This is a genomic window from Streptomyces longispororuber (assembly GCF_024448165.1).
GTDB classification, from domain to species: Bacteria; Actinomycetota; Actinomycetes; order Streptomycetales; family Streptomycetaceae; genus Streptomyces; species Streptomyces longispororuber_A.
Genome location: NZ_JAMOLN010000037.1, coordinates 1 through 56,697 on the forward strand (window position 1 = coordinate 1; position 56,697 = coordinate 56,697).

The window sequence follows — 56,697 nt, forward strand, 5'->3', positions numbered from 1 at the left end:
GCCCCGCTCCGGATCAGCTCTGGTTGAAGAAGCCGTCCGGGTGCGTCTTCGCCTCGCGGCCCGACACGATCTGGGTGTCCGCGGGCGTCAGCAGGAACACCCGGTTGGCGACCCGGTCGATCGAACCGCGCAGACCGAAGATGAGCCCCGCCGCGAAGTCGACGACGCGCTTGGCGTCGGCCGGCTCCATCGACGTGAGGTTCATGATCACCGGGACGCCGTCCCGGAACATCTCCCCGATCCGGCGCGCGTCCCGGAAGCTGTCCGGGGTGACGGTGCCGATCCGGCGGCCCTCCTCCTCGGCCTTGTCCTCGGCCACCTTGACCCGCGGGTCCGTCACCCAGGCGTCACCGGGCTCGGGCCCCTCGGCGTAGTCGTCGTCGTAGTAACGCTCGTCATCGTTGTCGTCGACGAGGCCAAGCCAGGCACTCGCCTTGCGCACCGATCCCATGGACGCCTCCTCTCACAGCGGTTCCTCTGCGTTCCGCATGTCCTGCTCCCCAATGTTCATCCATGATGCGGATCCGGCGCCAAGTGGATAGTCGCCGCGCGGGGTTTTCGTGACGGTACTGGTGCACAGTCAACACCGTGTTGCCCCGGCGTTCCCAAGGGCTGTACGGGGTACGGCTGCTGACAGTGAGTGAAATATGATTCTTCACGGCGTTCGGGTGACCCGCGGTGCGTACGGGTGAACCCGTCCGTCCGTAACAGTTGACGCATCGTCATCCGGCGCACGGGGGAGTCGCCTTGTTCGGAATTGTCCGGCCCTGCAGTCATCGGCTCGGCGAGGGTCTGAAGACCCAGTGGATGGCCCACCTCTGCGGGCTCTGTCTGGCGCTGCGCGGCGACCACGGGCAGTTCGCCCGGGTCGTCACGAACTATGACGGTCTGCTCATCTCGGTTCTGACGGAGGCTCAGGTCGAGCGGGCCGATGCCGCGTCCGGAGCGGGCGCCTGGCGGCGGCAGGCCGGCCCGTGCCCGCTGCGCGGGATGCGGACCGCGTCCGTCGCACAGGGCGAGGGGGCCCGGCTCGCCGCCGCCGTCTCGCTGGTGCTCGCCGCCGCGAAGGTGCGCGACCACGTCGACGACCGGGACGGGCTGTACGCGCGCCGGCCGGTCGCCCTGGCCGCGCGCAAGGTGGCCGCCGGCTGGGGAAGGGCCGGTGCGCGGACGGGATCTGACGTCGGGTTCGACACGGCGGTCCTGCTCGACGCGGTGGAGCGGCAGGGCGGGATCGAGGCGCTCGCCGGGCCCGGCACCTCCGTGCTCACCGTGACCGAGCCGACCGAGACCGCGACCGCCGCCGCGTTCGCGCACACCGCCGTGCTCGCCGGGCGGCCGCACAACGCCGAACCGCTGGCGGAGGCGGGGCGGCTGTTCGGCCGGCTCGCACATCTGCTGGACGCCGTGGAGGACCGGGACGCCGACGCCGCGGCCGGGGCGTGGAATCCACTGACCGCGACCGGGACCGGCCTCGTCGAGGCGCGCCGGCTCGCCGACGACGCGGTGCACGGGATCCGGCTCGCGCTGCGCGAGGTCGACTTCGTGGACGGGAAGCTGGCGCATCTGCTGCTCGCGCACGAGGTGGGGCGGTCGGTGGACCGGGCGTTCGGGGGTGCGGTGTGTGCGCACGCGGGCGGGCCGGGGTCCGGGTCCGGGCACGGACAGGACGGCTGGGTGCCGACGGGGGCGCCGGGCAGTCCCTATGCGCCGACCGGGTCGGGCGCGTACGGGTCCAACAATCCTTACGGCGGGGGCGCTCCGGGCGGGCCCGGCGGTCCCGGTGGGCCCGGCGGTCCCGGTGGGCCCGGCGGTCCCGGTGGGTTCGGGGGCGGACCGTCCTTCCAGCCGCCCAAGCCGGGCAAGCGGGGGTTCTTCGCCGGGTGTGCCGTGGCGATCGGGCTCTGTTGTACGTGCAAGGTGTGCTGCGCCGACGAGTTCGAGGGGCCCTGGTCGCGGAAGAAGCGCGAGGGGTGCTGCAACGTGGGGGACTGCAACTGCGACTGCTCGTGCTGCGAGGCGTGCTCGTGCTGCGAGTGCTGTTCGTGCTGCGACTGCGGTCTGTGAGGCGCTGGCCCTGTATACGAGGAGCGGCGGGCCCGAGCGGGCGGTGCGGGGTCACCTGCGCGGCTTCGGCGGGGCCGTTTCCGGGGTGTAAAACAAACACATGATCCGGTGACCCGGGTCGGAGAGGGCTCGTTGGCCGGGCGCAGACGCACCGTTTCTGCTCCGCCAACTCGCCCTCTGCATAAGGCTTTTCAGTGGACCTCGTATCCTCAGTCACTTCGTCCGTGACGGCCGCCGTCACCGGCGGACCAGCGAAGACCAGAACCATCCGGACCCGGTTGCTGCGCATCCTCGGACTCGCCCTCGCCGTGCTGCTCGCCCTGCTCGGTGTGTTCGCCGCCGGACAGATCTCCGACTACCGCAACGCCTCCGCCACCGCCGCCGACGCCCGCCTGGAGATCACGCTCCAGGGACTCGTCCACGAGTTGCAGAAGGAGCGCGGGCTCACCACCGGATACGTCGGCGGCGTCGGCCAGTTCGGCGCCCTGCTGCCCGCCCAGCGCAAGGCGACCGACGCCGCTCGCGGCGCCCTCGACGACGCGCTCGCCGGGCGCGGCGACGACGCCGCCGCAACCGTGCGCGACGCGCTCGGACGGCTCCGCGGACTCGCCGGGATCCGCACGGGCGCGGACGACGGCACCGGCCAGGTGCAGGCCACCTTCGACTACTTCACCAGCACCATCACCGTGCTCGACCGGCTCGGGCTCGGCCTCGACGACGTCCGCGACGGGCGGCTGCGCGACGCGTACCAGAGCCTCCAGGTCCTCGGCAACGCCAAGGAGTTCCTGGGCGAGGAGCGGGCCATCGTGCTCGGCTCCGTGCGCGCCGGAGGGCGCTTCCGCGGCGACGGCTACAGCCGCTTCATGGAGATCAGGGCGGGACGGCTCGCCGCGCTCGACGCGTTCCCGCGCACCGCGACCGACGCCCAGCGGCGGCGGCTCGGCGACGCGCTCGACACCCCGGACGCCGAGCGCGCCCTGACGTACGAGTCGACCGCCGCGCGCGGCGCGGGCCGGCTCAGCGCCCGTGACGTGCCGCCCATGGCCTGGTGGGAGACGATGACGTCGACCATCAACGGCCTGCGCGACGTACAGATCTCGATCGGCGCCGACGTCGAGAACCGCGCCGCGGAGCTGGAGGGCGCCGCGCAGCGCGACCTCCTCCTGTTCGCCCTGCTCGCGCTCGCCGTGGTCGGTGCGCTCGGGGCCCTCGCCCACGACTGCGTACGGTCCGTGTCCGCGCCGCTCAGCGGGCTCGCGGAGGAGGCCCGCGAGGTGGCCGGGGCACGGCTGCCGCAGGCCGTCGCCGCGGTGCAGGCCGCCGCGGGCGAGACGCCCGAGCCGCCCGCCCCGCTCGCCCTCGACCCGCGGGCCGGGGCCGAGGTGCGGGACGTGGCCGACGCCTTCGACCGGGTGCAGCGCGCCGCGTTCGACCTCGCCACCGAGCAGGCCGTCCTGCGCAGGAACGCCACCGAGTCCCTGGTCAGCCTCGGCCGCCGCAACCAGAACCTGGTGCGCCGGCAGATCAGCTTCATCAACAAGCTGGAGCACGAGGACGCGGACCCGGACACCCTCGCCAACCTCTTCGAGCTCGACCATCTGGCCACCCGCATGCGCCGCAACGCCGAGTCGCTCCTGGTGCTGGCGGGCGAGTCCAGCCCGCGCACCTGGTCGACGCCCCTGTCCGTGACCGATGTGCTGCGCGCCTCGCTCTCCGAGGTCGAGGAGTACCGGCGAGTCACGCTGCGGCGGGTCGAGCCCGCGCACGTCAGCGGCTCCGTCGTCGCCGAACTCGCCCACCTGCTGGCCGAGTTGGTGGAGAACGCGCTCAGCTTCTCGTCCCCGGACTCCGACGTGGAGGTGGAGGGGCGGCGGACCAGCGCGGGCTACCTCGTCGCCATCGTCGACCACGGGTTCGGCATGGGCACCCAGGCCCTCGCCGAGGCCAACCTGCGGCTCTCCGGCAGCGCCAGCTTCATGGCCGAACCCACGAAGTTCCTCGGCCACTTCGTGGTCGGCGCGCTCGCCCGCAAGTGCGGGATCGAGGTACGGCTCGGTGAGGCGCCGGCCGCCGGAGTCGTGGCCCGGGTGCTGATCCCGTCCGGACTGCTCACCGAACCGGCCGCGCAGTCGTCACAACCGACGGCGCCTTCACCGTCGACGCAGCCTTCACCGTCGACGTCGCCGTCACAGCCGACCGGGCCGGTGAAGCCGGAGCCGGGGGAGAAGGCCGAGGCCGAGCTGCCCGCGCCACGCAAGGAGCAGGCGCCGGCGCCGGTGCGCACCGAACCGGCCAGGGCCGCCGCCCCGTCCGCCGCCCGCACCCGCAACGGGCTCGTCAAGCGACCCCAGCGCAGCGCCATCTCGAAGGCCGTCAACGAGACCGCCCCGCCCGCACCCGCCGGTCCCGTCGTCGAGCGCAGCCCCGAGGACGTCTCCGGGATGCTGTCCGGCCTGCGCAGCGCCCATATGCGCGGCGCCATCAGCGTGGAGAAGGAACGGGCCGCCGCGACGGCCGCCCGGCAGGAGACCGGTGAAGGGCAGGACGACCAGTGACCACCGTCGACACCCGGGGCGACTCGCAGACCTTCAACTGGCTGCTCGCCAACTTCGTGCGCACCACGGACGGCGTGCGCGACGCCGTCGCCGTCTCCTCGGACGGCCTGCTCATCGCCGTGTCGGACGGGCTCGGGCGGACCGAGGCGGACCATCTGGCCGCCATCGTGTCGGGACTCTCCAGCCTCGCCCGCAGCGCCTCCAAGCGGTACGGCTTCGACGGCGTGAAGCTCATCATGATCGAGATGGGCCGCGGCTTCCTGCTCGTCTCCGCCATGCGCGACGGCTCCTGCCTCGGCGTGCTCGCCGACAGCAGCGGTGAACTCGGGCTCGTGGGCTACGAGATGGCCGTGCTCGCCGAGCGCGCGGGCGACCTGCTCACGCCCACGCTCATCGCCGATCTCCGCGAGACGCTGCCGCGATGAAGGGGCCTTCGTCGGAACCGGAGGACACCGCGGACACCCAGTTCGTGCGTCCGTTCATCATCACCGGCGGGCGCGCGCTGCCCGCGCAGGCCGATCTGCGCCTGGAGACGCTCGTCGTCGCCGTGGAGGGCGCACCGGACGCGGGGACCCTCGCGTTCGAGCACCAGCGGATCGTGGCGCTGTGCCAGGAACCCACCACCGTCGCGCACATCGCCGAGGGGATCGGGGTGCCGCTCGGTGTCGCCAAGGTGCTCGTCGCCGATCTCGTCGTGGGCGGCCGGCTGTCGTGTTCGCAACCCGCGGAGCTGCCGCTCCACACGCTCGAAAGGATCAGGGACCATGTCAGGGCGCTCTGAACGGGTCGCCCCGCTCGCGGTGAAGATCGTGATCAGCGGCGGGCTCGGGGTCGGCAAGACCACCTTCATCGGGGCGGTCTCGGAGATCGAACCGCTGGACACGGAGGCCGCGATCACGCAGGTCTCGGTGGGGGTCGACTCGCTCGACGGGGTGGAGGGCAAGACGACCACGACCGTCGCGCTGGACTTCGGGCGGATCACGCTCGATCCGACGCTCGCGCTGTATCTGTTCGGTACGCCCGGGCAGGACCGGTTCTCGTTCCTCTGGGACGACCTGGTGGAGGGGGCGCTCGGCACGGTGGTGCTCGTCGACACGCGGCGCATCGAGGAGTGCTTTCCCGCGCTCGACTACTTCGAGGCGCAGGGGGCGCCGTTCGTGCTCGCCGTGAACCGGTTCGACGGGGCGGAGCGGTTCGAACTCGACGAGATCCGGGAGGCGTTGGGGATCGGGGACGGGGTGCCGGTCGTCGAGTGCGATGCGCGTGCGCGCGGCTCGGTGCGGGATGTCCTGGGCGCGCTCATGGACCAGGTGATCGGGGTGCGGTCCCGGCGCCGGCGGGTCGCCGTGTCGCCGTAGGGGTCCTTGAGCACGGGCGGCCGCGGGCCGGTGGGGCTTCTCGCGCCGTTCCCCGCGCCCCTGGAGGCCTGCGGCTTCGCCGCTGCCTTCAGGGGCGCCGCTCCCTCAGTCCTTGATCTCGGGCGGCGAGATCCGGGACTTCGCGATCGCCGACGGAGTCGTTCCCCACTTCTTCAGGATCCTGGCGTACGTACCGTCCGCGATCAGCTTGTTCACCGCTGCCCGGAACGCGGGAGCCAAGGGCGTGCCCTTCTTGAAGGCGAAACCGACGTCCAGGCGGTGGAACTCGTTGAGGAAGCGCAGGCCCTCCTGCTGCGCGACGGCGTAGCGCAGGCCGTTGATCGTGCTCATCACCACGTCGGAGCGGCCCTGCTGCAACGACGACCAGACCGCGCTCGACTCGGCGTACGTCTTTACGTCGTACGCCTTCTCGCCCGCCTTCTCGCAGATCCCCTTGTTCTGTTCGAGGGTCGCCTCGAAGGTCGTGCCCGCGCCGGTCGCCACGTTCAGGCCGCACAGCTGCTTCAGGTCGGTGACCTTCTTCAGGTCGCTGTCCTTGCGGACGGCGAAGCCCTGGCCGTCGTTGATGTACGTGACGAAGTCGATGGTCCTGCGGCGTTCGTCGGTCACGCCGAAGTTGCCGGTGCCCAGGTCGTACTTGCCGCTGTCCAGGGCGGGCAGGATCGCCTCGAAGCTCGCGACCTCCTGGTCGAGCTCGATGCCGAGGACCTTGCCGACGGCGTTCGCGAAGTCGATGTCCTGGCCGACGATGGTCTTTCCGTCGGGCAGGTACGTGGAGTTGGGCGGGTTGCCGCCGACGCTCACCGCGATCTTGAGACGGCCGCGCTCGCGCACGCCGGCGGGCAGCAGCTTCGCCGCCGCGGGGTCCTTCGTCAGGCCCGACACCACGTCCTGGGTCGGGATCTTGTCGTTCTTCGCGGCGGCGGGCGCCGCGTCGCTCGCGCCGTCGCCGGAGCCGCAGGCGGTCAGTCCCAGGGCGGCGACGGTGATCAGCGCGAACGCGGAAGTCAGGGAAGTGGTGCGCATGGCGGGGAGTTCTGCCCTTCGGAGACGGCGAGCACACGGCAGGCCGGAGCATGGAGAGGGGGCACGGCGAGGGGAGGGTGCAGCAGGGTGAAGGCGCGGGAGGGTACGCGGACGGGTGCGTACCGGGACGCGTGAAGGAGAGCGGCGAGGGCTCAGGCAGAGTCAGACAGGAATCAGGCAGAAAGGGGACGCGCTCAGAGGCGTCGGAAGGGCATCAACAAGACGCGGACCACACTCGACCGAAGTCGATGTGGGAGCGCGTGACCAGCCACTGCTGCGGATGCATGGGAGCAAGTGGAACAGGCATCCGGTTCGGCGTCAACTCACTTGAGACGCAATGCCCATAGTGTGGACAGCCTTGACAGTGGACGTGAACAGCCCCTTACTCTCGGTGCGGTACCGCTGCTGAGGGGCTCCGGTACCAGGTGTGAAGGCAAGACCGTGCCGCCCGTCCGGCACCCGGAGCCTTCCCATGTCCTCAGACACCCTGTCCAAGGCCGCAGCCCCGGCGCCGCCCGCGGCCGCCGACGTGCCGCGCATCGTCCCGCAGCGCCGCACCGGCCAGTGGATCGCCGCCGCCGTCGTCCTCGCCCTGCTCGGCCTCGCCGTGAACTCGGTGCTGCGCAACGACGCGTTCCAGTGGGACGTCGTCGCCGAATACTTCACCACGTCGTCCGTGCTGCGCGGGCTCGGCCTCACGCTGTGGCTGACCGCCCTCGTCATGGCGCTCGGCTTCGCCCTCGGCACGCTGCTCGCCGTCATGCGGCTGTCCGCCAACCCCGTGCTCCAGGCGGTGAGTTGGGGCTATGTGTGGCTGTTCCGGTCGATGCCGATCCTGGTGCAGCTGCTGTTCTGGTTCAACATCGGCGCCCTGTACCCGCAGATCCTCGGCGTGAAGACCGTCGACCTGTTCGGGCCCGTCACCGTCGCCATCATCGGGCTCACCCTGCACGAGGCCGCGTACGCCGCCGAGGTCGTGCGCGGCGGCATCCTCTCCGTCGACCGCGGCCAGATCGAGGCCGCCCAGGCGCTCGGGCTCGGCCGCCACCGGCGCTGGCGGAAGATCGTCCTGCCGCAGGCCATGCGCGCGATCGTGCCGCCCGCCGGGAACATGCTGATCGGCACCCTCAAGGGCACCTCCATCGTCAGCGTCATCGCCGTCCAGGACCTGCTGTACTCGGTGCAGCTCGTGTACCACCGCACGTACCAGGTCATCCCGCTCCTCCTCGTCGCCACCATCTGGTACGTCGTCGTCACCTCGCTGCTCAGCGTCGGCCAGCACTACGTCGAGCGCCACTACGCGCGAGGGACCGGCCGATGAGCGGCGTGCGGCAGTCCCTCGTCATCGTCGGCGCCGGGCCGCGGGGGACCGGTGTCCTGGAGCGGATCGCCGCCAACAGCCCTGACCTGGGCGGCGAGTTGGCGCTCGACGTGCATCTCGTCGATCCGTTCCCGCCCGGCGGCGGGCGGATCTGGCGACAGGAGCAGTCGCCCCTGCTGTGGATGAACTCGCAGGCTCAGGACGTCACCATGTTCACCGACGACACCGTGCAGCTCGGCGGTCCCGTGCTGCCCGGGCCCGCCCTGCACGAATGGGCCGGCATCGACGGGCGGGTCTTCGCCGACCGGCGCAGCCAGGGCGACTATCTGCGCTGGGTGTACGAGAAGGCCGTCGCGGGCCTGCCCGCCGGGGTCGTCGTCCACCACCACGCACGGCGCGCGCTGCGCCTGTCCGGGCCGCGCGGCGGACGCCAGCAGGTGTGGCTGGAGGGCCGCCCGCGCCCCCTGCTCGCCGATGCCGTCGTGCTCACCCAGGGCCACCTCGACGCCGAACTCGACGAGGAGCAGCAGGAGTTGTCCGCGTACGCCGAGCGGCACGGGCTCGTGCACCTGCCGCCGGACTTCACCGCCGACAGCGACCTGAGCGCGCTCGCCCCCGGCCAGGACGTGCTCGTCCGCGGTTTCGGACTCGCCTTCGTCGACCTGATGGTGCTGCTCACGGAAGGGCGCGGCGGGCGCTACGAAGGCGACCGGTACCTCCCCTCGGGACGCGAGCCCGTCCTGCACGTGGGATCGCGCAGGGGCGTGCCGTACCGGTCCAAGATCGGCTACGACTGGGACGCCGGAGCGGGGGAGCGGCCGCCGCTGCCGCGCTTCCTCGGCCCCGCCCAGATCGACGAACTCCTCGCCCGGGACGACGGGTTCGACTTCCGCCGCGACGTGTGGCCGCTCATCGACAAGGAGCTCGGATTCGCCCACTACCACCGGCTGTTCACCGCGCACCCGGAGCGGACCCGCGTCGCCTGGGACGTCTTCGAGGCGAAGTACGCCGCCGCGGCCCCGCTCGGCGCCGAACTGCGGGCGCTCGTCGCCGCCGCCGTCCCCGACCCCGCCGACCGGCTCGACCTGACCGCCCTCGACCACCCCCTCGACGGCGTGCGGCACGCCTCGTACGAGGAGCTCCAGGAAGGACTGCGCGGCCACATCACCGCCGACCTGGAGCGCCGGCACGACCCGGAGCGCAGCCCCGACCTCGCCGTCTTTCTCGGCCTGCTCTCCGTGTACGGGCAGGTCGTGCGGCTCGGCGACATCGGCGCCTGGTGGCACGGCTTCTTCAGCTACCTCGCCTCCGGGCCGCCCGGACCCCGGCTGCGCCAACTGCTCGCCCTGTCCCGGGCGGGCGTGGTCAGGTTCGTCGGCGCCGACCTGCGGATCACCGCCGAGGACGGCGTCTTCCGGGCCACCTCCGCCACGGTCCCCGGCCTGCGCACCGACGCCCGCGCACTCGTCGAGGCCCGGCTCCCGCAGCCCACCCTCGCCCGCACCCGGGACCAGCTGCTGCGCGAACTCCACGACGAGGGCGCCGCCTCGACCCCGGCCGGACTCCTCGCCGTCGACCCCGCCGACGGCCGGATCCTGCACCGCGACGGCAGCGCCCACCCGCGCCGCTTCGCCCTCGGCCCGCACACCGACGCGCGCGGCGCCGGTGCCTTCACCCGGCCCCGTACGAACAGCCCGTCGTTCCGGCAGAACGACGCCACCGCGCGAGCGGTCCTCGCCCTCCTGCGCGACCTGTCCTGTCGCGCCACCGCCGCCTGAGCGTTCCCCGCCCGCACCTTCCCGAGGACCCCTATGTCTCTGACCACCGATCCACCCCGCGGCAAGACCGCCGAGGCGCCGCCCGCCGACGACTACGCGCAGCTCAAGGTCGTCCCCGTACGCCACCCCTGGCGCTGGGCCGCGATCGTCGCGACCGCCGTCCTCGTTGCCCAGTTCGCCCACGGCCTGGCCACCAACTCCGGCTGGGAATGGGAGGTGTTCGCGGAGTTCTTCACCGCGGACGTCGTCCTCAAGGCCGTCTGGACGACGCTCCAGCTCACCTTCTACGGCACCGCCCTCGGCTTCGCGCTCGGCATCGTCCTCGCCTTCATGAGGCTGTCGCAGAGCCGGTTCCTGCGGACCGTGGCGTTCGGCTACATCTGGGCGTTCCGCTCGATCCCGCTGATCGTGCAACTGCTGTTCTGGTTCAACCTCGCCTACCTGTACAAGGAGCTGCAGTTCGGGATCCCCTTCGGGCCCGGCTTCTTCTCCTTCGACACGATGGGCCTGGTCGGCGCGATGAGCGCCGCCGTCCTCGGGCTCGCCCTGCACCAGGCCGCGTACGCCGCCGAGATCGTCCGCGCCGGCGTACTCGCCGTCGACAGCGGCCAGTTGGAGGCGGCGGCCGCCCTCGGGATCCCGCGCCTGCGGCAGATCCGCCGCATCGTCCTGCCGCAGGCGATGCGGTCGATCCTGCCGAACGCCGCCAACGAGGTCATCTCCCTCTTCAAGGGCACCTCGATCGTCTCCGTCATGGCGATCGGCGAGCTCTTCTACCAGGTGCAGGTCATCTACGGCCGCAACGGCCGCGTGGTGCCCCTGCTGATGGTCGCCACCGCCTGGTACATCCTCCTGACCAGCGCGCTCTCCGTACTGCAGCACTACGTCGAGCGCCACTTCGCGAAAGGTGCCACCCGATGAGCGCGTCCGCCATGGTGGAAGTGAAGTCCGTCCGCAAGAGCTTCGGACCGCTGGAGGTGCTGCGCGGCATCGACCTCGACGTGCAGGCCGGCGAGGTGACCGTCGTCCTCGGCCCGTCCGGCTCCGGCAAGTCGACGCTGCTGCGCACCATCAACCACCTGGAGAAGGTCGACAGCGGCTGGATCAGCGTCGACGGATCCCTGGTCGGCTACCGCCGCTCCGGGGACAAGCTGTACGAGCTGCGCGAACGCGAGGTGCTCAGGCAGCGCACCCAGATCGGCTTCGTCTTCCAGAACTTCAACCTCTTCCCGCACCTGACGGTCCTGGAGAACGTCACCGAGGCGCCGCTCTCCGCACTCAAGCGGCCCCGTGACCAGGTGGCGGCGACCGCCCGCCGCCTCCTGGACCGGGTCGGGCTCGCCGACAAGGCCGACGCCTACCCCAAGCAGCTCTCCGGCGGCCAGCAGCAGCGCGTCGCCATCGCCCGGGCCCTCGCCCTGGAACCCAAGCTGCTGCTGTTCGACGAGCCGACCTCCGCGCTCGACCCCGAACTGGTCGGCGAGGTGCTCGACGTCATCAAGGACCTGGCGCACCAGGGCACCACGATGATCGTCGTCACGCACGAGATCGGCTTCGCCCGCGAGGTCGCCGACACCGTCGTGTTCATGGACGAGGGCCGCATCGTCGAACGCGGCACCCCCGCCGAGGTCCTGGACGCCCCGCGCGAGGAACGCACCAGGGCGTTCCTGTCCAAGGTCCTCTGACGCTCTCACCACTCACCACTCACCACTCACCACTCACCACTCACCGCTCACCACCTGCCACCCACGCACTCCAGGAGTACGCCCATGCTGTCCCGCCGCACCCTCGCCGCCTCCGTCGCCGCGCTCGCCGTGGCCCCGCTGCTCGCCGCCTGCGGAGGTGACAGCGACGCCGCCACGACCACCGGCAGGGCCGGCGGCACGAAGAAGGTCGGCAACATCAACATCGGTCCCGACCAGAACCGCGTCCGCGGCCAGAAGGTCGACGAGATCGCGGCGCTGCTGCCGGCCTCCGTCCGCAAGCGCGGCACGCTGCGCCTCGGCGGCAGCGCGGACGCCTCGCCACCGCTCGGCTTCTTCGCGACCGACGACAAGACCCGGATCGGCTCCGAACTCGACATCGCCACCCTGGTCGCCGACACCCTCGGCCTCAAGATTCAGCAGGAACTGGTGAGTTGGGAGAACCTCTTCGTCGGCCTCGACAGCGGCAAGTTCGACGCGGTGTTCTCCAACGTGACGGTGACCGAGGAGCGCAAGGAGAAGTACGACTTCGCCACCTACCGTCTCGACGACATCGCGTTCGAGGCGAAGAAGGGCACCAGCTGGCGGGTCAAGGAGCCCAAGGACGTCGCGGGCAAGACCATCGCCGTCTCCTCCGGCACCAACCAGGAGAAGATCCTCGTCGACTGGAGCAAGCAGGACGAGAAGGCCGGTCTGAAGCCCGTCACCATCAAGTACTTCCAGAAGGACACGGACTACTACCTCGCCCTCCAGTCCGGGCGCATCGACGCCTACCTCGGCCCGAACCCGTCCGCCGCCTACCACGTCGCGGCCGCGGGACAGTCGCAGATCATCGGCACCATCTCCGGGGGCGGGGACGACGTGCAGGGCAAGATCGCGGCGACCACGAAGAAGGACAGCGGGCTCGTCGACGCGTACGCCGCCGCCCTCAACCACGTCATCGAGGACGGGTCGTACGGGCGGGTCCTGAAGCGCTGGGGCCTGTCGAGCGAGGCCGTGCCGAAGTCCGAGATCAACCCCGAGGGCCTGCCGAAGCCCTGACCGTCCGCCCTCGGCGCGGGATGTCCGTCCCGCGCCCGATCCGCCGAAAGGTTCCCCACCCATGACCAGCCAACCCGGCCGGGGCCTGCTGCACCTCGCCGCGGCCGTCGACCTCGCCGGCACCCTCGACGCCGAGCCGTACCTCCGGCTCGTCCGCCTCGCGGAGCACGGGGCGCTCGACTTCGTCACGCTGCACGACACCTTCGCCGCGGCGGGCCCCGACAGCCTCTCCGTGCTGTCCAGGATCGCCCCGGCCACCTCCCGCATCGGCCTGGTGCCGACCGTCACCACCACCCACACCGAGCCCTTCCACGTGCAGGCCGCCGTCGCCACCCTCGACTGGGTGAGCCGGGGGCGGGCCGGCTGGCGGCCCGACGTCTCGCCCGGCGACGACGAAGCCGCCCTGGTCGGCCGCCGGCAGCCGCCCGCACCCGCCGACCTGTGGCACGAGGCCGGTGAAGTGGCTGACGTGGCACGGAAGTTGTGGGACAGCTGGGAGGACGGCGCCGAGATCAGGGACGTCGCCACCGGCCGGTTCGTCGACCGCGACAAACTGCACCACGTCGACTTCGAGGGACGGACGTTCTCGGTGCGCGGCCCCTCCATCGTGCCGCGGCCGCCGCAGGGCAACCCCGTCGTCGTGGTGGACGCCACCCGCCCGTACGCCTACGACGTCGCGGCCCGGCACGCCGACGTCGCCCTCGTCGGCATCGCGGACCCCGGCCAACTGGCCACCGCCCGCGCCGGGTTGCGGCGCCGCGCCGCCGAGCACGGCCGCGACCCCGACGAGCTGCGGGTGCTCGCCGCGCTCCGGATCGACCTCGGCGGCGGCGAACGGACCGCCCGCCCCGGCCACGGCGGCGGCCCGCTGCCCACGGAGGAGGGGCCGCTGTACCGCGGCGGGCCCGTCGACCTCGCCGACCTGATCACCGACTGGCACCGCCGGGGCGCCGCCGACGGTTTCCACCTGACCCCGCTCGATCCGCGCCGCGACCTGGAGCGCCTGGTCAACGGGACCGTGCCGCTGCTCCAGCACCGCGCCCTGTTCCGCACGTTCTACCCGGGCAGCACCCTCAGGGAGCACCTGGACCTTGCCCGGCCCGCCAACCAGTTCGCGGCCCTCGCGCAGGAGTCGTCATGACCTCAACTCTGCCCAGCCGTAAGGCCATTCACCTGGCCGCCCACTTCCCGGGCGTCAACAACACCACCGTCTGGACCGACCCCGGGTCCGGCTCGCAGATCGACTTCACGTCCTTCGAGCACCTCGCCCGCACCGCCGAACGCGGCCTCTTCGACTTCTTCTTCCTCGCCGAAGGGCTCCGCCTGCGCGAGCACAAGGGACGCGTCCACGACCTGGACGTCGTCGGCCGCCCGGAGTCCCTCACCGTCCTGAACGCCCTGGCCGCCGTCACCGAGAAGCTGGGGCTCGCCGCCACCGTCAACGCCACCTTCAACGAGCCCTACGAGACCGCCCGCCGCTTCGCCTCCCTCGACCACCTCAGCGGCGGCCGGGCCGCCTGGAACGTGGTGACCTCCTCCGACGCCTTCACCGGCGAGAACTTCCGGCGCGGCGGCTATCTCGACCGCGCCGACCGGTACACCCGGGCCGCCGAGTTCGTCGACGTGGCACGTCAGTTGTGGGACGCCGGGACCGGGCGTCCGGTCCGCCATCACGGGCGGCACTTCACCATCGAGGGCGACGCCGGAGTGCCGACCCCGCCCCAGGGCCACCCCGTCGTCATCCAGGCCGGGGACTCCGCCGAGGGCCGCGAGTTCGCCGCGGCCGCCGCCGACGTCATCTTCACCCGGCACGGCACCCTGGAGGCCGGACGCGCCTTCTACGCCGACGTGAAGGGACGGCTCGCCGCGCACGGGCGGGAGCCGGAGGACCTGCTGATCATGCCGGGCGTGACGTTCGTGCTCGGCGACACCGACGCCGAGGCGCAGGAGAAGGCCGCCGGGATCCGCCGGCAGCAGGTCTCCCCGCAGAACGCGATCCTCACCCTGGAGCAGGTGTGGGGCGTGGACCTGTCCTCCTACGACCCCGACGGGCCGCTCCCCGACATCGACCCGGTGCCCGACACCGGCCTCTCCCAGGGACGCACCCACCGCGGCGATGTGTTCGCGCTGGCCGAGAAGTGGCGGGAGCTGTCCCGGGCCAAGGGCCTGTCCATCCGGCAGACCGTCATCGAGACGACCAGCCGCCAGTCGTTCATCGGCACGGCCCGCACGGTCGCCGCCGAGATGGACGCGTTCGTGCAGGGCGACGCCGCCGACGGCTTCATCCTCGTACCGCACCTGACCCCCGGGGGCCTCGACGACTTCGTCGACCAGGTCGTGCCGCTGCTCCAGGAGCGGGGCGCGTTCCGCACGGAATACGAAGGCGACACCCTGCGCTCCCACCTGGGACTCCGTACGCCGGAAAGGACGCTCACCGCATGACCGACGCCGCAGACCTCTGGAAACAGTGGCACGAGGACCGGACCGCCGCCGTCTCCGCCCCACACGGGGTGCTCTCGCTCACCGGCACCCACTGGCTCGACGACCATCCGGAGGGCCGACTTCCGGCCATCCCCGGGCAGTGGCGTGCCGACGGCGACGCGGTGGTGCACACCCTGGACGGCCAGGAATCCCGGCTCGCGGCCGACGCGGGCGTCACGATCGGCGAGCGCCGGCTCGTCGTCATCCGGCGCGAAGGACTCTGGGCCGTGCGCGACTTCGACCCCGCCGCGCCCGCCCGCACCGCGTTCCTGGCGTCCGCCGGCATCGACGCCACCCCGTACGACCCGCGCTGGACGGTCGAGGGCCGCTTCACGCCCTACGCCGACGCGCGCGAGGTCCGGGTCGAGAACGCCGACGGGAAGGAGCGCGGCCTCGGGCTCGCCGGAGAGCTGACCTTCACCCTCGACGGGCAGAAGCACACTCTCCAGGTCGCGCGGCTGGGCGACGGCCGGCTGTGGGCCGTCTTCGCCGACGCGACCAGCGGCAACACCAGTTACCGGTTCCGCTTCCTCTACCCGGACGCACCGGACGAGGACGGCCGCACCACCGTCGACCTGAATCGCGCGGTCCTGCCCAACTGCGCCTTCGCCGACCACTTCATCTGCCCCTTCCCGCCCCCGGGCAACACGCTCCCCGTGGGCGTCGAGGCGGGGGAGCGGAACCTCGCGGCGCCCTCATCCGTCTGACGGACGGAGCACGGACAGCGACGGCCCCGGCGGCGTGGCACTGCGTACGGAACGTACGAGTGAAGCCGTCGGGGCATGCCGTCGTGTATGCGGAGAACCGGCGGAAGTCTGAAAGGCACTCTTGTGCCGAGTAGTTGAGACCCCGAATACTCCCGAGCAGCGCTTGTCAGGGCCACGGCGTGTCCGTAATCCGGACCACGGCCGGTGTCCTGGCTGCGCCTCACGGGCCCCGACCCCACGCGGGCCCCCGACTTCCCTCGGGAGGAACGACCAGTGAGGATCAAGCGCACCACCCCCCGCAGTGGCATAGCGAGACGGACCCGGCTGATCGCCGCGGGCTCCGGCTTCCTTGCCGCGGCCGCGTTCGCCGTCCCCTCCGCCCACGCGGCCGAGGCACCCCAGGCCTTCAGCGCCGCCGAACTCACGCAGACCAGTGACGCGGTGCGCGGCGCCGACGTCGCCGGTACCGCATGGGCCGTCGACGCCAAGACCAAGCAGGTCGTCGTCACCGTCGACAGCACGGTCTCGCAGGCCGAGATCAACCAGATCAAGAAGGAGGCCGGCGACACCGCGGGCGCCCTCAAGATCAAGCGCACGGCCGGCACGTTCAAGAAGCTGATCTCCGGCGGCGACGCCATCTATGCGAGTAGCTGGCGCTGCTCGCTCGGCTTCAACGTTCAGGACAGCAGCGGGAACTACTACTTCCTGACCGCCGGTCACTGCACCGACGGCGCGGGCACCTGGTGGTCCAACTCCGGGCACACGACGACGCTCGGTTCCACCGCGGGATCCAGCTTCCCCGGCAACGACTACGGCATCGTGCGCTACACCAACAGCTCGGTGACCAAGTCCGGCACCGTCGGCAGCGTGGACATCACGGGCGCGGCCACGCCGTCCGTCGGCACCACCGTCACCCGGCGCGGTTCCACCACCGGCATCCACAGCGGCCGGGTCACCGCCCTCAACGCCACCGTGAACTACGGCGGCGGCGACATCGTCTCCGGCCTCATCCAGACCACGGTCTGCGCCGAGCCCGGCGACTCCGGCGGGCCGCTGTACGGCGGCAGCACCGCCTACGGCCTCACCTCCGGCGGCAGCGGCAACTGCACCTCCGGCGGCACGACCTTCTTCCAGCCGGTCACCGAGGCGCTCAGCGCGTACGGGGTGCACGTCTACTGACCCCGGATTCCCTGAACCACCGAGCACGTTCCGTACGTCTTTGAACCGCAGCCAGCAGTAGGAGCCCCGTCCGGTCGTTCGTACCGGGCGGGGCTCTCCCTTTGTGCCCCTTACAGAGTTACCGTCGAAGTACGCGCCTGTTGCGCCCACTTCGGACCCTGGGGGGCCGTGAGATGGTCGAGGAACTGGTGGCGGCGGGAGTGGCCGTCGTCTGTGCCGGAGCGGTCTACGGAATGGCAGCCGCCCGTGTCGTCAAACAGTACGAGCGCGGGGTGGTGTTCCGGCTCGGCCGGCTCAACTCGTCCGTGCGCGGACCGGGGTTCACCATGATCGTGCCGGGGATCGACCGGATCCGTAAGGTGAACATGCAGATCGTGACGATGCCGGTGCCCGCGCAGGAGGGCATCACGCGGGACAACGTCACGGTGCGGGTGGACGCGGTCGTCTACTTCAAGGTGATCGATCCGGCGAACGCGGTGATCCAGGTCGAGGACTACCGGTTCGCGGTCTCGCAGATGGCGCAGACGTCGCTGCGTTCCATCATCGGCAAGAGCGATCTCGACGACCTGCTGTCCAACCGGGAGAAGCTCAACCAGGGTCTTGAGCTGATGATCGACAGTCCGGCCGTGGGCTGGGGCGTGCAGATCGACCGGGTCGAGATCAAGGACGTCTCCCTGCCGGAGACGATGAAGCGGTCGATGGCGCGGCAGGCGGAGGCGGACCGGGAGCGGCGGGCGCGGGTGATCAACGCGGACGCGGAGCTGCAGGCCTCGAAGAAGCTGGCCGAGGCGGCCGGGGTGATGTCGGAGCAGCCGGCCGCGCTGCAACTGCGGCTGCTGCAGACCGTGGTGGCGGTCGCCGCGGAGAAGAACTCGACCCTGGTGCTGCCCTTCCCCGTGGAGCTGCTGCGGTTCCTGGAGCGGGCCACGCCGGGGGAGGCGGGGCGCGCCGCGCAGGCGGTGGTGCACCAGCTCTCCGAGCTGGACACGGAGGCGTCGGTCGCGTCACCGGAGCCGGGGTCGACCAACGGGTCCGCGCCGTAGGACGTTCCCTCGTATGCCGGGGGGCGGGGCGTCCGTGGTTGTTCGCGCAGTTCTCCATGCCCCCGACGGGGCGCTTCCTCCTGGCGGCGATATTGAGACAGGACTAGTCCTCACCCCCTGCTGTGTCGCCTGTGCTCTGGGTGTTTGCAATGGGGATCGACGTGCGGCGGCGCCGGTGTGTTCAAGGGGGCAGGGGCGTACGGGAGTTGGCGTACGCGCGTCCTGAAGTCGACCTTGTGTGCCCCCTGTGACGGTCGGGATAGTGGGCGCGTCAGCCTCACGGAACGGGTTCACCCCCACATCGGGCCCGTTCCCCACCCCCCACAGGAGGACGTGAGTTGAAGCACCGACGCATACCCAAGCGGCGTGTCGCCGTGGCCGGAGCGGGAATCGCCGCACTGGTCGCAGCGGGCATCACCTTCCAGACTGCGAACGCCAGCACCGACGCCCCCGACGTGGCCGTGAAGACGCTGTCCGTCACGAAGGCCGGAAACCTCGCCTCGACCCTGCATGCGGACCTGGGCGCCGACGCGGCGGGCAGCTACTACGACGCCAAGGCCAGGAACCTCGTCGTCAACGTGCTGAACGAGGACGCCGCGAAGGCGGTCGAGGCCGCCGGCGCCAGGGCCAGAGTCGTCCAGAACTCGCTCGCCGCGCTGAAGAGCGCCCGTACGACGCTGAAGAGCGACGCCACCATCCCCGGTACCTCCTGGGCCACCGACCCCGCCACCAACAAGGTGGTCGTCACCGCCGACCGCACGGTCGACGGGGCCTCCTGGGACAAACTGAGCAAGGTCGTCGACGGGCTCGGTGCCAAGGCCGAACTCAAGCGCACCCAGGGCGAGTTCAAGACCTTCGTCGCGGGTGGCGACGCCATCACCGGCGACGGCGGCCGGTGTTCCCTCGGCTTCAACGTGGTCAAGGACGGCCAGCCGTACTTCATCACGGCGGGCCACTGCACCGAGGCGATCAGCACCTGGTCGGACTCCAGCGGCCAGGAGATCGGCACGAACGAGCAGTCCAGCTTCCCGGACAACGACTTCGGTCTCGTGAAGTACACCGCGGACGTCGACCACCCCAGTGAGGTGAACCTCTACAACGGGTCCGCGCAGGCGATCACCCAGGCCGGTGACGCGACCGTCGGCATGCAGGTCACCCGCTCCGGCTCCACCACCCAGGTGCACGACGGGACGGTGACGGGGCTCGACGCCACCGTGAACTACGGCAACGGCGACATCGTCAACGGCCTCATCCAGACCGACGTCTGCGCCGAGCCCGGTGACAGCGGCGGCTCCCTGTTCTCCGGCGACACGGCGATCGGCCTCACCTCCGGCGGCAGCGGCGACTGCACCTCCGGCGGGGAGACGTTCTTCCAGCCGGTGACCGAGGCGCTCTCCGCCACGGGGGCGCAAATCGGCTGACCCGTACTTCTGCCCCGCCTCGGATTACTCGGGGCGGGGCTTTTGCGCACCATGCTTGTGAAAACGTTCACAAGCGCGCAAGGGTCTTAAGTCCTCACCCGTTCCCGCAGGTGAGAGGTGCTGCTGCGAGGACTTGGCGAGTCGGCGAAGTGCTTTCGACCTATGGGTCGGGGTCTTTTTCCGCCCCGTGAGCTGAGCGGAAAGGTGTGGAATTGGAACATCAGCGAAAAGGGTGCAAAAAAGAGGAGCCTGCCGTGGAGACCCAGGGAATGGTCGACGAACTGGTCGAGGGGGCGCTCGCCGCGCTCGGGCAGTTCGAGACGTACGACCAGGAGCAGGTGGACCACATCGTCAAGAAGGCGTCGCTCGCGGCGCTCGCCCACCACGGGGACCTGGCGAAGGCCGCCGTCGAGGAGACCGGGCGCGGCCTGTTCGAGGACAAGGCGGTCAAGAACCTCTTCGCGTGCGAGCACGTCGTCAACTCGATGCGCGGCCTGAAGACCGCGGGCGTCGTCTCCCGCGACGAGATCAACGGCATCACCGAGATCGCCGAGCCGGTCGGCGTCATCTGTGCGATGACCCCCGTCACCAACCCCACCTCGACGACGGTCTTCAAGGCGCTGATCGCCCTGAAGACCCGCAACCCGATCGTCTTCGCCTTCCACCCCAGCGCGCAGCACTGCTCCGCCGAGGCCGCCCGCATCGTGCGCGACGCCGCGATCGAGGCCGGGGCTCCGGAGCACTGCGTGCAGTGGATCGAGCAGCCTTCGATGGAGGCGACCGGTCTCCTCATGAACCACGAGGGCGTCTCCACGATCCTCGCCACGGGCGGGAACGCCATGGTCAAGGCCGCCTACTCGTGCGGCAAGCCCGCGCTCGGCGTGGGCGCGGGCAACGTCCCCGCGTACGTCGCCAAGGACGCCAAGCTGGGCCGCGCCATCCACGACATCGTCCTGTCCAAGGCTTTCGACAACGGCATGATCTGCGCCTCCGAACAGGCCGTCATCCTCGACCGGGAGATCTACGAGGAGGGCATCGCCGAGTTCCAGCGGCTCGGCGCGCACGTCCTGACCGCCGCCGAGAAGACCAAGGTCGAGGAGTTCGTCTTCGGCACCACCGCCTACGGCACCGACTGCGCGGGCGCCAAGCTGAACGCCGCCGTCGTCGGCAGGCCGGCCGCGTGGATCGCCGAGCGGGCCGGCTTCGAGGTCCCCGCCGACACCTCGATCCTCGTCGCCGAGTGTGCAGAGGTCGGCCCCGCCGAGCCGCTCACCCGCGAGAAGCTGTCCCCGGTGCTCGCCGCCCTGAAGGCGAACGACACCGAGCACGGACTGCAACTCGCCGCGCAGATGGTCGAGTTCAACGGACTCGGGCACTCCGCCGCCATCCACACCGAGGACGAGGCGCTCGCCGAGGAGTTCGGCCGCCGGGTCAAGGCGGTCCGCGTCATCGTCAACTCGCCCTCCACCTTCGGCGGCATCGGCGACGTCTACAACGCCTTCCTCCCCTCGCTGACCCTGGGCTGCGGCTCCTACGGACACAACTCGGTGTCCAACAACGTCTCGGCGGTCAACCTCGTCAACATCAAGCGGATCGGGCGGCGCAACACCAACATGCAGTGGTACAAGATCCCGCCGAAGATCTACTTCGAGCGCAACGCCGTCAAGTACCTCGGCGAGATGGACGGCGTCAGCCGCGTCACCCTCGTCACGGACCGGACGATGGGTGACATCGGCTTCGTGCGGCGGATCACCGACATCCTCGATGCGCGCCGGGAGCCGGTCACCGTGCAGGTCATCGACAACGTCGAACCGAACCCGGAGCTGGCCACCGTGCAGGCGGGCGCGGCGGCGATGCGGGAGTTCCGGCCGGACACGATCGTCGCGCTCGGCGGCGGCTCGCCGATGGACGCCGCGAAGATCATGTGGCTGATGTACGAGCACCCGGAGATCGAGTTCGCGGACACGAAGGAGAAGTTCTTCGACATCCGCAAGCGGGCCTACACGTTCCCGCAGCTGGGCGAGAAGGCGAAGCTCGTCGCGATCCCGACCACGTCGGGCACGGGCTCGGAGGTCACCCCCTTCGCGGTCATCTCGGACCCGGCCGCCGCCCAGAAGTACCCCCTCGCCGACTACGCGCTCACCCCGAACGTCGCGATCGTCGACCCGATGCTCCCGATGAACCTGCCGCCGACCGTGACGGCGGACTCCGGCTTCGACGCGCTGACCCACGCCACCGAGGCGTACGTCTCCGTCTACGCGAACGACTTCACCGACGGCCAGTGCCTCCAGGCCATCAAGCTCGTCTTCGAGAACCTGGAAGCCTGTGTGACCCAGGGCGCGAAGAACCCCGAGGCACGCGAGAAGATGCACAACGCGTCGACGATCGCGGGCATGGCCTTCGCCAACGCCTTCCTCGGCCTCGTCCACGCGATGGCGCACACGCTCGGCAACACCTTCCACGTCGCGCACGGCCGCACGAACGCGCTGCTGCTGCCGCACGTCATCCGGCACAACGGCACCGTCTCGTACAAGGCCACCCCGTGGCCGAAGGCCGAGACATACCGGGCGCCCGAGCGGCTCCAGGACATCGCGAAGATGCTGGGCCTGCCGGCGGCCACCCCCGAGGAGGGCGTGGAGTCGTACGCGAAGGCGGTCGAGGACCTGCGCGAGCGGTGCGGCATCCCGGCCTCCTTCCAGGCCGAGGGCGTCGACGAGACGGCCTTCATGGAGGCCCTGCCGCAGCAGGCGATGAACGCCTACGCCGACCAGTGCGCGCCCGCCAACCCGCGGATGCCGATGATCGACGACATGAAGCGGCTGATGCGGCAGGCGTACTACGGCGACGCCGCCGGGACTCCCGCCGCGTAGCGGGTCACCGCTTCGGCCAGTGCCAGAGCGGCTCGTCCAGCAGTCCCTCGCGCCCCGCCACCGTCGTCCGGCCGGACTCCTTGATCAGTTCGATGGAGTTCGGGCCGGCGCGGTGGCGGGGCGCGCCGCGTGCCAGGGCGTCCGCGAGCGGGCGGGCGTGGGTGACCACGACGACCTGGGACTCCTCGGCCGCGGCGAGGATCAAGTGGGCCAGCGGGTCGAGGAGTTCGGGGTGCAGGCTGGTCTCGGGCTCGTTGAGGACCATCAGGGACGGCGGCCGCGGGGTGAGCAGGGCGGCCGTCCAGAGCAGGTAGCGCAGGGTGCCGTCGGAGAGTTCGGCCGGGCCGAGCGGACGCTTGAGGCCGCGCTGGGTGAGCCGGATCTCGAACCGGCCGCCGCTGTCGGCGACGTGGACCCGGCTGCCGGGGAAGGCGTCCGCCACGGCCTCGTCCAGCGCCTCGTGGTCGCCGGTCTCCCGGATCGTCTGGAGCGCGGCCGCCAGATCGGAGCCGTCGGGGGAGAGGACGGGGGTGCGGGTGCCGATCCGGGTGGCCCGGGCCGGGGCGTCGGCGTCGGTGCGCACGTGGTCGTAGAACCGCCAGGAGCGGATGAGTTCGCGCAGCCGCAGCAGGTCCGGAGCGAGCCCGGGGTCGGCGAACTCGCTGAGCATGCTGTCGTACGGGCGCAGGCCCTGGGCGCGGTGCCAGCCGCCGTCGGCGGTGCGGGTGCGCACGGCGGGGCCCGCCCGGTCGCAGAGCAGGGCGGCCGGGCGCAGCACCGGGCCCGCCCAGGTGGCCTCGCGCTTGATCTCCGGGTCGAGCTGGAAGAGGGAGCCGCCGCCGTCCGGGCCGGCGCCGCTCGCCCTGGGGAGGCCGAAGTCGACCGCGTAGCCGAACTCGTCGCCCGCGAAGCCGAGTCGGAGGCCGACCGGCCCGGTGTCGCGCTCGCCCGCCCACAGCACGGACGGCAGGCCGCCCTCCTGCGCGAGCGCCGCGACGGCGCCGCCGCGGGCCGCGGCGGCGAGCAGCCGCAGCGAGCGGTAGAGGCTGGACTTGCCCGTGCCGTTCGCGCCGGTGATCACGTTCAGGCGGTCCAGCGGGACGATCAGCCGGCGCAGGGAGCGGTAGTTCTCGACGGCGAGGGTGGTGATCACGACTCGGCGGGCTCCGGCGGCGCGAGGAAGCGGCCCATCGGCAGCACCGGGCGGCCCCATGTCGACGCCATCACCTGGCCGGCCAGCAGATAGAGCGCCCCGGCCGTCGCGCCGAGGCCGAACCAGCCGGCGACCCGGTTCCAGCCGACCAGGCCCGTGAAGCCGTTGCAGGTCATCGCCACGAAGACGACGAGGACGCAGCTGAAGGTGAGCAGCAGGACGAGGTGGATGCGCCAGCTCGCCAGCCACAGGACGAAGACGACGAACACCCAGGGCAGCGTGAACAGGCCCATCGCGTCGCCGCGCAGCGACGGGTCGAGGGAGGGGAGCACCCACAGCAGCATGAGCGCCTTCGCCATCCAGAACAGGCCGAAGCCGCCGAACACCGTGGCGTGCCAGGTGTCGCCCCGCTGGGCCTGGAAGAGGCCCGCGAGGAGCTGGGCGAGCCCGCCGATGAAGAAGCCGACCACGGGGACATCCGCTGCCGCCAGCCTCTCCGGGAACACGCCCGCGTCGATGCCCGTGGCGATCATCGTGACGACGATGAAGCCCGTGAGGCCGAGGGGGCCCAGCTGGGCCTGGGCCGTCGGTTCCATGCGCTTGACCGAGACGGCCTGGGCGGCCGGGCCTGAGCGGTGGGGAAGGTTCAACGGGGGCGCCCTCTCGTCTGCCGTGTGCGTCTGCCGTGCGTGGGTGCGTGGGTGTGTGCGGGTGGTCGGCGGTTGCTCGCGCCGTTCCCCGCGCCTCTAGAGGGGCGCTTCGGCCGCGTTGCGCTTCTTCTCGCGCAGGCTCGACACCAGCAGCGTCACCGCCACGCCCACCACGGCCCACGCCGACAGCACCAGCAGGGACTGGGTGACGTCGTTGCCCTTGAAGTAGGCGATGGAGCGGGCCACCCAGGTGCCTGCGCCCGGCGGGAGCCAGGGGCCGATCGCCTGCCAGAACGGAGGCAGCATCGGGAGCGGGAAGGCGCCGCCCGCGCTCGGGTTGCCCGCGACGACGATCAGCAGCACGGCCAGGCCGATGCCGACGACGCCGGTGAGTTCCTCCAGGGCCAGGGTGATCGCGCCGACCGCGAAGGTGACCAGGGCGCCGAGGCCGGTCAGCGCCCAGAAGGAGCCGGGCAGGGCGCCCAGGATCGAGTCGCCGATGATGAGCGCGCCGCCGAGGCCGCCCGCGATCGAGACGAGGGCCATGGTGCCGAGCCGGATCGCCGCGCGCTGCGGGCTCGCGGGCTTGGACCCGGCGCTGATCGACATGATCGAGGCGCACAGGTAGCCGCCGACGCACCAGCCGACCACGAGGTAGAAGGACGAGAGGCCGTCGAAGTCCTGGGACGAGGCCGGGGCCACGTCGACGGTCCGCACCGTGCGCTTCTGGACGCCGTCGGCCTCGGTGGCGATGGTCTCCAGGGCGGTCGCGAGGACGGTGCCGCCGCCGGACGCGACGAGCAGGGTGTCCGTGGTGCCGCGCGGGTCGACGACCAGGGCGCCGTCGATGTCCCGGTTCAGGATCTGCTGCCGTGCCGTGCGCTCGTCGGCGACCGTGCGCGCGTCGACCGGGGAGCTCGGCAGTCCGTTCAGCTGCTGGGTGGTCTGCTGCGCCAGCGCGGGCACCGGCGCGACCACGCCGAACGGCACGTCCTTCGGCTTCGGGTTGTGCAACGCGCCCACGTACGAGGCGATGAACAGCAACTGGAGCGCGAGCACGCCGATGACGAGCAGGGCGGCGCGCGGCGTGACGGCGTTGTTGAACTCGTCGGCGAACTTCATGACCCCACGGTCCGGTGGGGCCCGCCTTCCTGCAGGTGGGGTGGGCCGAACGGGTGCCGCGTAGAAAATCGCCCATGCGTTCGAACATAAGTCGCCACCTCGGGGTTCCTGGGGTTAGAGTTATCGAACGAGCGTGCGATTGATCTCGGACGGATGGAACAAAGGGGGCGGTGCAGTGGAGGTGCGTCATGACGGGTTTTGCGCACCTCCATGTCGCTTCCGGCTACTCGGCCCGCTACGGCGCCGCCCACCCCGAGCACCTGGTGCGGCGGGCCGCCGAGCGCGGTCTGCCGGCGCTCGCGCTCACCGACCGGGACACGGTCACCGGGGCCGTCCGGTTCGCGCGGGCCTGTGCCGAGCGGGGGGTCAGGCCGGTCTTCGGCGTCGACCTCGCCGTGGAGGCGCTGGCCCCGCCGCCGCCCGCGCAGCGTCGCCGCACCCCGGCGCGCGGCGGGGCGCACGTGGTCGAGCCGCCGCTGCGGTTCGTGCTGCTGGCGCAGGACCGGGCCGGATGGGCGCGGCTGTGCCGCATCACGTCGGCCGCCCATGCCAGGGAGGCCGCTTCGGGCGGGGCGCCGGTGGTGCCGTGGGAGGCCCTGCGGGAGTTCGGCGGGCCCGGTCTGACGGTGCTGCTCGGCCCGCTCTCGGAACCGGTGCGGGCGCTGACCGCCGGGCGGGAGGACGTCGCGATGAAGCTGCTGGCTCCCTGGCTGGAGGTCTTCGGCGGGGGAGTGCGGCTGGAAGTCGTCGCGCAGAAACGTTTTAGCATCGGTCCCGGCTCTCTGCGGCTGGCCGCCCGCACCCTGGCCCTGGCCGACCGCACCGGCACCACCGCGGTGCTCTCCAACGCCGTCCGCTACGCCGATCCGGAGCAGCACCGCCTCGCCGACGTACTGGACGCCGCACGGCTGCTGCGGCCCATCGACCGGCGCCGGCTGGACAGCGGTCAGCGCTGGCTCAAGGACACCGCGGGGATGGCGCGCGTCGCGGACATGATCGCCGAGTGCGCGGGGGCGGGACCCCGACGGGCCCGGCAGCTGCTGGCGGACACCGCCGCCACGGCCGCCGCCTGCACCGTCGCCCCCCGGGCCGACCTCGGCCTGGGCGTGCACCACCTGCCGGAGCCGGAACTGTTCGGTGCCGCCCCCGGTCCGCAGGGCGCGGCGCTGCTGCTGCGCCGGCAGTCCGAGGACGGCCTGGCGCGGCGCGGCCTCGACCGGGACCCGGCGGCCGTGGCCCGCCTCGACGAAGAGCTCGCCGTGATCTCCGAGCTCGGGTACGACGCGTACTTCCTCGCCGTCGGCCAGGTCGTGGCCGACATCCGCGCGAAGGGCATCCGGGTCGCCGCCCGCGGCTCGGGCGCCGGCTCGATGGTCTGCCACGCGCTGGACATCGCCACCGCCAACCCGCTCGAACACCGGTTGCTGTTCGAACGCTTCCTGAGCGTGCGCCGCGGCACGCTGCCGGACATCGACATCGACGTGGAGTCGGCCCGGCGCCTGGAGTGCTACGACGTGATCTTCGAACGGTTCGGGAAGGAGCGGGTGGCGGTCACCGCGATGCCGGAGACCTATCGCGCGCGCCGGGCCCTGCGGGACACCGGTCTCGCCCTGGGCATCGCTCCCGCGGACGTCGACCGGATCGCGAAGAGCTTTCCGCACCTGCGGGCCTGCGACATCACCGGCGCCCTCGCCGAACTGCCCGAACTGCGCCGGCTGGCCGCCGAGGCGGGCCGGTTCGGGCCGCTGTGGGAGCTCGCCGAAGGGCTCGACTCGCTGGTCCACGGCATGGCCATGCACCCGTGCGGCGTGGTCATCAGCGATGCCGGACTGCTGGACCGGCTGCCCGTGCAGCCGACCCCGCAGGGCGACTACCCCATGGCCATGGCCGCGAAGGAGGAGATCGAGGCGCTGGGCAACATCAAGCTGGACGTCCTGGGCGTCCGGATGCAGTCCGCGATGGCCCACGCCGTCACGGAGATCGAACGGGCCACCGACCGGCGCATCGACCTGGACGACCAGCGGCAGGTGCCGCTCGACGACGTCTTCGCGTTCAAGCTCATCCAGGAGAGCCGGACGCTCGGACTGTTCCAGCTGGAGTCGCCGGGCCAGCAGGACCTGCTGTCGCGGCTGCAGCCCCGTGATCCGCAGGACGTCATCGCGGACATCAGCCTGTTCCGGCCGGGACCGGTCGCGGGCGGGATGCCCGAGCGGTACATCGCCGCCCGGCACGGCGGCACGCCCGCGTACGCCCACCCGGACCTGGAGCCGGTGCTCGCCGACACCTACGGCGTGACCATCTGGCACGAGCAGATCATCGAGACGCTGTCGACGCTGACCGGATGCGACCGCGCGATGGGCGAGATCGCCCGCCGGGCGCTCGGCGACAAGGAGCGGCTGCCCCGGATCAGGGACTGGTTCCACCGCACGGCGCGGCGGCGCGGGTACGGCGCCGAGGTGCGGGACGAGATCTGGGGGACCGTCGAGGCGTTCGGCGCCTACGGGTTCTGCCGCGCGCACGCGGTCGCCTTCGCCGTGCCCGCCCTGCAGAGCGCCTGGCTGAAGGCGCACTATCCGGCGTTCCTGCTGGCGGGGCTGCTCGAACACGACCCCGGCATGTGGCCCAAGCGGGTCCTGGTCGCGGACGCGCGCCGGGGCGGGGTGCCGATCCTGCCGGTCGACGTCAACCGGTCCCGGGCGCGGTACATCGTGGAACGCGCTGCCGAGTCCGGGCAGTGGGGCGTCCGGCTCGCGCTGTCCGAGGTCCGCGGGATCAGCGAGGCGGAGGCCGCCCGGATCGAGGAGGGGCAGCCGTACGGCTCGCTGTCGGACTTCTGGCAGCGGGCCCACCCCGGCCGACCGGTCGCCGAACGCCTCGCGGAGATCGGCGCGCTGGGCTCCCTGCACGACGGCCGGCTCACCCGGCGCGACCTGCTGCTGCAACTCGCCGAGCTGCACCGGGCCTCCCGCACCCGGTCCGCGGGGGAGGGGCAGCTCCCGCTGTCCGCGGGCCCGGTCGGCGGCCAGGAGCCCAGCGGCCTGCCGGAGATGACCTCGCGCGAGACCATGAGCGCCGAGCTGAACACCATCGGGATCGACGTCTCCCGGCATCTGATGGAGCATCACCACCGGCTGCTGCGCGAGGTCGGCGCGACCGACGCCGCGCACCTCGCGGGGCTGCGCGCGGGGCAGCAGGTCCTCGTCGCCGGGGTCCGGGCCTCCACCCAGACCCCGCCGATCGCCAGCGGCAAGCGGGTCATCTTCGTCACGCTGGAGGACGGGTCCGGCATGGTCGACCTGGCCTTCTTCGAGGACTCCCACCCAGCCTGCGCGCACACCGTCTTCCACAGCGGACTGCTCCTGGTGCGCGGCACGGTGCAGGTGCGCGGCACGCGCCGCACCGTCGTCGGCACCATGGCCTGGGACCTGGACGAGATCGCCGCCACGCGCCGGGACGACGGCCCCGAGGCGGCACTCGCGCTGCTCGGCGCCGACCACCCGCACCCGACCCCGGCCCAGCCGCGCCGCGTGCTGGCCAACGGCACCACGGGCGCCCGGCTGCACCCGTACGCCGATCTCCAGCCGGCGGGCAGCCGCTCGGCCGACCTCAAGAAGTTCGGCCACACCAGCCCGGGGAGCGCCGGATGACCACACGACCGCGGCACATCGCCCACCTGCACCTGCATGCGCGGCTGACCGGGGAGCAGTACGGCCAAGTAATCGAACTGATGTCTGGTATAACTCCGCACATTCAGGCCATACCGCCCGACGCCCTGCAGTTGGATCTGACGTCGGCGCTCCGCTACTTCGACCAGTCGCCCTACGAGGTGGTCCAGATGGCGATGATGCGGCTCTCGGCGCTCTACGGCATCCGCGGCAGCGTCGGTCTCGCCGCCAACCGGATGCTCGCCGCCATGGCCGCCGACGTGTCCGCACCGGGAGCCACCACCTGGGTCCCCGCCGACGAGGCCGCCCAGTGGCTCCGTTCGCGCCCGGTCACCGCGCTGCCCGGCGTCGGCCGCGCCACGGCCACGACGCTCGGCAGGTTCGGCCTGTACACCGTCGGACAGCTCGCGGACCTGCCCCCGGCCACCCTGCAGCGCCTGCTCGGCACCGCCCAGGCCCGGCTGCTGGCCGACCGCGCCCGCGGCCACGACCCCCGCCCGGTCGTCCCCGCGGAACCTGCCGAGCGGCTGAGCGCCGACCTCGTCCTGGACCGCGACTGCCTCGACCCGGACCAGCAGCACCGCGCCGTCCTCGGCCTCGCCGACCGGCTCGGCCAGCGGCTGCGCGGCAGCGGCCAGGTCGCCCGGCGGCTCACCCTCACGATCGGCTACGCCGACCGTTCCTCCACCACGCGTACGCGCCCGCTGCCCGAACACACCAGCCACTCACCGGCGTTGGCCGCCACGGCCCTCGCCCTGCTGGCCGGCCTCGGGCTGCAGCGGGCCCGGGTGCGCACCTTCACCGTCCGGGCCGACGACCTCCGGCCGGCCGACTCGGCGCACCGTCAGCTCTCGCTGGATCCCGGCGACGCCCGGGCCCGAGCCGTCGAAGCGGCTGCCGACCGGGCCCGCCGGCGCTTCGGGACGGACGCGGTGCGCCCGGCCGCGCTCGCGGAGCCGCCGGCGCGGTGAGGACGGCCAGACAGGCGACGACGAGCGCGATGCCGAACCAGCCGACGACGGGCAGCCGCTCCCCGACGACGAGGACGGCGAGCACGGCCGCCACGGCGGGTTCCAGCAGGGACAGCGTGGTCGCGGTGCTGGCCGGGACATGGGCGAGGCCCCAGCCGAACAGCACGTAGCCGAGGAACATCGGGACGAGCGCCATGTACGCGCCGACGGCCGCGTTCGACCAGGAGGCCACGAGCGGGGCGCCGGTGACCAGCAGGACGGGGACGAGCAGCAGCCCGCCGAGACCGAAGACCGCGCCCATCGCCGCCCGGGACGGGACGCCGCGGGTGATCAGCCGGTGGGCCGCCCACGCGTACAGGGCGTAGGTGGTGGCGGCGACGAGTCCGAGCGCCACGCCGAGCAGGGTGGCGCCCATGGACCGGCCGGCCGCACCGCCGGAGGCGTGTGCGGCCTCGGCGACGCACAGCAGGGCGGTGCCCGCCAGGCCCAGGGCGGCGCCGACGCGCCAGCGGCGGGTCAGCCGGCGCCGGTCCGCGATCCGCTCGATCACGGCCGAGGCCAGCGGGGCGGTACCGATCGACACGACGGTGCCGACGGCGACCCCGGCCAGCCGCATCGAGCTGTAGAACGCCAGCGGGTAGAGCGCCACCGAGATCCCGCCGAGCAGCACCGTGCCGCGCTCCGTGCGCAGCCGGGGAGCCAGGCGGGCGATCCGGGTCGCGGAGACCAGGGCCTGGAGCAGCCCGCCCACCCCCATGGCGACGGCCCCGACGGCGAGCGGCCCCACCGCGGGGGCCAGCGTCGCCGCCGTGCCGGTCGTGCCCCACAGCACGGACGCCGCGAGCACGCACAGGGCGCCTCGCCCCGCGGACCGGTTCACAGGCGGTCCAGCAGCGTGACGGCCAGCGAACGGGCGTGCCGCAGCCGGGTGTCGCCGCCCTCCAGGCCGGCCCGGGCCATCGCGCCCTCCAGCAGGAACGCCAGGTGCTCCGCCGTCCCGCGGACGTCGTCGGGGCGGCCGGGCAGCAACTCCTCCAGGTGTCCCGCGATGAGGAGTTCGACCTCCTCCTTGTGGCGGCGCACCACGGCCCGGCCCTCGTCCCCGGCCGGCAGTTCGGCCGCCGCGTTGAGCAGTCCGCACCCGCGGAACCCGCTCTCGTAGGCGAACGCGGCGTGGTCGGCGTAGGCGTCGAAGACCGCCAGGACCCCGTCGCGCGGGCCCCGGGCCCGCTCCAGGCGCGACCGGTAGAGGCCGAGCCACTCCTCGTGCCGGGCGTCCAGGTAGGCCCGGACGAGCTCGGCCTTGGAGGCGAAGTTGTTGTACAGGCTCATCTTCGCCACACCGGCCTCGTCGGTGATCGCGTCGATGCCGGTGGCGGCCACGCCGTCGGCGTAGAAGCGGCGGGCCGCGGCCGCGAGCAGCCGCTCCCGTGCGGGCCGTCGGCGCGCGGGCCCGGCCGGGCTCACACCCGTCTCTGTCATCGGGCATCCCAAGAACTAGGTAGGTCGGTCTACCTAATATAGCGTTCCCGGGGATCGATGCCGCCAGGTCGCACGGCTCAGGCGTTCGCCCACGGCGGGGAGATCCGGGTCCCGTCCGCCAGCTCCGCCTCCAGGCCCACCGACGTCGTCACCCACATCGTCGCCGGGGCGTCCGTCGGGTTCTCGACCCCGAGCTTCGTGCCCGCGTTCACGATCGCCGTGTCGCCGGGGGCGAGGGTGTGGGCGGTGCCGTCGAGGGTGAGGCGCAGGGAGCCGGTGAGGAGGTGGAGGACCTCTTCCCGCGTGACCGTGTGGGCCGGGCCCTTCGTGCCTGCCGGGATCTCGCCCCGCCAGGCCGCCAGCTCCTTGCTGCCGGTGCCGGGCGTGGCGTACGAGACGAAACGGACGCCGTGCATCTCGTGGACGACGGCTTCGGATGCGCGAACTACGGGCATGGGGCTGCTCCTTCGTGTGCGGCGAGAGGCGGTCGGCCGGGCGGCGCCGCGGCCTTCAGGTGGTCAAGCTGCTTGACTATATAGTCAGCCTGCTTGACTAGTTCGTCAAGGGTGTTTCAATGACTGCGTGCAGAACTCCGACGCCATGGCCCTGACCGCCGCCCTGCTCGCCGCCGCGGGCGAGCTCACGCAGCGCATCCACGAGGGCGTGCTGGCCAGGGGGTTCGAGGGGGTGCGGCCCGCGCACGGGTTCGCCTTCGCGCGGTTGTCCATGGGGGACGCGACGGCCACCGACCTCGCCGTCCACCTCGGCGTGACCAAGCAGGCCGCCAGTCAGCTCGTCGACGAGCTGGTGCGCAAGGGGTACGTGGAGCGCCGGCCCCACCCGGTCGACGCACGGGCCCGGCTCGTCGTGCTCACGGAGCGCGGCTGGGCCTGCACCCGGGCCGCCGAGGACGCGGCCGCCGACGCGGTGCGGCCGTGGGTCGAGCGGCTGGGGGAGCGCGGGGCCAGGGCGCTGGTCGAGCAACTGACCGTCGTCGCGCCCGGCGGGCCCATACGTCCCGTCTGGTGACATCCCGTCAGGCGTTCCCCCGACAACCCCGCTCGGAAGTTTTTACCGACGCGTAACTTCACGTCTCATCTACCCGCGCGTAACTTGACGTGAGCACAGCGAATTCGCCGAACGTGCAACTTCCGTGCAACTCCCTTGAGCCGCAAGGAGATTCACGATGCTGCCCAGATACAGGTGGAGGCGCGTGCTGCGCTCGGCGACCGTCGCCGCCGCCCTCTTCGCCGCCGGTACCGTCGCCCCCACCACCGCCGCGCACGCGGCGACCGCGTCGGCCACGTCCAGTGGCTGGAACGACTACTCCTGCAAGCCGTCCGCCGCGCACCCGCGGCCCGTCGTCCTGGTCCACGGCACGTTCGGCAACTCCGTCGACAACTGGCTCGTCCTCGCGCCCTACCTGGTGAAGCGCGGCTACTGCGTCTTCTCCCTGGACTACGGGCAGCTGCCCGGGGTGCCCCTCTTCAACGGCCTCGGCCCCATCGCCAAGTCCGCCGAACAGCTCGACGCCTTCGTCGGCAAGGTGCGCGGGGCCACCGGCGCCGCCAAGGTCGACCTCGTCGGGCACTCGCAGGGCGGCATGATGCCGCGCTACTACCTCAAGTTCCTCGGCGGCGCCGCCGAGGTGAACGCGCTCGTCGGCATCGCGCCCGACAACCACGGCACCACGCTCTCCGGACTCACCGGCCTGCTGCCGTACTTCCCCGGCGCCAAGGACCTGCTCACCCTCGCCACCCCGTCCCTCGCCGACCAGATCGCCGGATCGGACTTCGTCACCCGGCTGAACGCGGGCGGGGACACCGTGCCGGGCGTCCACTACACCGTCATCGCCACGAAGTACGACGAGGTCGTCACCCCGTACCGGACCCAGTTCCTGGACGGACCCGACGTGCGCAACGTCGTCGTGCAGGACCTGTGCCCCGTCGACCTGTCCGAGCACGTGACCATCGGGACCGTCGACCTCGTCGCCTATCACGAGGTCGCGAACGCCCTCGACCCCGCGCACGCCACCCCGACCGACTGCTTCAACTGACCAGTGAACACACAGAGTTGAGGGCCGCCGTCTCCCGAAGGGCAGGGAGACGGCGGCCCGGTCCGTGGTGGCGCGCAGGGTCAGCGACCGTGCCGGCCACCCGTCACCGCGCGCCGGCGCACCGACGCGAACAGGCCCGCCGCGCCGATCGCCAGGGCCGCCGCGCCGCCCACCGCGATGTACGGAGTGGTGGAGTCGCCGCCGGTCTCCGCGAGGTTTTCCGAAGCGCCGTTCACCGCGGGGGAGTTGGGCGCTGCCGACCCGTCCGCCGCCGGGGCCGCCGACTCGTGGGTGTCGTGCGTCGCGGTGCCGTCACCCATGTCCATCCCGCCGTGGTCGATCGTCGACTTGTCCGCGCCGTCGGCGATCTGCTCGTCGGACGGGGCCGAGGCCTCGGGGGCGGCCGCGCCCGACCCGCCCGAAGCGCCGCCGTACGTCACGTCCGAGCAGGAGTAGAACGCCTCGGGGCTGTCCGAGCGCTGCCAGATGCCGTAGATCAGCTGGCGGCCCGTGCGCTGCGGCAGCGTGCCGGAGAACGTGTAGAAGCCGCCCTCGGCCGCCGGGTCCGTCTTCGTCGCGACCGGGTTCGCCAGGTCCAGGTCGGACCACTTCAGCGGCTTCGACGGGTCGTACCCCTGCTTCGTCATGTAGAGGTTGAAGGTGCCCTTGTGCGGGGCCGTCACCTTGTACTTGAAGGTGTACGAGCCCGCGGAGACGCTCGTCGCGGGCCAGTCGTCGCGGGCCAGGTCCATGCCCTTGAACTCGTCCGCGTTCGCCGAGCACAGCTTGCCGTCCGGGATGTTCTCCTGGTGCTTGCCGGCCGCCTCGCCGTCCCGGATGCCGTTCCAGTCGTACAGCGCCTGCGTGCCGCCCGCCGCGACCGCCGCCTTGCACGCCGCCGACGTCGGGTTCTCGGCGCCCTCGGCGTAGCAGGCCGCGACCCGGCTGACCGGATCGCCGAGCGTGCCGTGCGCCGCCGCGGGAGAGGTGGCGAGGGCGGCCAGGGCGAGGGAGCCCCCGGCGGTGGTGGCGAGGGCGGCGAGCCGGCGACGGCGTGCGGGCATGGGGGTACTCCTTGGACGTACGAACGGGGGGTTGTGCCAAGGAAGTTAGCCCGGGAGACGGCGCCCGTGGGGCGCACCGAGGGGTCTGAGTCGATCTTTATGGCGCACTTAAGGCCGGGCTCAGACTCTGATCAGAGAAGGCGCCCGGCACCCCCGCCGGGGGGTGCCGCGCCCGTCAGTCGAGATCCTTCGCCGGGAAGTACCGCTGGTACGACATCCCCGAGTCGGTGCCGCGCAGCACCCAGAACGCCTCGGGGATCCGCAGCTGCCCGTTCTTGTCGCCGTAGGCGGCGAACACCACGTCCAGGTGCCCGTCGCCGTCGGTGTCCAGCAGCGGACCGGTGACGGCGAGCGGATCGCGGGACCGGCCGCCGTCCGGGACGCCGGGGCTGTCCAGGGTGACCGTCTTCATGTCGCCGGCGAGTCCCCCGAGCACGTCGGGCATCAGCCAGATCGCGCCGCCGTCGGTGGCGCCGCCCGACGACCCGACGAAGTCGGGCCTGCCGTCGCCGGTCACGTCGCCCAGCGCCGTACCGTCGACGCCCCCGTACGCCGGCGCGTTCTCGGAGCCCGGCGCCGGGGCGTCCCGCAGCCCGTCCTCCGTGCCGGTCTGCGGGCCCGCGCGGGTACTGAGCCAGTAGCCGACGCCCGTCCCCGCCCGCCGCACGGACAGGCCCGCCGCGTACAGGTCGTCGATGCCGTCGCCGTTCAGGTCCCCGGCCTCCCCGGCCAGACCGTCGATCCCGTCGGTGCGCCCGAGGCGTTCGGTGAGCTTCAGCCCCCGCGGGCCGCCGCGCAGATAGTGCCGTGCGTCGATCCGCCAGTAGCTGCCGCAGCCCGCTCACCCCGCGCGGCCCGCCCCACAGCACGGACGGGTCGCCGGACTCCGGCGCGTGGATCAGGTCGGTGAAGCCGTCGTCGTCCAGATCGGCACGCAGCAGCTGGGTCTGCCCGTACCGCGCCCACTGCTGTGACGTCGTCGGTGGCGACGGCAGCCGGGCCACCGTGCGCCGCCGCGGATCGAGACCGCGCCGCGAGCCGTACACCACCGCCACGCCGCGGTCCGCCAGCACCGCGGCGAAGTCGTCGTAGCCGTCCCCGTTCAAGTCCCCTGGCCGGGGGTCGGCGGAAGCGCTGCCGGCCGCCGGGCGCAGCGGAGCGGACTGCCGCCCGCCCGCCGTGGTGCAGCCCGCCAGCAGTACGGCGACCAGCACGCCCACGGCCCCCTGACGAGCCGGCCCCGCCCGCGCGGGCCCGCCCCGGTCATGCCACCCACCGGTACCGGCGCTCCGGCCGCCCGGTTCCTCCGTACCGCAGTGACACCCGGGCCCGCCCCGTCTCCGCGAAGAACTCCAGGTAGCGGCGGGCGCTCACCCGGGACAGGGTGCCCGCCCGCTCGGCGCACTCCGTCGCCGACAGGCCCTCCGGGTGGCCGCGCAGCGTCCGCTCCACCAGGTCCGCGGTGTGCGCGGCGAGGCCCTTCGGGAGTTCACGGGAGCCGGGCGGGCGAGCGCCGAAGATCTGGTCGACGTCCTCCTGGCGGGCCTCGTCGAGACCGTCGAGCCGCGCCCGCACCGCCGCCACATGCCTCAACTGCTCCTGCAGCGCCGCCTGGTTGAACGGTTTGATGAGGTAGTGCAGGGCCCCGGCCCGCAGCGCGGCCCGGACGATCCCGGCGTCCCGCGCCGCCGTGATGAACAGCGCGTCCACCGGGGTCCGGGACGGATCGCGCTCCTCGGCCGCCCGCAGTTCCCTGAGCACCTCGATGCCATCCATGTCCGGCAAGTACACGTCCAGGAGCACCAGATCGGGGCGGAGCGACTCCGCGGCCCGGAGCGCCTCCGTACCGCTGTGCGCCACGCCGGCCACCGCGAATCCGTCCATCGCGGACACATAGCGTCCGTGCAGCTTGGCGACCATGAAGTCGTCGTCCACGACCAGCACCTTCGTCACGGGCGCAGGGTAGGCGCGCGACCACAAGGACCACAACGTTCCTTGCTTGCGGAAGAGAGACAGGTTGTTCACGCGTGGGCAACATGTGGGCCACCTCACACGAACCCGCACTCGAACCAGTAGGTGGTGGCACTCGTGCGCCTGCGCACACTCCTCGCCCCGGTCGGGGCCGCGCTGCTCGTCCTGGTGGGGCCGCCGCTGCTCACCACGGGCAGCGGCGCCGACACCGGTACGCAGATCCCCGGCCTGCGCCTCATGGTCCCCAACACGCCGGGCGGCGGCTACGACATCACGGCGCGCACCGCCGCCAAGAACGCCGAGGACGCCGGACTCACCCACAACATCGAGGTGTTCAACCTGCCGGGCGCGGGCGGCACCGTCGGACTGACCCGGCTCGTCGGCGAGCACGGCAACGGCAAGCTCGCCATGTCCATGGGCCTCGGCGTCGTCGGCGCCGCCCGCTCCAACCACTCCCCGAAGACCCTCGCCGACACCACCCCCATCGCCCGGCTCACCGAGGAGCCGGACGTCGTCGTGGTCGCCAAGGACTCCCCGTACCAGGACATCGCACAGCTCGTCGCCGCCTGGAAGAAGAACCCCGGCAAGCTGCCCGTCGGCGGCGGCTCCTCGCCCGGCGGGCCCGACCACCTCGCCCCGATGCTGATGGCGCGCGCCGCCGGGATCGCGCCCAAGCAGGTCAACTACGTCCCCTTCGACGGCGGCGGCGAACTCCTCGCCTCCATCCTCGGCAACAAGGTGGCCTTCGGCGTCTCCGGCGTCGGCGAGTACCTCGACCAGATCAGGAGCGGCGAACTCCGCCTCCTCGCCGTCACCGGACCCGAACGGGTGGCGGGCCTCGACGGCCCCACGCTCAAGGAGTCCGGCTACGACGTCGACTTCACCAACTGGCGCGGCATCGTCGCCCCACCCGGCCTCAGCGACACACAGCGCGCCAAACTCACCGGCCTCGTAAGGAAGTTGCACGCCTCCGACGGATGGAAGAAGTCGCTGGAGAAGAACGGCTGGGACGACGCGTTCCTCACCGGCGACGACTTCGGGACCTTCCTCGAAGCGCAGGACAAGCGGGTCGTGTCCGTACTGAAGGAGCTGGGACTGTGACCGCCACCGACCTCCGAGAGGACCGGGAGACCCGCCGCTCCTGGCTCCGCGAACACTCCGAACTCGGCGTCTGCGTCCTGCTGTTGGCGCTCGGCGCGCTCGTCCTCACCGACGCGCTCACCATGGATGTCGACATCGCCCAGCGCGGCCCCGTCGGACCGAGGACCGTACCGGTCGTCGTCGGCGCCGGACTGCTCGTCGTCGCCGTCCTGCTCGCCGTCGACGTGCTGCGCGGCGGCCGCGGCGAGGCCGAGGGCGGCGAGGACGTCGACCTGTCCGAACCCGCCGACTGGCGCACCGTCCTGCTGCTCGCCGGGGTCTTCCTCGCCACCGCCGTCCTCATCGAACCGCTCGGCTTCCCGATCGCCGGGGCCCTGCTGTTCTGGGGCGCGGCCTACGCCCTCGGCAGCAGGAACGTCCACCGCGACCCCCTGATCGCGGCAGCCCTCTCCCTGGCCACCTTCGTCGTCTTCAACAACCTGCTCGGCGTACCCCTGCCGGGCGGCCCCCTGATGGGAGTGCTGTGACGTCATGAATGCCCTCAACTCCCTCCTGGACGGCTTCGGTACGGCCCTCACCCCCATCAACCTCCTGTGGGCGGCGATCGGCGTCCTGCTCGGCACCGCCATCGGCGTGCTGCCCGGCATCGGCCCCGCCATGGCCGTCGCGCTGCTCCTCCCGGTGACGTACGGTCTCGAACCCACCGGCGCGTTCATCATGTTCGCGGGCATCTACTACGGCGCCATGTTCGGCGGCTCCACGACCTCCATCCTGCTCAACACCCCGGGGGAGAGCGCCGCGGTCGTCGCCGCCATGGAGGGCAACCCCATGGCCAAGGCGGGACGCGGCGCACAGGCCCTGGCGGCCGCCGCCATCGGGCACTTCGCGGGCGGCATGATCGGCACGATCCTGCTCGTCGCCCTCGCGCCCAAGGTCGCCTCGCTCGCCGTCGACATCGGCGCGCCCGACTACTTCGCCATCATGGTCCTCGCGTTCATCGCCGTGACCTCCGTCCTCGGCTCCTCCCGCGTCCGCGGACTCGCCTCCCTGCTCATCGGACTCACCATCGGCCTGGTCGGCCTCGACCAGATGACCGGCCAACAGCGGCTCACCTTCGGCTCGTTGCAGCTCGCCGACGGCATCGACGTCGTCATCGTCGCGGTCGGACTCTTCGCGATCGGCGAGGCGCTGTGGGTCGCCGCGCACCTGCGCCGCACCAGCGGCGAGGCGATCCCCGTCGGCCGCCCCTGGCTCGGCCGGTCCGACGTGCGGCGCACCTGGAAGTCCTGGCTGCGCGGCCCTCTCATCGGCTTCCCGTTCGGCGCGATCCCCGCGGGCGGCGCCGAGATCCCCACCTTCCTCTCCTACGTCACCGAGAAGCGCCTGTCGAAGCACAAGGACGAGTGGGGCAAGGGCGCCATCGAAGGCGTGGCGGGACCCGAGTCCGCGTCCTCCGCGTCGGCGGCGGGCACCCTCGTCTCCATGCTCACCCTCGGCCTGCCGACGACCGCCGTGGCCGCCGTCATGCTGGCCGCCTTCCAGCAGTACGGCATCCAGCCGGGCCCCCTCCTCTTCGAACGCGAACCGGAGCTGGTCTGGGGCCTCATCGCGTCCCTGTTCGTCGGCATGGTGCTGCTGCTGGCCCTGAACCTGCCGCTCGCCCCCGTCTGGGCCAAACTCCTGCGCATCCCCCGCCCCTACCTCTACGCGGGCATCCTCTTCTTCGCCGCGGTCGGCGCGTACGCCGTCGGCGGCGAAGCGATCGATCTCGTCATCCTGCTGGTCATCGGCCTCATCGGCTTCGGCATGCGCCGCTACGGACTGCCCGTGCTGCCCGCCGTCATCGGCGTCATCCTCGGCCCGAACGCCGAACAGCAGCTGCGCCGCGCCCTGCAGATCAGCGACGGCAGCGTCAGCGGACTCGTCGACACGCCCTTCTCCGTCACGGTCTACGCGATCGTGCTCGTCATCGTGGCGTGGCCGCTGGTCAAGAAGGCGGTGGTGCGCGGACGGCGACGTGACGTAGACATGACGGCATGAGCACAGAGCATCCCGTCCGTGTCGCCACCGCCGCCGACGTGCCGGCCGTCAAGGCCGTCACCGACGCGGCGTACCACCCCTACATCGCCAGGATCGGCGTCGTCCCCCAGCCGATGGAGGCCGACCACGCCGCGAACGTGGCGGCCGGCCTGGTGCACGTCACGGGCGAGCCGGAGGTCGTCGGCCTCGTCGTGGTCGAGGCACGCCCCGACCACCTCCTCCTCGACAGCATCGCGGTCCACCCCGACGCCCACGGGCAGGGGGTGGGCCGCGCCCTGCTCGCCTTCGTCGACGACCACGCGCGCCGCCTGGGCCTGCCCGAGATCCGGCTCTACACCAACGCGCTGATGTGGGAGAACCAGAAGATCTACCCCCGGTACGGGTACGAGGTCGTGGAGCGCCGCGTCGACGGCCCCTACGACCGCATCCACTACCGCAAGCACGTCCGGCCCTAGGCGCCCGCTGCCTCTACGGCGACGAGTACCGGCCCACGCCGGACTGCGGCCTGGAACACCGCGAGCACCTCTTCGTCGAGGAACTGACCTTCGCCCACGCGGACGACATCCTCGGCATGCTGCGCGCACTCAGCCCGCACCTGGTCGACGGCGACCTGCCCGTATGGATCCGGAACCTGGCCTACCGACTGGTGCTGCTGCAACGCCCCGACGAGCCGGCCCTGCTGCGCGAGGCCGCACAGAGCCTGTGGCTGCACGGGCCGGACCGGGACGGTGTCGCGGCGGAACTGGAGCGGCGGGCCGACGTCCTCGACGCCGGCTGACCGCGGTCCGCACCGCCGCCGGATTCACCCGGGTCTCATCGGACCGGCCCCGCTACTCGTCCGGCCACCACGTCTTGCGCACGTCCTTGCGCACTTCGGGCCGCTCGCGCTTGCGCTCGGCGGCATCGTCCTGCAACCGGCGCGTGATGACGCTCGCTCCGGTCGGCTTGTGCATGGTCACTCGGCGCATGATGCCTCCTGTACCTACACGGGTCCCAACGTGGTGCCGTTGTAGACCTGTTCCCGGAGGGTCGCTCATCGAAGCGCAATTGTCAGTGGCGGTTGTCACGATGTGGGGGTGACGGATTCCCCGAGCGCCGTCGACCGGGACGCGGCGGCCGCTCGACGTCGGCCGCGCCACCGGCGGTTTGTCGCTCCTCGCGGCCGATGGGGAACACCAGGTGACGGCATTGATCACACTCGGTTCGCCACGCGTGACGCCGAGTCGCCGGTCCCCCGTCCCGGTCACGCCAGCAGGGCGGTGAACTTCCCGTCCTTCGCCAGGAGTTCCAGCTCGTCCAGGGCCGTCGTCGCCGCCAGCGCGGCGGCCGGGTCCCGGTCGGCGATCCCGCTCTCGGCGAACTCGTCCTCGTCGAGACGGATCACCGCACTGCCGTCCGCCGACACCCACAGGTCCAGGTCGAGGTCCTCGGCCAGGAGATCCCCTTCGGCGTCGCGGACCACCGGGCGGGTGATGTCGCAGTACCAGCCCTTCAGCGTGCCGTCGCCGGAGCGGACCTCCTTGATCGCGTACCAGCGGTCCCGCCAGTAGTGCTCGGTGAACGTGTCGCCGGGGCGGAACTGGACGAAGCCGAAGTCGCGGACGCCCTCGGCCGCCCAGGCGGCCCGGACGGTGACCCGCGTGCCGTCGTCGTGCAGCAGCTCCGCCGGGTAACTGATCTTCGTGCGGCCCGCCTTGACCAGGCGGACCTGGAGGGCGGTGTCAGGAGTCGAGGGTGCGGACATGGCGGACCTCCGTCGCGTCGAGTGTGTAACCGAACCACTGGTTGATCGCGAGCATCGGCGCGTTGTCCACGTCGTTGCCCGTGTACGCCACGGTGACCCCGGCCGCGCGGGCCCGGTGCAGCGAGTCGTTCTTGGCGAGCTTGGCCAGGCCGCGGCCGCGGAAGGCGCGGGCCGTGCCCGTCATCCCCGAGCTGTAGCGGCCCTCGCGGTCCGTCTCCGCGAAGGAGAACGCGGCGGGCCGGCCCTCCACCACGGCCACCGACGTCAGCTCGTGGTCGAGCAGCGGGTGCCGCCAGGTGTCCGCCAGCCAGTGGTCGTAGTCGTCGAGTGCGAGCGCGATGTCGCCCGGCTCGTCGGCCACCACCTCCGCGTCCAGGGCGAAGACCGGGCGCGGGTCGGCCGCGAAGTCGGCGAGCGTGCGCAACTCGACGCCGGGCGGCGGCAGTCGGCGGGGCGGCAGCGCGGCCCCGGTCAGGTCGAGGCGCAGGAAGCGGGCGGAGCGGCTGCGACGGTAGCCGTGTGCGGCCGCCCACGCCAGGTTCCGCGGGCCCTCCAGGGCCCAGCAGTACACCTGCGTCGCCCCGTGCTGCGCCAGATGCTCCTCGGCCGTGCGCAGCAGCAGCGTGCCCGCTCCGCGGTGCTCGTGGTCCGGGTGCACGTACACGTTTGCGTAGCCCTGGCCCGGCTTCGGGCTGTCGTGCGCGATGCCGACCTGGGCGGTGCCGATCGGCTCGCCGTCCGCCACCGCCACCAACTGCCGGTAGTGGGAGTCCGGGTGGGCGTGCGCCGCGTCGTACTCGACGGAGGCCGGGGTCGCGAGCATCGCGGGCAGACAGGTGCGGCGGATCCGGGCGAAGGCACCCGCGTCCTCCGGGTCGCCGGGGCGCAGCGGGCGGACGATCACGGTCATGTGGTGGCACGCTACGCGCCGATCACGCCCGGGTGCCTCCCATTTTCCGGGGCTGCGGGAGAATCGGGCCGTGACCTTGAAGATCCGCATTGACGACAGTGGCGCGCCGTACGAGCAGGTGCGGGCCCAGATCTCCGAGCTGGCCAGGACCGGGGCGCTGCCCGTCGGCTACAAGCTGCCCACGGTGCGGGGCCTGGCCGAGGAGCTGGGGCTCGCCGCGAACACGGTGGCCAAGGCGTACCGGGCCCTGGAGACGGACGGGGTGATCGAGACGCGGGGGCGCAACGGGACGTTCGTCGCGGCGGCGGGGGATGCGGCGGAGCGGGAGGCGTCGGTGGCGGCGCAGGTTTTCGCCGAGCGGGTGCGGAGGCTCGGGTTGTCGCAGGAGCAGGCGCTGGCCGCGGTGCGGGACGCTCTGCGCGCGGCGTACGCGTAGGCTCCGCGCCGTTGCGGGTGTCTGTCTCGTTGCCGGGTGCGGGTTGCGTCGTGGCTGGTCGCGCAGTTCCCCGCGCCCCTGGAGATGCGCACTTCGTGCGGCATCTCCGGGCCGGGGAAGGCTGCGCGCAGCGCATGCCTTCAGGGGCGCGGGGAACTGCGCGAGACGTCCCGCCGGGTCGCGGTCGCCGACGGGACGGGCCGCTACAGGTAGAGGCCCGCGTCCGCCCCGCCCCGGGGGTCCGGGACCGACGTCGGCGAGATCCCGCGGCGCAATGCGTACAGCTCCGCAAGCGTCGCCCCGTCCCGCCCCACCCCTTCCTCCGAGCCCAGCCACGCCACCGACTCCCGACGGGTCAGCGCACCCACCTCGATCCGGGCGAGGCAGCGGCCGGGGCGGACCACGGCCGGGTGGAGACGCTCCAGGTCCTCGTTCGTGGTGACGCCCACCAGCACGTTCCTGCCCTGACCGAGCAGGCCGTCGGTCAGATTGAGCAGGCGCGAGAGCGCCTGCCCCGCCGTGTGCTTCGCCTCGCCGCGGATCAGCTCGTCGCAGTCCTCCAGGAGCAGCAGCCGCCAGCGGCCCTTCGCCGTGCCGTCGTCCTCGCCGATCGCGATGTCCATCAGATAGCCGACGTCCGAGAACAGCCGCTCGGGGTCGAGGACGCAGTCGACCTGGCACCAGTCGCGCCAGGACCGGGCCAGCGTGCGCAGCGCGGACGTCTTGCCGGTGCCCGGCGGCCCGTGCAGGAGCAGCAGCCGGCCCGCGATGTCCTCGGGGCGGGTCTTCATCAGGCGGTCCATCGCCCCGGCCACCGGCTCCGTGTAGTTGGCCCGCACCTCCTCCCACGTGCCGGCCGAGATCTGCCGCGTCGTGCGGTGCGGGCCGCGCCGCGGCGAGACGTACCAGAAGCCCATCGTCACGTTGTCCGGCTGCGGTTCCGGCTCGTCGGCGGCGCCGTCCGTGGCGAGCTTCAGCACCTTCTCGGCCAGTTCGGCCGTCGTCGCCGTCACCGTGACGTCGGCGCCCCTGTTCCACCGGGAGACCAGCAGCGTCCAGCCGTCGCCCTCGGCGAGCGTAGCGCTGCGGTCGTCGTCGCGCGCGGAGCGCAGCACCCGGGCGTCCGGCGGCAACAGCGTCGCCCCGGACCTGACCCGGTCGATGTTCACCGCGTGGGAGTGCGGCTGCTCGCCCGTGGCGAAGCGGCCGAGGAACAGTGCGTCGACGACATCGGCGGGCGAATCGCTGTCGTCGACACCGAGCCGGACCGGCAGCGCGTCGAACGGGTTGGCAGACATGCCGCCATGATCCGCCACCAAAGGGCCGCCCGCACGGGATTTCCGCAGCGCGTCACACGGGTACCTCGGCGCGACGTACGTATCGAACCTCGTTACGAGCCTGTGGCAACGGAGTATGTCCCTCCGCCAACTGCCCTGGTTACCCTTGTCCTTGATGGGACGTCATGGGTGGAATTCGGGGGCACGGCGGTGGCGGCTCACCGCACTGCTCGGCGTGGGGGTGGCCGCTCTGGCCCTGGTGCTGACGGTGATCAGCACCCTTCCTGACAACAAGGGCAGCACCGCGGGCACCACGCGCGACGGTGACAAGGTCCACGGCACACCGGCCGAGCCTCCCGATCAGCAGGGGCCGTCGGTCGGGTGGGGGTTCACCCACACCCAGCACTCCGCCGACGAGGGGGCCGACGCCGCGGTCGAGCGTGCGGAGAAGCTGCTCGGCGAGCGGCCGCTGCCGCAGAACCAGGCGATCATGGGCTGGGGCGCGGACAACCCCGAGCCGGTGAAGGGGCGTTACGACTTCGACGCGCTGGACCGCCGCGTCGACTTCATCCGCGCGTCCGGCGGCACCCCGGTGATCACCCTGTGCTGCGCGCCGGACTGGATGAAGGGCGGCAAGGCGGGCGTCGACAACACGAACTGGAGCCAGCCCAACCTGGAGAAGGCCCCCGACCCCGAGCACTTCCAGGACTATGCGAACCTCGCCGCGACCGTCGCCAAGCGCTACCCGTACGTCCGCCACTTCATCGTCTGGAACGAGTTCAAGGGCTTCTGGAACGACAGCGAGGGCCGCTGGGACTACGAGGGTTACACGAAGCTGTACAACCTCGTCTACAAGGCGCTGAAGAAGGTCGACAAGGACATCATGGTCGGCGGTCCCTACCTGGTCATGGACAGCCTCGACCCGAAGCAGACCGATGGTGCGTCCGACGCGGTCAAGGGCGCCTGGGGCCGCATGGACCAGCGGATCGTCGACGCCTTCACGTACTGGAACGAGAACAAGGCGGGGGCCGACTTCGTCGTCGTCGACGGCTCCAGCTACACGAACGACGACGAGATGCTGCCCGACGAGTTCGCCGCCACCGACAAGTTCACCGCCGTCAGCCGGTGGATCGAGCGGCAGACCGGCGACCTGCCGCTGTGGTGGGCCGAGTACTACGTGGAGCCCGCCGACAGCAAGGACGAGCGGCAGGGCTGGAGCGAGCCGCACCGGGTCGCCGTACAGGCCGCCGGGATGATCGCGATGGCCAGGGGCGGCGCCACGTCCGGGTTCTACTGGAACCCCGAGGACGAGAAGGGCGCCTCGTGCGCCGGCTGCCTGTGGCGGCCCACCGACCGGGCGTCCGGCGGGACGCGGCTGCCGATGTACGACCTGGTGTCTCGGTTCAACGAGGAGTTCGGGCCGGGGACGACGTACGAGACCGTGCCGGTCGCCAAGGACGACGTGCCGAACGTACGGGTGCTCGCCGACGACAAGGCCGTGGTCGTCGTGAACACCCTGAACCGCGCCATCAGCGCCAAGGTGGACGGCAAGCGGTTCGAGATGCAGGGATACGAGGTCAAGTGGCTCGAGCGGTAGCGCCGCAGGGGTGCGGGCAGCCGCCCGCACCCCGCGGGAGCCTCAGTTCAGGCCCATCGTGATGAACCGCTGGATCAGCGACGCGACGACCACCGCGAGCAGCGGCAGCGAGAACCAGAACGTGGACTGCAGCCACCGGAGCTGACGCACGCTCGGCCGGACCGCGACCCGGACCACCTCGCGCGCCGTGAGCAGCAGGATCAGCGCGACCGCCGCGAGTGCGCCCACGACCGACCACGGCGTCCAGGTGATCTGCGGCCCGATCGGCCCCGGATCGGCCTTCTGCACCGTGCCGGCCGGCTCCTTGCGCAACTGGTACATGGTCACGTCGTCGTTGACGTAGACCTTCTTCAGCTCGGTGCGCCGGTCCAGGTTCTCGAACAGGCGGGTCGCCCACATCTTCGAGTAGCCGACGTCGAGCTGCAGATACACGACCTGACTCTTGTTGATCATCAGGTACGAGTTCGGTCCCGCGTCCTTGAGCGCCTTGACGAGACCGCCGACCAGGACCGGGTCGACCGGTGCGAGCGTCGGCACGTACTGGACCTTCTCCATGTCACGGGTGCCCCACGGCATCGCGGGCGTGACGTTGTTGACGGTGTCGTTGCTCATCCACAGCAGCCGCACGGTCGGCTTGTCGTGGGCGTAGACGTAGTCCATCGCCGCGACCTCGCCGGGCCGGATCCGCTCGAACGGCTCGTTGCCCCAGCGGGCCACCAGGAAGCCGCCCATGAGGAGCAGCCCGGCCATGAGCGCGGCCAGCGGGGCCAGACTGATCCGGTCCTTGTCGCGCTCCTTCGCCGTGGCGCCGGTGCGCGGGAACAGGGCGAGACCGGCCAGCAGCGCGGCGCCCGGCAGGGCGAACATGAAGACGCGCAGCGCCATCTCGCCGCCGTACGACTGCATGCCGAAGCCGAGGAACGGCACGAAGGTCAGGACGATCAGCGAACGCTCGCGGTACTTCCAGTCGCGCCGGCGCCACCAGCCGTAGCAGGCGAACGCCATGACGCCGCCCGCCAGCAGCACGCGCACGTACAGCACCAGCTTGTGGGTCGAACTGCCGCCCTGGATACGGCCGGAGACCGACGACGTGACGTTGCCGCCGACCCCGCCGACGCCGCCGAACAGGTCGTTGAAGTGACCCGACCAGTACGGCTCGGCGAGGAAGCCCAGCCAGACGACGACGATCACTCCGAACAGCAGCGGCAGGCCGCGCAGTTCGGACCGGCCGACGAGGACCAGGACCGCGAGGACGCCCAGCATCACGAACGGGGTGAGCTGGTGCGCCGGGACCGTGGCGGCGAACAGGGCGATCAGGACGACGAGCAGCACCGCACGCTGGCGGCGGTCGGCCGGTTCGACCTCCGTCTCGCCGGGCCGCCGCTTCGCCCACAGCACGCGCGGCGCCCGGAACCACACCAGCAGGATCGCCACGAACACCAGATAGAGGAGGTACGTGAAGCCCTGCGGCGAGAAGTAGTCCTGGCCCACCCAGCCGCTCAGGACGAAGATCCACAGACCGGTCCACTTGGCCCGCCAGCTCGCCCGCACCGAGCGCAGCAGCAGGAACATCGGGGCCAGATAGAGGAGTTGGATGGCCATCGGCCACCAGCGGATGACCTCGGTGAGATCGTCCACCCCGCACGCCTTGGCGAGGAACGCGGCCGCGGCGAAGAAGCCGGGCCAGCTCCAGCGGGCGTCGAGATCGGGCACCGCCGAACCGGTGCGGTCGATGTAGTCCATGAAGCCCAGGTGCTGCCAGGCCGTCGCGAACCGCGGCTCCGCCTCGATGACCGCGGGCAGCGCGTGCAGCGACACGACCGTCGCCAGCAGGGTGAGCAGCAGGAGCCGCTTGTGCGGGCGTTCGAGCCAGAGCAGCGAGGCGAACACCCCGATGAGGAGCGCGCCGCCGAGCAGCGTCACCGGCGAGAGGACCGAGATCAGGCCGAGCCCGCCCATGTCCTCCAGGTCGGCGTCGCTCATCCCGAGGACCGGGCCCCAGTACAGGCCGAGGGCCGCGACGAGGAGCAGTGCCAGGACGACGACCGACGGCGTCAGCCGGGCACGCCGGGGCTCGGCCGGGACGTCGGGCGGCGGAGCGTGCTCCGGCTCCTCGGCGGCCGGATCGGCGGCCGGGGGCTCGGTGCTCCACGGTGCGTCGACACCGCTCTGCGCGGGCTCCTCCTCCGGGGAGGCAGGGGCATGGGGGCGCAGGGGCGGTGGTGCCGTCGCCGAGGCACCGGCGGCGGACCGGTCCGGGGCGGCGGAGCCGCCCTCCGTGTGGCGTCCGCTGGACGCCTGCGACGCCGACGCCTCCGACTCGCCGGACGGTGCCGAACGCTGCCCGGGCAGCGGCGACTTGAGGGCCCACGTCGGGCGGTGGTCGACGGGCGTGCCGCGGGCCGGGGTGACCGGGCCCGGCCGGACGTCCGGGCGCCGCTCCTGGTGGTCCAGGTTGAGCTGCACCGCGAGATGCAGCGTGTCCGAGTCCATCGCGTCGCGCAGCGCCCACTTCGGGTGCGGCTCCTTGGTGCTCACGGCCGGCTTCGGCGTGCCCAGGTCGGCGAGGTCCCCGTCGGGAGCCGCGCCCTCGGCGGCGGCCGGGACCGGGGGAGCGGTGCGCACCACGCGCCACAGCTTCGGCGCCGCGATCAGCACGATCACGGCGAGCGAGGAGATCTCCGCGACGCCCGCCCCCGTCAGCCCCATCCGGGGCAGCAGGAGCAGCGTCAGACCGAGCACGAGCACGCACAGCAGGCCCTGCAGCCAGGCGAGTCCGGCCGTCCGGCTCTGCGCGCGCAGCACCGCGAAGTACGTCTCCATGACCACGCGCAGCGCCGCGCCCACCGCGAACCAGCGCAGCAGCGGTGTCGCCGCCGCCGAGTAGTCCGCGCCGAAGACGTGCAGCACGTACGGGGCGAGGAGGAAGAGCAGCCCGCAGACCGGGATCATGATGCGGGCCATCCGGCGCAGCGCGGCCCGGGTGTTGGCGGCGAGCTGCGCCGGGTCGTGCGAGCCCTCCACGGTCAGCGAGGCACCCATGTTGATGGCCAGCAGGTTGACCGTGCCGCCGATGGTGGTGGTGATGTAGAAGTACGCGTTGTCGGCGGAGCTCACCTGCGAGGCGATGATCACCGGCACCAGGTACACGACGGCCAGCGAGAACAGCGAGCCCGTGTAGTCGCCCGCGAGGAAGCGGCCCATCTCGCGCAGCGTCGGCGGATCCGCCTTGCCGTCGGTCGCCTCGATGTGCCGGGGCACCAGCCGCCGGAACACGAGCCAGCCCAGCGGCACCACCGAGAACGCGATGGCGACGACCCAGGACACGAACACCCCGGTCGTCGCGAGGGCCGTCGCGAACGCGACCAGGAGCCCCAGCTTCACCAGCGAGAACACGGTGTTCCCGACCGGCACCCACAGCGCGCTGCGCAGCCCCGTCAGCACGCCGTCCTGGAGCGTGAGCAGCGACCAGGCGACGACGGCCGCGATGAACCCGAGCCCGTTCACCGGCCCGTGCAGGAATCTGTACGAGGGTCCCCACACGTCGAGCGTGAGCAGGAAGATCAGCGCGGCGAACGCGACGGCCGCCGAACTCCCCGCGTACGTACGGAAGATGAACCGCCCGGTGGCGCGTCCGGCGACCGGGATGAAGCGGGCCAGGGCGCCGGTCAGCGTCACGGCGGTGAGCCCCGCGAGGAACTTCATCGCCGCGATGGCCGCCGAGCCCTGGCCGACCGCGTCCGCGGTGTAGTAGTGCGCGGCGGCGAGCCAGAAGCCGACGCCGAGCACGCCGGAGATGCCGGTGTTCAGCATCAGCGCATAGGCGTTGCGGAACAGCTGGTTCCCGCCCCCCGACCCCATGCCGTCTGTCCTGCCCTTCCGGGCGCGGCCCATGCCGGGCAGCCTGAGTCTGCGGCCGGGCGGCGCCTGCGGGCCGGCCGTGGTCGAAGCGGGTGCGGCCTGGGTGGTGGTCGTCGTCGTGTCAGACACGGGTACGGGTTGCCTTCCGGCGGGCCTGTCGGGCTCTGCGGACCACGGCGTACCCCTTGGTCAGGGCACGGTCCCTGGCGTAGGTGCGGCCGATCGCGCGGCCCTCCACGAGCCGCTCGAACTCGGTCGCGTCGGTGGAGCGGCGCACGGTGACCCGCTGCAGCGCGTACGGGCCCTGCCGTCGCCGGGCGAGACCGTTGCCGACGGCGAGCGACTGGGCGAACCCGGCCGCGCGCACCGCCTGCCGCACCCGCCGGTCGGAGTGACCGTACGGGTACGCGAAGGAGACGGGCGTCGACCCGAGTTCCCCCGCCACGATCTCCTTGCACAGGCGCAGTTCGAACGCGAGGTCGTCGTCGTCGAGCTGGTCGAGCTGGGGGTGCGTGTGGCTGTGCCCGCCGATCTCCATGCCCTGCGCGGCGAGTGCCCGCACCTGGTCCCAGTCGAGCATCGTGTCGAGTCCGCGCCCGGTGTCGTACGGACCGCGCAGCCACCCCGTCGAGACGAACAGGGCGGACGCGAAGCCGTGCTTGGCGAGCACGGGCAGGGCGTGCCGGTGCACGCCCTCGTAGCCGTCGTCGAACGTGATCAGGACGGGCCGGTCGGGCAGCACCCGGCCGCCGCCCCGCCAGATCCCGGCCAGCTCGGCCGTGGACAGGGGAGTGCAGCGGTGGTCCGCGAGGATCTCCATCTGCTCGGCGAACTGCTCGGGCGACACCGACAGGCGGCGCGTCGCCTCGCTCGGCTCGTGCGCCACCGCGTGGTACATCAGGATCGGTACGGGCGCCTCGTCGGACGCCCGGGTCTGCGCGCTCATGCCGCCGCCCCCGCTTCCTCCTCGCCGCTCCGGTCGATCTCCGCGACGCGGAACCCCGAGAACCCGGAACCGCCGCGCCGCGCCCGGAAACTCCCGAGGACGTACCCGCCGGCCGCCGTCGCCACTCCGGCCACGATCGCCCCGGCCCGCCCCGCGCCGCCCGGCCTGCCGAGCACGAAGTCCCGCACGCCCCTGGCCACCCCGGCGGGCAGCACCCGGCTCGTGTAGGCCCGCTCGCTCTCCAGTCCCTTGTCGGCGCCGACGCTTCGGGCGACGAGGGCCTTCGACAGTCCTTCCGCGTACGTCCGGGTGCGGAAGTAGGCGAACTGCTCGCGCCCCGCCGGTACCCGATGGTGGATCACCGAGCGGTCGTCGATCAGGAGCACCGCGTCCGGTCTTGCGCGGGACAGGCGGATGCACAGCTCCGTCTCCTCGCAGCCGAGCGGGCGCTTGTCGCCGTCCCGGCCGATCCCGGTGGCGAAGCCGCCCGCCACGTCGAAGGCGGTGCGCCGGAACGAGGCGTTCCCGCCCAGCACGTTGCGCACCTTCACCCGGCCGGGCGGCAGCCCCTTGTACGTGCAGCCCACCACCCAGTCGAACTCCTCGGGGAACCAGACGGGCCGGCGCCCGGAGGCCCAGACGGGCTCGGTGCGCCCGCCGACCGCCATCACCTTCGGGTCGGCGTAACCGGCCACGAAGTGCCGCAGCCAGTCCCGCTCGGCGACGGCGTCGTCGTCCAGGAACGCGATGATGTCGGCGTCCGACGCGGCGATCCCGGTGTTCCGCCCCGCGGACAGGCCGCGCGGTCCCGCGTTGGCGAGGACCCGGATGCCGGCCGCCTCCTTGTACTCCTTGGCCAGCCGCTCCAGCAGCGCCGGGTTGTGGTCGACGACGAGCAGGGTCTCCACGGCCGGGTACGACTGGGTGCGCACGGAGTCGACGGCGGCGAGGATGTCGCTCCAGCGGTCCTCGGTGTACACGCAGATGACGACGGACGCCGTCATCCGCATGCTCTGACGATCCGTCAAGATCCTTCTCCCCGTGCCGCGTCGAGCCTGGCGGCGGCCGTCCTGGTGCGCAGCGCCCGGCGGTTCGAACGCTCCTTGAGGATGACCTTCAGGACCCGGATACCGTCGCGCACGGCCCGCAGGTTGCTCGCGCCGTGGATCCGCAGGTACTCGTGGCTGGGGATCTCCTGGACCTTCAGGCCCGCCTTGACGACCCGGATGTTCATCAGCGTCTCGACCTCGAAGCCGGTGCAGTCGAGGTCGATCTCGTCGAGGCAGTGCCGCCAGAACGCGTTGTAGCCGTAGCAGAGGTCGGTGTAGCGGGCGCCGAACTTGGCGTTCACGGCCGAGCACAGCGCCCAGTTGCCGAGCTTGCGGATCGGCGTCATGTCGTCCGTGCCGCCGCCGTTGGCGAACCGCGAGCCCTTGGCGAAGTCGGCGCCGGAGACGAGCGCCGACACGTAGCTGACGATCTCCTGGCCGTCGGCGGAGCCGTCCGCGTCGACCATCACGATGATGTCGCCGGAGCACGCCTCGAAGCCGGTGATCAGGGCATCCCCCTTGCCCTTGCCGCGCTGCGGCACGACCACGACTTCCGGCCACAGTTCGCGGGCCACTTCAACGGTGTCGTCCGTCGAATTCCCGTCGACCAGGACCACTTCGTGGATCCATTCCGGCAGGGTCTTGAACACGTACGGGAGATTCTCCGCCTCGTTCATGGCGGGAATGACCACGCTCACCCGTGGCGCAATGGCCAGGTGCGTGGAGATCGCCCGGTACTGGGCGGGTATTCGGGCCGGTGCGGTCCCCTCGTCGGGGATCACCGGGCGCACAACGGAACTGCTCATGAGTCTGGTCCCTCTCGTCCGGTGGACCGCCCGCCCCCGGGCGGTCCGGCTGGATATCCGGTTCGAAAGGGGGGTTCTCACCTACGGCCAGGCCGGAACGGATCTCCGTACGGGCCGGGTGAGCTGGCAATACACACCGGTTGGTTGGACCGGCCGCGCGGCACGCGACTCGGCGACCCATGACATGAAAGATCGAGGCTCACCGAGCACGGCACCCCCCTACCGCGCCCCGCGCCGGACCGTCGCGATCTTGAGCCCTCCCCTAGATCGCATTGCGTGATGGACCGATGCGGGTGGATGTACGACGGTATTGATGATTGAGACTGTATGGCAAGACCTGGAACGAGGCCTCACGTTTTTGTTGTTCTGTCCTTTACCTGAACTCCTGTCCCTCTAGCGGATTTTGTTCCTCCATTTTCGGACCGCCAGTTGGGCCAGGAATGCGAGAGCGCTGAGGACGCCCACCGTGACGATTCCGCCGTCCACCGACCAGCGGTGCGTGGCGAGCATGCCCTGGGCGACCAGCATCACCACGGCGACCGCGCCGGCGGCCGAGGTGAGCGCACGGGCCCATGGGTCGAGGCCGCGCAGGGCGGCCGCGAAGGCGGCGCCGGGCGCGGCGAGCAGGAAGAAGAGCGCGAGTGGTCCGCGCAGGGGTGACGACGCGTGCGAGAGCGCCAGGACGAGGCCCGCGCCCGCCGCGACGGCGCCCGCTCCCGCGAGCAGGTACGGCGCGTCTCTGCCCGGTGGCGAAGAGTCCGCCGGGCCGTCCCCCGAACCGCCGGATGACGACGGCTTGATACCGATGGTCTGCATTGGCGACGTTTCCCCCCGAAGCGCCGGATGCCGGACTTCAATGTCGCGCAGCGGCGGGGGGTGCGTCAAGATGCGGAGGGTATGCGAAGAGTTCCCCGGATGCGGTGGATGCACCCGGGGAACTACGTTGACCACTATGTGAGTTGACGGTCAGTCAACAACCGCATCACCCGCATCTTCCGTACCGGCCTCGGCTACGGGACGAGCTTCAGGAGCTTGTTCGGCGAGCCGGTGCCGGGGCTGGTGACGACGCCGGACGTGGCCCCGTTCACCAGGGCCGTGGCGACCTGGGCGGGCGTGGCGGAGGTGTGGCCCGCCAGATAGACGGCGGCCGCGCCCGCGACGTGCGGGGTGGCCATCGACGTGCCCGAGATCGTGTTGGTCGCGGAGTCGCTGGTGTTCCAGCCCGCGGTGATCGAGACGCCCGGGGCGAACAGGTCCAGTACGGAACCGTAGTTGGACCAGCTGGCCTTCGCGTCGGTGTTGCTCGTGGCGCCGACGGTGATGGCCTGGGTGACCCGGGCGGGCGACGAGGTGGACGCGTTCGCACCGGAGTTGCCGGCCGCGATCGCGTAGGTGACGCCGCTGGAGATGGAGTTGCGCACGGCGGTGTCGAGCGCGGTGCTCGTGCCGCCGCCGAGCGACAGGTTCGCCACCGACGGGCCGCTGTGGTTGTTCGTGACCCAGTCGATGCCCGCGATGACGCCCGCGGTGGTGCCCGATCCGCTGTCGTCGAGCACGCGCACCGCCACGATCTTCGCCTTCTTGGCGACGCCGTAGGTGGTGCCCGCGATGGTGGTGGCCACGTGGGTGCCGTGGCCGTTGCCGTCCTGTGCGACGGAGTCCCCGTCGACCGCGTCGTAGCCGTTCGAGGCGCGGCCGCTGATCTGGGAGTGCGTGATCCGCACGCCGGTGTCGATGACGTAGGCCGTCACCCCGCTGCCGGCGGTGTCCGGGTAGGTGTACGTGCCGGAGAGCGGCAGGGCGCTCTGGTCGATCCGGTCCAGGCCCCAGGGGGCGCTGGTCTGGGTGGCGTCCACGTGCACGCGCTGGTTCTGTTCGACGGACGCCACGGCCGGGTCGGCCGCGAGTCTGCCCGCCTCGGTGGCCGAAAGCCCCCGCACGGCATAGCCGTTGAGGGCGGTGCGGAACGTCTTCTGCACCGTGCCGCCGTACGCGGATATCAGGCCCTTGCCGTCGGCGGAGGCGGCCGTGAGGCCCGCCGTGCTCTGCGCGGGCTTCTTGAGCGTGACGATGTAGCTGCCCCGGACCGCCTCGGCGGAGCCGGCCGCCAGGACCTTGCCCTCGGCCGGGGTGGCGGCCTGGGCGGGCAGGACGGTGAGGGAGCCGAGCAGGCCGACGGCCGCCGCGGTGGAAGCGGCCGCGGTCACCAGTGCTTTGGAGAGTGCCATTACGAGGGAGTCCTCCTCATAGGCGGCGCGCGCCCCGAACGGGGCGCGCGTCAGTGGGGGGTGTGCGCTGGGTGGCGCACACGGACCGTTGGAGTGAGGTCTTCCGCTCCCCGGCCCGTTCAGCAGACTCCGGTATCTACGGGCGTAGCTCAAGCGAACTGAGGGTATGTCACAAGCCTGACATGCACCTGCAATTGAACGTTGAGCGAATGTCAGGTCTTGGTACTTCCGAGTAACTCTGTGGCGTGCTACCACATATGTTGCAGAGATCCTGCTAAGGGAGGTTCCATGAGACGTTTCCGACTTGCGGCATACGTGACCTCGTTCCTCTTCGCGGCGACGGCCGCCCTCACCGGGGCGACCGCCGCTCAGGCCTCGGACAACTCGGCGGCCGCAGCCACCGGGTACGTCGCCCTCGGCGACTCCTACTCCTCAGGAGTCGGAGCCGGCAGCTACGACAGTGGCAGCGGCGACTGCAAGCGCTCCACCAAGGCGTATCCGGCGCTGTGGGCCGCGGCCCACTCCCCCTCCAGCTTCACCTTCGCCGCGTGCTCGGGCGCCCGCACGGACGATGTGCTCGCAGGCCAGCTCGGGTCCCTCGGCTCGGGCACCGGCCTCGTCTCCATCAGCATCGGAGGCAATGACGCGGGCTTCGCCGACGTCATGACGACCTGCGTCCTCTACTCCGAGTCCACCTGCGTCAACCGGGTCAACGAGGCCCGCGCGTACGTCACGTCGACCTTGCCCGGCAAGCTCGACCAGGTGTACTTGGCGATCAGTTCGAGGGCCGCCTCCGCCCATGTGGTGGTCCTCGGCTACCCCCGCTTCTACAAGCTCGGCGGCTCCTGCCTCGCGGGGCTCTCCGAGACCGAGCGGTCCGCCATCAACGGCGCCGCCGACCTGCTCAACGCCACCACCGCCAAGCGCGTCGCCGCGCACGGCTTCACCTTCGGCGACGTGACGTCCACGTTCAGCGGCCACGAGATCTGCTCGGGCTCCGCCTGGCTCCACAGCGTCAACTGGACCAACATCGGCGAGTCGTACCACCCGACCGCCGCCGGACAGTCGGGCGGCTACCTGCCCGTCTTCACGTCCGCAGCCTGATCGGCGCACCGGCACACGCAACGCTCTAGTACGTGGGTGAACCGGTGGTGGCCCCGGTGGTCGGGGTCACCACTTCACAGGTCACCGCGTACGCCACGTAGTTGGACGTCGTCGCCTCCGGGGAGCGCACCTCCACCGCGATCTGGTTCCGCAGCGTGGCGCCCTCCTGGTACTTCGTCTCCGTCGTGTTGACCGTACGGCTCTTCGCGTCGCCCGAGCCGAAGCTCAGCGTCTTCCAGCCGGGGTCCGACGGCTCCCCGCTCCGCGTCACCCACCGGTACTCCACCTCGGCGGGCGTGCGCCCCACCGTGAACGTCGCGGCGAACGCCGGGGCCTCGGCGGCGGGCGGCGGACACGCGCCCGAGTAGCTGCCGCGCACGGCGGAGACGCTCACCCGCACGGACTGGGCCGGGGTGGTGGTGTGCCCGCCGTTGCCGCCGTTGCCCCCACTCCCACTGGAACTGCCGTTCCCGTTCCCGCCGTTGCCGCTGTTCCCACTCCCGTTCCCGTTCCCGCTGCTCGTGGAGCCGGAGGAACCACCGGACGAACCGCCGTTGCCGGAACCGCCGTCGGAGCCCCCGGACGTCCCTCCGCCGTTCCCGCCGCCGCCCCCGTCGTCGCGGTTCAGCAGCGCGTACGTGAGACCGCCGATGGCCAGCAGCAGTGCCACGATCCCCGCCATCAGGACCAGCGAGGCGCGGCGGGCGTGGCGGTGGCCCGTGTCCGCGGGAACCGTCGTCGCCGTCGTGGCGGCCCCCGGAGCGGGCGAACCGGCCGGGACGGGGCCGGGCAGCGGCGGCGTGGACGACGCCGGCTGCTGCCGCGAGGTCACCGTCGGCTGCGACGCCAGCGGCGTGGAGTGCGCCGGGTCGTCGCGCAGCACGCCGCCCGCA

50 protein-coding genes and 1 pseudogene (1 of these 51 only partly in view) are annotated in these 56,697 nt (G+C 71.9%); 29 read left to right on the top strand and 22 right to left on the bottom strand.

The genetic code is table 11. The features are described 5' to 3' along the window. Positions 1-13: 13 nt before the first annotated feature. Positions 14-451 (bottom strand): cell division protein SepF, encoded by a 438-nt coding sequence (locus M4J07_RS13340; protein ID WP_255971359.1) that lies wholly within the window; start codon positions 449-451, stop codon positions 14-16. A gap of 296 nt (positions 452-747) precedes the next feature. Here M4J07_RS13340 and M4J07_RS13345 point away from each other — a divergent pair, with 296 nt between their 5' ends. The 5 genes from M4J07_RS13345 to M4J07_RS13365 all read left to right on the top strand — a co-directional run bounded on the left by M4J07_RS13345 (position 748) and on the right by M4J07_RS13365 (position 5,980). Then, positions 748-2,067, top strand: a complete 1,320-nt coding sequence (locus M4J07_RS13345; RefSeq protein WP_255971361.1) for a DUF5685 family protein — start codon at positions 748-750, stop codon at positions 2,065-2,067. A gap of 224 nt (positions 2,068-2,291) precedes the next feature. Next, entirely contained in the window at positions 2,292-4,622 is a 2,331-nt protein-coding gene (locus tag M4J07_RS13350; RefSeq protein WP_255971362.1) for a sensor histidine kinase, read from the top strand. Next, positions 4,619-5,047 carry a roadblock/LC7 domain-containing protein gene (locus M4J07_RS13355; protein WP_255971363.1) on the top strand — a complete coding sequence of 143 codons (429 nt, stop codon included), beginning with the start codon at positions 4,619-4,621 and terminating at the stop codon, positions 5,045-5,047. The genes M4J07_RS13350 and M4J07_RS13355 overlap by 4 nt, the downstream gene beginning before the upstream one ends. Beyond that, on the top strand, positions 5,044-5,403 hold the full coding sequence (locus tag M4J07_RS13360) for a DUF742 domain-containing protein (RefSeq protein WP_255971365.1): 360 nt from the start codon (positions 5,044-5,046) through the stop codon (positions 5,401-5,403). Before M4J07_RS13355 ends, M4J07_RS13360 begins: the two co-directional genes overlap by 4 nt. After that, positions 5,387-5,980, top strand: coding sequence for a GTP-binding protein (locus M4J07_RS13365; protein ID WP_255971367.1), 594 nt, complete (start codon positions 5,387-5,389; stop codon positions 5,978-5,980). The genes M4J07_RS13360 and M4J07_RS13365 overlap by 17 nt, the downstream gene beginning before the upstream one ends. A 105-nt stretch (positions 5,981-6,085) precedes the next feature. Here the strand turns inward: M4J07_RS13365 and M4J07_RS13370 are convergent, their stop codons facing one another. Continuing rightward, positions 6,086-7,027: an ABC transporter substrate-binding protein gene (locus tag M4J07_RS13370; protein WP_255971369.1), complete on the bottom strand. Its 942-nt coding sequence runs from the start codon at positions 7,025-7,027 to the stop codon at positions 6,086-6,088. Between the two features lie 472 nt (positions 7,028-7,499). Between M4J07_RS13370 and M4J07_RS13375 the strand changes: the two genes are divergently transcribed. From M4J07_RS13375 to adhE, 12 genes are all read left to right on the top strand, one after another. Beyond that, positions 7,500-8,348, top strand: a complete 849-nt coding sequence (locus tag M4J07_RS13375) for an amino acid ABC transporter permease (protein ID WP_255971371.1) — start codon at positions 7,500-7,502, stop codon at positions 8,346-8,348. Then, positions 8,345-10,126, top strand: a complete 1,782-nt coding sequence (locus tag M4J07_RS13380) for an FAD/NAD(P)-binding protein (RefSeq protein ID WP_255971373.1) — start codon at positions 8,345-8,347, stop codon at positions 10,124-10,126. Before M4J07_RS13375 ends, M4J07_RS13380 begins: the two co-directional genes overlap by 4 nt. A gap of 33 nt (positions 10,127-10,159) precedes the next feature. Beyond that, positions 10,160-11,047 (top strand): amino acid ABC transporter permease, encoded by an 888-nt coding sequence (locus M4J07_RS13385; protein WP_255971375.1) that lies wholly within the window; start codon positions 10,160-10,162, stop codon positions 11,045-11,047. Continuing rightward, positions 11,044-11,811 (top strand): amino acid ABC transporter ATP-binding protein, encoded by a 768-nt coding sequence (locus tag M4J07_RS13390; protein WP_305127655.1) that lies wholly within the window; start codon positions 11,044-11,046, stop codon positions 11,809-11,811. The genes M4J07_RS13385 and M4J07_RS13390 overlap by 4 nt, the downstream gene beginning before the upstream one ends. Before the next feature lie 84 nt (positions 11,812-11,895). Further along, entirely contained in the window at positions 11,896-12,870 is a 975-nt protein-coding gene (locus tag M4J07_RS13395; RefSeq protein WP_255971377.1) for an ABC transporter substrate-binding protein, read from the top strand. A 61-nt stretch (positions 12,871-12,931) separates the two neighbouring features. Further along, positions 12,932-14,011 (top strand): LLM class flavin-dependent oxidoreductase, encoded by a 1,080-nt coding sequence (locus M4J07_RS13400; RefSeq protein WP_255971379.1) that lies wholly within the window; start codon positions 12,932-12,934, stop codon positions 14,009-14,011. Next, positions 14,008-15,312, top strand: coding sequence for an LLM class flavin-dependent oxidoreductase (locus tag M4J07_RS13405; protein WP_255971381.1), 1,305 nt, complete (start codon positions 14,008-14,010; stop codon positions 15,310-15,312). The genes M4J07_RS13400 and M4J07_RS13405 overlap by 4 nt, the downstream gene beginning before the upstream one ends. Beyond that, on the top strand, positions 15,309-16,058 hold the full coding sequence (locus M4J07_RS13410) for a DUF1684 domain-containing protein (protein ID WP_255971383.1): 750 nt from the start codon (positions 15,309-15,311) through the stop codon (positions 16,056-16,058). The genes M4J07_RS13405 and M4J07_RS13410 overlap by 4 nt, the downstream gene beginning before the upstream one ends. Positions 16,059-16,331: 273 nt before the next feature. Next, complete coding sequence (locus M4J07_RS13415) at positions 16,332-17,237, top strand: S1 family peptidase (RefSeq protein WP_255971385.1); 906 nt, start codon at positions 16,332-16,334, stop codon at positions 17,235-17,237. Between the two features lie 173 nt (positions 17,238-17,410). Beyond that, complete coding sequence (locus tag M4J07_RS13420; RefSeq protein WP_255971387.1) at positions 17,411-18,280, top strand: slipin family protein; 870 nt, start codon at positions 17,411-17,413, stop codon at positions 18,278-18,280. 338 nt (positions 18,281-18,618) lie between these two features. Next, the gene (locus M4J07_RS13425) at positions 18,619-19,701 is read left to right on the top strand and encodes a S1 family peptidase (RefSeq protein WP_255971389.1); all 1,083 of its coding nucleotides are present in this window, start codon (positions 18,619-18,621) and stop codon (positions 19,699-19,701) included. A 269-nt stretch (positions 19,702-19,970) separates the two neighbouring features. Further along, positions 19,971-22,571: a bifunctional acetaldehyde-CoA/alcohol dehydrogenase gene (gene adhE, locus M4J07_RS13430; RefSeq protein ID WP_255971451.1), complete on the top strand. Its 2,601-nt coding sequence runs from the start codon at positions 19,971-19,973 to the stop codon at positions 22,569-22,571. A gap of 4 nt (positions 22,572-22,575) precedes the next feature. Here adhE and M4J07_RS47895 read toward each other — a convergent pair whose 3' ends face one another. The 3 genes from M4J07_RS47895 to M4J07_RS13445 form a co-directional block, all read right to left on the bottom strand. Beyond that, a complete protein-coding gene (locus tag M4J07_RS47895) occupies positions 22,576-23,724 on the bottom strand; it encodes an AAA family ATPase (protein WP_308284749.1) in 1,149 nt (382 codons plus the stop codon). Further along, positions 23,721-24,320, bottom strand: coding sequence for an acetate uptake transporter (locus tag M4J07_RS13440; protein ID WP_255971391.1), 600 nt, complete (start codon positions 24,318-24,320; stop codon positions 23,721-23,723). The genes M4J07_RS47895 and M4J07_RS13440 overlap by 4 nt, the downstream gene beginning before the upstream one ends. Positions 24,321-24,470: 150 nt before the next feature. Beyond that, entirely contained in the window at positions 24,471-25,496 is a 1,026-nt protein-coding gene (locus M4J07_RS13445; RefSeq protein ID WP_255971393.1) for an ABC transporter permease, read from the bottom strand. Between the two features lie 188 nt (positions 25,497-25,684). Between M4J07_RS13445 and M4J07_RS13450 the strand changes: the two genes are divergently transcribed. Beyond that, positions 25,685-29,143, top strand: a complete 3,459-nt coding sequence (locus M4J07_RS13450; RefSeq protein ID WP_255971395.1) for a DNA polymerase III subunit alpha — start codon at positions 25,685-25,687, stop codon at positions 29,141-29,143. After that, positions 29,140-30,132, top strand: a complete 993-nt coding sequence (locus M4J07_RS13455; RefSeq protein WP_255971397.1) for a DNA polymerase Y family protein — start codon at positions 29,140-29,142, stop codon at positions 30,130-30,132. Before M4J07_RS13450 ends, M4J07_RS13455 begins: the two co-directional genes overlap by 4 nt. Here M4J07_RS13455 and M4J07_RS13460 read toward each other — a convergent pair. The 3 genes and pseudogenes from M4J07_RS13460 to M4J07_RS13470 form a co-directional block, all read right to left on the bottom strand. Beyond that, a pseudogene (locus M4J07_RS13460) lies at positions 30,074-31,012 on the bottom strand (DMT family transporter); the annotation flags it as partial. The gene M4J07_RS13455 and the pseudogene M4J07_RS13460 overlap by 59 nt on opposite strands. Continuing rightward, on the bottom strand, positions 31,009-31,614 hold the full coding sequence (locus M4J07_RS13465) for a TetR/AcrR family transcriptional regulator (protein ID WP_255971399.1): 606 nt from the start codon (positions 31,612-31,614) through the stop codon (positions 31,009-31,011). The gene M4J07_RS13465 and the pseudogene M4J07_RS13460, both read right to left, overlap by 4 nt. A 77-nt stretch (positions 31,615-31,691) precedes the next feature. Then, positions 31,692-32,069, bottom strand: coding sequence for a cupin domain-containing protein (locus tag M4J07_RS13470; RefSeq protein WP_255971400.1), 378 nt, complete (start codon positions 32,067-32,069; stop codon positions 31,692-31,694). A 127-nt stretch (positions 32,070-32,196) separates the two neighbouring features. Here M4J07_RS13470 and M4J07_RS13475 point away from each other — a divergent pair, with 127 nt between their 5' ends. Next, entirely contained in the window at positions 32,197-32,643 is a 447-nt protein-coding gene (locus M4J07_RS13475; RefSeq protein ID WP_255971402.1) for a MarR family winged helix-turn-helix transcriptional regulator, read from the top strand. Positions 32,644-32,800: 157 nt separating this feature from the next. Next, positions 32,801-33,670, top strand: a complete 870-nt coding sequence (locus M4J07_RS13480; RefSeq protein ID WP_255971404.1) for an esterase/lipase family protein — start codon at positions 32,801-32,803, stop codon at positions 33,668-33,670. A gap of 80 nt (positions 33,671-33,750) precedes the next feature. Here the strand turns inward: M4J07_RS13480 and M4J07_RS13485 are convergent, their stop codons facing one another. From M4J07_RS13485 to M4J07_RS13495, 3 genes are all read right to left on the bottom strand, one after another. Next, the gene (locus tag M4J07_RS13485) at positions 33,751-34,734 is read right to left on the bottom strand and encodes a lytic polysaccharide monooxygenase auxiliary activity family 9 protein (protein WP_255971406.1); all 984 of its coding nucleotides are present in this window, start codon (positions 34,732-34,734) and stop codon (positions 33,751-33,753) included. Positions 34,735-34,909: 175 nt separating this feature from the next. Continuing rightward, positions 34,910-35,401, bottom strand: coding sequence for a hypothetical protein (locus M4J07_RS13490; RefSeq protein WP_255971408.1), 492 nt, complete (start codon positions 35,399-35,401; stop codon positions 34,910-34,912). A gap of 596 nt (positions 35,402-35,997) precedes the next feature. Further along, entirely contained in the window at positions 35,998-36,687 is a 690-nt protein-coding gene (locus tag M4J07_RS13495) for a response regulator (protein ID WP_255971410.1), read from the bottom strand. Between the two features lie 135 nt (positions 36,688-36,822). On the opposite strand from M4J07_RS13495, the gene M4J07_RS13500 reads away from it, so the two are divergent. Genes M4J07_RS13500 through M4J07_RS13520 form a run of 5 tightly spaced genes read left to right on the top strand, consistent with a single transcriptional unit; the run spans position 36,823 to position 40,624 of the window. Further along, a complete protein-coding gene (locus M4J07_RS13500) occupies positions 36,823-37,806 on the top strand; it encodes a Bug family tripartite tricarboxylate transporter substrate binding protein (RefSeq protein WP_255971412.1) in 984 nt (327 codons plus the stop codon). Continuing rightward, positions 37,803-38,333 (top strand): tripartite tricarboxylate transporter TctB family protein, encoded by a 531-nt coding sequence (locus M4J07_RS13505; protein ID WP_255971414.1) that lies wholly within the window; start codon positions 37,803-37,805, stop codon positions 38,331-38,333. The genes M4J07_RS13500 and M4J07_RS13505 overlap by 4 nt, the downstream gene beginning before the upstream one ends. A gap of 4 nt (positions 38,334-38,337) precedes the next feature. Then, the gene (locus tag M4J07_RS13510) at positions 38,338-39,846 is read left to right on the top strand and encodes a tripartite tricarboxylate transporter permease (RefSeq protein WP_255971416.1); all 1,509 of its coding nucleotides are present in this window, start codon (positions 38,338-38,340) and stop codon (positions 39,844-39,846) included. After that, positions 39,843-40,301: a GNAT family N-acetyltransferase gene (locus M4J07_RS13515; protein ID WP_255971418.1), complete on the top strand. Its 459-nt coding sequence runs from the start codon at positions 39,843-39,845 to the stop codon at positions 40,299-40,301. Before M4J07_RS13510 ends, M4J07_RS13515 begins: the two co-directional genes overlap by 4 nt. A 50-nt stretch (positions 40,302-40,351) precedes the next feature. Beyond that, a complete protein-coding gene (locus M4J07_RS13520; RefSeq protein ID WP_255971455.1) occupies positions 40,352-40,624 on the top strand; it encodes a hypothetical protein in 273 nt (90 codons plus the stop codon). A 52-nt stretch (positions 40,625-40,676) separates the two neighbouring features. Here M4J07_RS13520 and M4J07_RS13525 read toward each other — a convergent pair whose 3' ends face one another. The 3 genes from M4J07_RS13525 to M4J07_RS13535 form a co-directional block, all read right to left on the bottom strand. Continuing rightward, the gene (locus M4J07_RS13525; protein ID WP_255971420.1) at positions 40,677-40,814 is read right to left on the bottom strand and encodes a hypothetical protein; all 138 of its coding nucleotides are present in this window, start codon (positions 40,812-40,814) and stop codon (positions 40,677-40,679) included. A 275-nt stretch (positions 40,815-41,089) separates the two neighbouring features. Further along, the gene (locus tag M4J07_RS13530) at positions 41,090-41,590 is read right to left on the bottom strand and encodes a DUF402 domain-containing protein (RefSeq protein WP_255971422.1); all 501 of its coding nucleotides are present in this window, start codon (positions 41,588-41,590) and stop codon (positions 41,090-41,092) included. After that, complete coding sequence (locus M4J07_RS13535; RefSeq protein WP_255971424.1) at positions 41,568-42,500, bottom strand: GNAT family N-acetyltransferase; 933 nt, start codon at positions 42,498-42,500, stop codon at positions 41,568-41,570. The genes M4J07_RS13530 and M4J07_RS13535 overlap by 23 nt, the downstream gene beginning before the upstream one ends. Positions 42,501-42,570: 70 nt before the next feature. Between M4J07_RS13535 and M4J07_RS13540 the strand changes: the two genes are divergently transcribed. Next, a complete protein-coding gene (locus M4J07_RS13540; RefSeq protein WP_255971426.1) occupies positions 42,571-42,936 on the top strand; it encodes a GntR family transcriptional regulator in 366 nt (121 codons plus the stop codon). A 203-nt stretch (positions 42,937-43,139) separates the two neighbouring features. Here M4J07_RS13540 and M4J07_RS13545 read toward each other — a convergent pair whose 3' ends face one another. Then, positions 43,140-44,234 (bottom strand): DUF5925 domain-containing protein, encoded by a 1,095-nt coding sequence (locus tag M4J07_RS13545; protein WP_255971428.1) that lies wholly within the window; start codon positions 44,232-44,234, stop codon positions 43,140-43,142. A gap of 154 nt (positions 44,235-44,388) precedes the next feature. On the opposite strand from M4J07_RS13545, the gene M4J07_RS13550 reads away from it, so the two are divergent. Next, complete coding sequence (locus M4J07_RS13550; protein WP_255971430.1) at positions 44,389-45,810, top strand: GH39 family glycosyl hydrolase; 1,422 nt, start codon at positions 44,389-44,391, stop codon at positions 45,808-45,810. A 42-nt stretch (positions 45,811-45,852) separates the two neighbouring features. Here the strand turns inward: M4J07_RS13550 and M4J07_RS13555 are convergent, their stop codons facing one another. The 6 genes from M4J07_RS13555 to M4J07_RS13580 all read right to left on the bottom strand — a co-directional run bounded on the left by M4J07_RS13555 (position 45,853) and on the right by M4J07_RS13580 (position 54,700). Continuing rightward, a complete protein-coding gene (locus M4J07_RS13555; protein WP_255971432.1) occupies positions 45,853-49,800 on the bottom strand; it encodes a lipopolysaccharide biosynthesis protein in 3,948 nt (1,315 codons plus the stop codon). Then, positions 49,793-50,617, bottom strand: coding sequence for a polysaccharide deacetylase family protein (locus M4J07_RS13560; RefSeq protein ID WP_255971434.1), 825 nt, complete (start codon positions 50,615-50,617; stop codon positions 49,793-49,795). Before M4J07_RS13560 ends, M4J07_RS13555 begins: the two co-directional genes overlap by 8 nt. Beyond that, complete coding sequence (locus M4J07_RS13565; RefSeq protein WP_374215032.1) at positions 50,614-51,627, bottom strand: glycosyltransferase family 2 protein; 1,014 nt, start codon at positions 51,625-51,627, stop codon at positions 50,614-50,616. The genes M4J07_RS13560 and M4J07_RS13565 overlap by 4 nt, the downstream gene beginning before the upstream one ends. Before the next feature lie 14 nt (positions 51,628-51,641). After that, complete coding sequence (locus M4J07_RS13570; protein WP_255971436.1) at positions 51,642-52,472, bottom strand: glycosyltransferase family 2 protein; 831 nt, start codon at positions 52,470-52,472, stop codon at positions 51,642-51,644. A 393-nt stretch (positions 52,473-52,865) separates the two neighbouring features. Then, positions 52,866-53,288, bottom strand: coding sequence for a hypothetical protein (locus M4J07_RS13575; RefSeq protein WP_255971438.1), 423 nt, complete (start codon positions 53,286-53,288; stop codon positions 52,866-52,868). A gap of 194 nt (positions 53,289-53,482) precedes the next feature. Next, positions 53,483-54,700 carry a S8 family peptidase gene (locus M4J07_RS13580; RefSeq protein WP_255971440.1) on the bottom strand — a complete coding sequence of 406 codons (1,218 nt, stop codon included), beginning with the start codon at positions 54,698-54,700 and terminating at the stop codon, positions 53,483-53,485. Between the two features lie 288 nt (positions 54,701-54,988). On the opposite strand from M4J07_RS13580, the gene M4J07_RS13585 reads away from it, so the two are divergent. Next, the gene (locus M4J07_RS13585) at positions 54,989-55,804 is read left to right on the top strand and encodes an SGNH/GDSL hydrolase family protein (protein WP_255971442.1); all 816 of its coding nucleotides are present in this window, start codon (positions 54,989-54,991) and stop codon (positions 55,802-55,804) included. Positions 55,805-55,829: 25 nt separating this feature from the next. On the opposite strand, the gene M4J07_RS13590 is transcribed toward M4J07_RS13585, so the two are convergent. Continuing rightward, positions 55,830-56,697, bottom strand: the 3' portion of a protein-coding gene (locus M4J07_RS13590) for a serine/threonine-protein kinase (RefSeq protein ID WP_374215033.1). It continues 743 nt past the right edge of the window; 868 of the gene's 1,611 nt are visible here — the last part of the coding sequence; the start codon falls outside the window, past its right edge; the stop codon is at positions 55,830-55,832.

Coding starts and splice junctions, on each gene's coding strand:
- M4J07_RS13585 (WP_255971442.1), top strand. CDS start 54,989: ATGAGACGTTTCCGACTTGCGGCATACGTGACCTCGTTCCTCTTCGCG.
- M4J07_RS13405 (WP_255971381.1), top strand. CDS start 14,008: ATGACCTCAACTCTGCCCAGCCGTAAGGCCATTCACCTGGCCGCCCAC.
- M4J07_RS13445 (WP_255971393.1), bottom strand. CDS start 25,496: ATGAAGTTCGCCGACGAGTTCAACAACGCCGTCACGCCGCGCGCCGCC.
- M4J07_RS13470 (WP_255971400.1), bottom strand. CDS start 32,069: ATGCCCGTAGTTCGCGCATCCGAAGCCGTCGTCCACGAGATGCACGGC.
- M4J07_RS13530 (WP_255971422.1), bottom strand. CDS start 41,590: ATGTCCGCACCCTCGACTCCTGACACCGCCCTCCAGGTCCGCCTGGTC.
- M4J07_RS13550 (WP_255971430.1), top strand. CDS start 44,389: ATGGGACGTCATGGGTGGAATTCGGGGGCACGGCGGTGGCGGCTCACC.
- M4J07_RS13410 (WP_255971383.1), top strand. CDS start 15,309: ATGACCGACGCCGCAGACCTCTGGAAACAGTGGCACGAGGACCGGACC.
- M4J07_RS13440 (WP_255971391.1), bottom strand. CDS start 24,320: ATGGAACCGACGGCCCAGGCCCAGCTGGGCCCCCTCGGCCTCACGGGC.
- M4J07_RS13545 (WP_255971428.1), bottom strand. CDS start 44,234: ATGTCTGCCAACCCGTTCGACGCGCTGCCGGTCCGGCTCGGTGTCGAC.
- M4J07_RS13390 (WP_305127655.1), top strand. CDS start 11,044: ATGAGCGCGTCCGCCATGGTGGAAGTGAAGTCCGTCCGCAAGAGCTTC.
- M4J07_RS13400 (WP_255971379.1), top strand. CDS start 12,932: ATGACCAGCCAACCCGGCCGGGGCCTGCTGCACCTCGCCGCGGCCGTC.
- M4J07_RS13510 (WP_255971416.1), top strand. CDS start 38,338: ATGAATGCCCTCAACTCCCTCCTGGACGGCTTCGGTACGGCCCTCACC.
- M4J07_RS13580 (WP_255971440.1), bottom strand. CDS start 54,700: ATGGCACTCTCCAAAGCACTGGTGACCGCGGCCGCTTCCACCGCGGCG.
- M4J07_RS13360 (WP_255971365.1), top strand. CDS start 5,044: ATGAAGGGGCCTTCGTCGGAACCGGAGGACACCGCGGACACCCAGTTC.
- M4J07_RS13420 (WP_255971387.1), top strand. CDS start 17,411: ATGGTCGAGGAACTGGTGGCGGCGGGAGTGGCCGTCGTCTGTGCCGGA.
- M4J07_RS13570 (WP_255971436.1), bottom strand. CDS start 52,472: ATGAGCAGTTCCGTTGTGCGCCCGGTGATCCCCGACGAGGGGACCGCA.
- M4J07_RS13560 (WP_255971434.1), bottom strand. CDS start 50,617: ATGAGCGCGCAGACCCGGGCGTCCGACGAGGCGCCCGTACCGATCCTG.
- M4J07_RS13385 (WP_255971375.1), top strand. CDS start 10,160: ATGTCTCTGACCACCGATCCACCCCGCGGCAAGACCGCCGAGGCGCCG.
- M4J07_RS13485 (WP_255971406.1), bottom strand. CDS start 34,734: ATGCCCGCACGCCGTCGCCGGCTCGCCGCCCTCGCCACCACCGCCGGG.
- M4J07_RS13480 (WP_255971404.1), top strand. CDS start 32,801: ATGCTGCCCAGATACAGGTGGAGGCGCGTGCTGCGCTCGGCGACCGTC.
- M4J07_RS13395 (WP_255971377.1), top strand. CDS start 11,896: ATGCTGTCCCGCCGCACCCTCGCCGCCTCCGTCGCCGCGCTCGCCGTG.
- M4J07_RS13450 (WP_255971395.1), top strand. CDS start 25,685: ATGACGGGTTTTGCGCACCTCCATGTCGCTTCCGGCTACTCGGCCCGC.
- M4J07_RS13525 (WP_255971420.1), bottom strand. CDS start 40,814: ATGCGCCGAGTGACCATGCACAAGCCGACCGGAGCGAGCGTCATCACG.
- M4J07_RS13340 (WP_255971359.1), bottom strand. CDS start 451: ATGGGATCGGTGCGCAAGGCGAGTGCCTGGCTTGGCCTCGTCGACGAC.
- M4J07_RS13535 (WP_255971424.1), bottom strand. CDS start 42,500: ATGACCGTGATCGTCCGCCCGCTGCGCCCCGGCGACCCGGAGGACGCG.
- M4J07_RS13375 (WP_255971371.1), top strand. CDS start 7,500: ATGTCCTCAGACACCCTGTCCAAGGCCGCAGCCCCGGCGCCGCCCGCG.
- M4J07_RS13575 (WP_255971438.1), bottom strand. CDS start 53,288: ATGCAGACCATCGGTATCAAGCCGTCGTCATCCGGCGGTTCGGGGGAC.
- M4J07_RS13465 (WP_255971399.1), bottom strand. CDS start 31,614: ATGACAGAGACGGGTGTGAGCCCGGCCGGGCCCGCGCGCCGACGGCCC.
- M4J07_RS13380 (WP_255971373.1), top strand. CDS start 8,345: ATGAGCGGCGTGCGGCAGTCCCTCGTCATCGTCGGCGCCGGGCCGCGG.
- adhE (WP_255971451.1), top strand. CDS start 19,971: ATGGTCGACGAACTGGTCGAGGGGGCGCTCGCCGCGCTCGGGCAGTTC.
- M4J07_RS13370 (WP_255971369.1), bottom strand. CDS start 7,027: ATGCGCACCACTTCCCTGACTTCCGCGTTCGCGCTGATCACCGTCGCC.
- M4J07_RS13455 (WP_255971397.1), top strand. CDS start 29,140: ATGACCACACGACCGCGGCACATCGCCCACCTGCACCTGCATGCGCGG.
- M4J07_RS13365 (WP_255971367.1), top strand. CDS start 5,387: ATGTCAGGGCGCTCTGAACGGGTCGCCCCGCTCGCGGTGAAGATCGTG.
- M4J07_RS13565 (WP_374215032.1), bottom strand. CDS start 51,627: ATGCGGATGACGGCGTCCGTCGTCATCTGCGTGTACACCGAGGACCGC.
- M4J07_RS13515 (WP_255971418.1), top strand. CDS start 39,843: ATGAGCACAGAGCATCCCGTCCGTGTCGCCACCGCCGCCGACGTGCCG.